The following is a 51,510-nucleotide window of genomic DNA, read 5'->3' on the forward strand; positions in this document are numbered from 1 at the left end:
GCGCGCATTCCTGCGCCTTTGGGTTGGGCGCGGGCATGTGCAGCGCCGCTCTGGCCTGCGCCAGCTTGGTCCCGGTGGGGTTGGCCAACAGGCCGTAGTGCCGAATACGTTTGAGCCCACTGGGCAAGACGTGCTGCATGAAGCGGCCCATGAAGTCTGGCCCGAGCAGGCGCAGCGTGCGCTTCTTTCCCTGCTCGCCCGCCTGGCCTTCGCTGCGTTTGGCGCGGGCGCTGATGACGACTTCATCGCCCTGCAGACTGAGGATGCGCTCGTTGCCAATGGCCGTGCGGTGGGTGTAGCGGCTCAGGTATTGCAGCACCTGCGCGGCACCACCGAGCGGGGTTTTGGCGTAAACCACCCAGTCTTTCTTCCACAGTGCCTGCACTGCTTTGCCCAACGATGGCACCGCCTGCGAGGCTGTTTCACGCAAGCGCTGCATGAACTTGGCACGCCACACCTTGGACAGCGCCCGCGTGGGGAACAGGTAGTCGGGCTTTCTGACGGGCGTGTGCCATTGGCCCTGGCCCAACACCCCACAGGCCATGATGGCGTGCAGGTGGATGTGCAAACCCAAGTCCTGGCTCCAGGTGTGCAGCACCAAGCTGAAAGCCGGTTTGCCCCCGGCCACACCCATCCACCTGGGGTTGGCGGCCAATTCGGCGAGCGTTTGCGAGACGCTGGCAAACAAGGCGTTGATGAGTGGTTTGGGGTTCTGGTGGTACAGGGCGTTGAACTCGTGCGGCAGTGCAAACACCAGGTGCGTGTAGGGCACATCCAGCACTTGATTCAGGCGTGCTTGCAACCAAGCGTCTTTGGCGCGCGCGCCGCAGGTGGGGCAGTGGCGGTTGCGGCAGGAGTGGTATTGCCAGTGGCTGTGTCCGCACGCGCTGCAGGCCAGTTGCTGCCCGCCCATGGCGGCGGTGCGGCAGGCGCAGATGGCCCGCCAGGCTTTGGCCTGCGGGGTGCTCAAACTGTGGCGGCTCAAATAGTCCTGCCCGTGCAGGCGCAGCACATCGGCCACGGTGGGTTTGCCCACGGCGCTTGACTTGGGCGCTGTTGGTGCTGGCAGCGAGGGTTTAAAACGGCGTGAGTGTTGCCAGCAAGTCCAGCGGGTCGGCGCCTGGGATGGGTTTGAACTGCGGGCTGATCAGGTGCAGGCAAGCGCGTGGTGGTGCTGATGTGGCCGTGGCCGAGCAAGCGGCTGATGGTGTACAGGTCCACGCCGCCTTCGAGCAAGTGGGTGGCAAAGCAGTGGCGCAATGTATGGGTTGATCCCATCTTCATGATGCCGGCTTTGTGGCGGGCGCGTTGGTAAATGCGCTGCATGTGCTCGCCGCTCAAGGGCTGGCCGGTGCTCGGGTGCGCAAACAACCAGCCTGGCGCTTGGCGGTGCGGGCGGTAGCTCACGCAGTGCGCCCGCAGCGCGGCCAGCAGACTGGGGCTGAGCAAGGTGTAGCGGTCTGCACCCCCTTTGCCTGCGCGCACACGCACCATCATGCGGTCGGGGCTTGAATCGATGTCGGCCACTTGCAACTGGCAGGCCTCGCTGATGCGCAATCCGCTGGCGTACAGGGTTTGCAGCAGCATTCTGTGGCCCGGGTGGGGGCAGGCCGCGAACAGGCGGGTGATCTCCTGGCGCGAGAGCAGCTCGGGTTGCTTCTGAGGCACTTTGGCCATGGGTGGGCGCAGGTGGCGCAACTCGGTGGGCCTGCCCAGCACGGTTTCGAACAAGAAGCGGCAGGCGCTGGCGGCGTGGTTGACGCTGCTGTAGGAGAGCTTGCGGTCTTGGACCAAATGCAGCAGGTAGGCCTCGATCTGCTCCGGGGTCAAGCGTGCGGGACTGATGCCGCCATGGTGGCGCGAGAGGCGGCTGATGGATTCGGTGTAGCACTCGATGGTGCGCACCGACAGGCCGCGCACGGTCATGGCGTCGACCATGCTTTGACGCAATGGGCTCATGGCAATTCTCCTGAAGTTCCGGGGAACATTCCCCAGCCCTCAGGCTGCGCCAAACCCTACATTTGGCAAGCCCTGCACCATGCAAAACGCGGTGGCCGTGCTTGCGCACCAGCCACCGCGTTAGCGGTTTAGTTCAACTGCACTATAGCTTGCAGACCGAGAAGGCCTACCTCTACTGGATCAAGTTTTTCATCCGCTGGCACGGTCGCGATGGCCCGATGCGACACCCGAGGGAAATGGGTGCGGCAGAGGTTGAAGCGTTTCTCACCATGCTGGCGACCGAGCACCGGGTTTCGACTTCTACGCACAACCAGGCTCTGAGTGCTTTGTTGTTCTTGTACCGGGAGGTGCTGAACATCGACCTGCCCTGGCTCAATGGCGTCAATAGGCCAACACAAAAGCGCCGCATTCCGAGTGTATTGACGCGGGATGAGGTGTCTGCGTTATTCCGCTTTCTGGATGGACAGATGCTGCTGTTGGCTCAATTGCTGTATGGAACCGGCATGCGCTTGATGGAAGGCTTGCGGTTGCGAATCAAGGATGTGGATTTTCACCGCCGGGTGATCATCGTTCGTGAGGCCAAGGGTGGCAAAGACCGGGTGGTGATGTTGCCTCAGTCATTGGCTCAGGCCTTGCACGGCCAGTTGCTGCAGGCGCGCGCCGTTTGGGACGCGGACCAACGGGCGCAGCGCGGCGGAGTGGAAACGCCGCATGCTCTGGAGCAGAAATACCCCAAAGTGGGGCAAACGTGGGGCTGGTTTTGGCTGTTTCCTTCACCCACTTTGTCGGTGGACCCCCGCTCGGGTGTGGAGCGGCGGCACCACTTGTTTGAGGAGCGCCTGCAACGCGCCATCAAGAAAGCGGTCGCACAGGCGGGCATTTGCAAACCGGTTTCCGTTCACACCCTGCGCCACTCGTTCGCCACCCACTTGCTGCAGGCGGGCACCGACATCCGCACGGTGCAGGAGCTGCTGGGGCATTCTGATGTGTCCACCACCATGATCTACACCCATGTGCTGAAGGTGGCGGCAGGCGGCACGGCCAGCCCGCTGGATGCGTTGCTGGTGCTGTCTTGACCCGACCGCAGCGCGTCACCCCTGCCCCAGCAACCCCATCATCCCCGCCTCATCCAACACCTCCACACCCAGCGCCTGTGCTTTGTCCAGTTTGCTCCCAGCTTCCGCGCCTGCCACCACGTAGTCGGTTTTTTTGCTGACCGAGCCGGCCACTTTGGCGCCTGCGGCTTCCAGCAGGTCTTTGGCCTGGTCGCGGCTCAGGGTGGGGAAGGTGCCGGTGAGCACGAAGGTTTTGCCTGCCAGGGGTTGGGCAGCGCGTTCGGCCGGTTCGCCTTCGGCCCAGTGCAGGCCGCAGGCGCGCAGTTGCTCAACCACCTCGCGGTTGTGGGGCTGGTCGAAGAAGGTGCGGATGCTTTGCGCCACCACAGGGCCCACGTCGCTGACCTCCAGCAGTTGTTCTTCGGTGGCGTCCATGATGCGGTCGAGCTGGCCGAAGTGGCGGGCCAGTTCTTTGGCGGTGGCCTCGCCCACGTGGCGAATACCCAGGCCGAACAAGAAACGCGGCAGCGTGGTGTGTTTGGACTTTTCCAGGGCCGCCAGTATGTTCAGGGCCGATTTGTCGGCCATGCGGTCCAGGCTGGCCAGGGCGGTGAGGCCCAGGCGGTACAGGTCGGGCAGGGTTTTGACGACGCCCGCATCCACCAGCTGTTCCACCAGTTTGTCGCCCAGGCCTTCCACCTCCACCGCTCGGCTGTGGGCGAATTGCAAGCTGGCTTCTTTGCGCTGGGCGCTGCAAAACAGGCCACCGGTGCTGCGGTAGTCGGCCTCGCCTTCTTCGCGCACGGCGGCGCTGCCGCACACCGGGCACTGGTGCGGCATGGTGAACGGGGGCGCGTCGGCCACGCGTTTATCGGGCAACACGGCCACCACCTCGGGAATCACGTCGCCCGCGCGGCGCACGATGACGGTGTCGCCCACTCGCACGTCTTTGCGGCGGGCTTCGTCTTCGTTGTGCAAGGTGGCGTTGGTGACGGTGACGTTGCCCACACATACGGGCGCGAGTTTGGCCACGGGGGTGAGCTTGCCGGTGCGGCCCACTTGCACGTCGATGGCGAGCACGGTGGTGAGCTGCTCTTGCGCGGGGTATTTGTGGGCCACAGCCCAGCGCGGTTCGCGGGTGACAAAGCCCAGCTGGCGCTGCAAGGCCAGCGAATTGACTTTGTAGACCACGCCGTCGATGTCGTAGGGCAGTTGGTCGCGGCTGGCGCCGATGCGCTGGTGAAAGGCGACCAGCTCGTCGGCGCCGTGAGCCACGGTGGTTTGCTCGGCCACCGGAAATCCCCAGGCTTTGAGCTGCATGAGCAGTTGAAAGTGGGTGTCAAACGCGGGCCCACCTTGCTCGGGCGAGGTGATGTCGCCCAGGCCGTAGGCGAAGAAGCTCAAGGGACGCTGCGCGGCAATGCCGGAGTCGAGCTGGCGCACCGCGCCAGCGGCGGCATTGCGTGGGTTGACGAAGGTTTTTTCGCCTTTGGCACCGGCGGCGATTTTGGCGCGCTGTTTGTCGTTCAGGGCGTCGAAGTGGTCGCGGCGCATGTACACCTCGCCGCGCACTTCGAGCACGGGCGGGATCGGTTGGGATGCAGTGGGAAGCGTGGGGGCTTGCAGCTTGAGGGGGATTTGCCCAATGGTGCGGATGTTGTGCGTCACGTCTTCGCCCACTTCGCCGTCGCCACGCGTGGCGGCTTGCACCAGCAGGCCGTTTTCGTAGCGCAGGCTCATGGCCAGGCCGTCAAATTTCAGCTCGGCCACGTAATCCAGCGGCGCGTCGGCCTCGGTCAGGCCCAGGGCGCGGCGCACGCGGTGGTCGAAGTTCAGGGCGCCGGTGGGCTCGGTGTCGGTCTCGGTGTTGATCGACAGCATGGGCACCGCATGGCGCACCGGGGTGAAGGCGTCCAGCACGCGGCCACCCACGCGCTGGGTGGGGGAGTCGGGTGCCAGCAGTTCTGGGTGCGCGGCTTCGAGGGTTTGCAGTTCGCGGAACAGGCGGTCGTATTCGGCGTCGGGAAGCTCGGGCGCATCCAACGTGTAGTACAGGTGGGCGTGGTGGTTCAACTGCTCGCGCAGTGCGGTCGCACGTTGAGCGGGCGTGGGCTCAAAGGAGAAAAGATCAGATGTGCTCATGGGGTGAAACCACACAACGGGTGAAAGGCATCAAGGCGCAGCGGCTTGGAGAAACCACCAGCGAGGCCCCTGGAGAGGGCAAAACGGGGCGTGGGTCAACTGAATAGGCGCCGCGCCTGGGGAGAGCCCGCAGCCAGGTCGCGGCTGTCCAGCGCGTCGTACAGACTTTCCAGATCGGCGCCGATGTGGTCCATGGTGTCGCGGCTGAGCAAATGTCCGGCATCGTCGGTGACCACGCCGTCCATGGCCTCGGCCAGGAAGGCTGCAATTTCGCGCATGCGCACAAAGGGCTGTTCGCTGCGGGGTACGTGGGTCACTTCCAGCGCCAGGGCCATGTCGCGCAAGGCGCTTTGTTCCGGGTCGTCGGCCATGGCAGCCTGGGGGTCAAACGTCAGGCTGAGAATGGGCGCCTGTCCCTGGCTGCCGGGCAATACCATGCGCCCGGGCAAGGAACCGGCCACAAAGCCCAGCCGGTAGGCGTGTTGCGCCACATAGCCGGGGCTCCAGGCGGCGCTGCGCGCGCGCAGGGTGAAGCCCAGTTGCGCGTCGTGGGCGCTGGCAAAGGCGTCGAGTTCGCGGGCGCGGGCCACTTCGGCGCGCATGTCGGGAAAGTCGGGTGAGGCGCCCACCGCGTCGGCAAAGGCCTGCACCTTGACCACAAATTCAGAGAACTCAATGTCGTTGAGCGCGCCCGAGCGGTTGGCGAGCTGTACGCCGGCTTGCAAGGTGCGGTAGCGCTGGCCCGGGCGCGGGGTTTCCCATTCGCCGGTGGGTGTCTGGCCCTCGACCGCAAAAGGCTTGCTGCCCACCCGGCGGGTGCCGGGCATAGCGGCCAACAAAGCTTCGCCCAGCACAGCGGCTTCGAGCTGCAGCGGGGTGATGACGTCGATCAGGGCGTCCAGACCGGCCCGCTTGTCCGCTGGGCTGACCATCTGGTTGAGTGTCACCGGGCTGGTCTGCGATGGCAGTGGGTGACCCTCATGGGCCATGCCACCGCCGCCACTCATGCCACCAAAACCGTCACCGAGCACCGGGTCGATGCGGTGGCCATCTTCCTGAAGGCTGCCGTCGGCGGCGGGTTTGGTGTCTTCAAAGCGGCTGTTGGCATGGAAGCGGCTGTCGTGCCCGCGCTCACTGGCCGTGCGCGGTGCGCTCTTGCGTGCAATCCAGGCGTTGTAGGCGACCACGCCCGCCAGCACGAGACCGCCGATGATGGCCAGACTGATTTGCAGTGTGCTCATGGTGCTTGGGACTTGGTTTTAGGTGGACTCGATCATGCTGGCGGCGGACTCCATGTCCACCGCCACGATACGGGAAACGCCCTGCTCTTGCATGGTCACGCCAATCAGTTGCTCGGCCATTTCCATGGCGATCTTGTTGTGGCTGATGAACAGGAACTGGGTGCCTTTTTTGCTCATGCTGGTCACCAGCTTGGCGTAGCGCTCGGTGTTGGCGTCGTCCAGCGGCGCGTCCACCTCGTCCAGCAGGCAAAACGGGGCCGGGTTGAGCTGGAAGATGGCGAACACGAGTGCAATGGCCGTGAGCGCTTTTTCGCCGCCCGAGAGCAGGTGGATGGTCTGGTTTTTCTTGCCGGGGGGTTGCGCCAGCACCTGCACGCCCGCGTCCAGAATTTCTTCACCGGTCATGACCAGGCGGGCGTTGCCGCCGCCGAACAGCTCGGGGAACATGCGTCCGAAGTGCCCGTTGACGGTTTCGAAGGTGCTGCCCAGCAGCTCGCGGGTTTCGGCGTCGATCTTTTTGATGGCGTCTTCCAGCGTGTTCATGGCTTCCACCAGATCGGCCGACTGCGCATCCAGAAAGGTCTTGCGCTCGCGTGCTGCGGTCAACTCGTCCAGCGCGGCCAGGTTGACCGCGCCCAGCGCCTGGATGTCGCGGTGCATGCGGTCAATCTCGCTTTGCAGACCGGTCAGGCGCACGTTGCCCTCGGCCACGCTTTGTGCGACGGCCGCCAGATCGGCTTCGGCCTCGGTCAACAACTGGCTGTATTGCTCTACGCCCAGGCGCGCAGCCTGCTCTTTGAGCTGAAAGTCGGTGATGCGGATGCGCAGCGGCTCCAGCTCGCGCTCCAGTTGCGCGCGGCGTTCGTCGCTGGTGCGCAGTTGGTGGGTGAGGTCGTCGTAGCCGCTGCGCAACGCACTCAGCGCCTGTTCGCGCTCCATCTTGGTGGCCAGCGCGCTTTGCAGCCCGCCCTGGGCCGCCGCATCGTTCAGGCGGGCCAGTTCGTCGCGGGCGCGCTGCGCTTCGTCGGCCAGCGACTTTTCCTGGCTGGCGGCGGTTTCCAGCGAACGCTGCAGTTCGCCCTGGCGAGCTTGCAGGCTGCGCAGGGCAAACGTGGCTTCCTGGGCGGTGCGCTCCAGCGTGCGCTGCTGCTCACGGGCCTGGTTCAGGGCCCGCTCGGCGTCCATCACCTTGTCGTCCAGTTGGGCGTGGCGCTCCTGGCTGTCGGCCAGTTGCATGTCCAGTTCTTCAAACCGGGCTTCGGCGGTCACGCGGCGCTCTTGCAGCCCGTCCAGCTGGGCATCCACCTCGGCCATGTCGCCGGCAATTTGCTGGCTGCGGGCACGGGTCTGCTCAGCCTGCTGGGTCAGGCGCAGGGTTTGCACCTGCAGTTCATGGGCGCGGCTGCGGGCGTCGGCGGCTTCGCGGCGGGCGCTCACCAGGCGCTGCGAGGCGTCGGCGTAGGCCGCCTCGGCACGCACCAGCACGGTGCGGGCCTGTTCGGCCACGATCACCTGGGCGCGCACCTCTTTTTCCAGGTGCTCGATTTCTTGCGCGCGGGCGAGCAGGCCGGCCTGCTCGCTGTCGGGTGCGTAAAAGCTCAGGCTGTGCGCCGTCACGGCGTGCCCGCTGGGCACAAAAATGGTTTCACCCGCCTGCAACTGGCTGCGCTGCGCCAGCGCTTCTTCGAGGCTGGGTGCGCTCAGGCAACCGTGCAGCCACTCGCCCAGCAGGGCCTGCTGTGCCGCGTCTTGCGGGCGCAGCCACGCGATCAAGGGCTTGATGCCCGAAGCGCCAGCGCCGGTGGGCGCTGAAACGGGGTTCGCAAATGGGTTGTAAAAAGCCAGTTTGGCCGGTGGCGCGTCGTTGCCCAGGGCGCGCATCATGTCCAGGCGCGACACCTCCAACGCACCCAGGCGCTCGCGCAGGGCGGCTTCCAGGGCGTTCTCCCAACCGGGCTCCACGTGGAGCCGGCTCCACAACGCCTGCAAACCATCCAGCCCGTGCTTGACCAGCCAGGGCTGCAGCTTGCCATCGGTACGCACCTTGTCTTGCAGCGCCTTGAGCGCTTCCAGGCGGGCCGACAGGGCCGACTGCTGGGCCGACTCGCGGTTCACCGCCTGCTGTGCAACGCGCCGTTCGTCGTCCAGCTGGGGCACGCTGTCTTGCAGCTCCTGCAACACGGCGTCGTTGAGTTCGGTCAGCTCTTGCGCACTGGCCAGTTGGGTTTGCGCCTGCTCCAGGCGCGCTTCGTCGGGCGCCGCCAGGACGTTGCGGTCGGTGTTCAAGCGCTCACGGCGCTGGTTGAGCTGGCGGCTTTGCTCTTCAATGCTGCGCTGCTCGGCGGCCAGCACCTGGATCTGCTGTTGCACCTGCGTCACGCTGGCGCGCTGTTCGTTGGCGCGGCTCTGGGCTTGGCGCAGACTGTCTTCCAGAGCGGGCAAAGCCATGGCCTGCTCTTCGCCCTGGGCGGCCAGCACCATCGACTTGTCTTCGGCCTCCAGCATGGCCTCGGCCAGCTGCTCCAGCTCCACGCCAGCGTCTTCGCTGCGGGTGCTCCAGGCGTTGATTTGCTCTTTGAGCTGCACCAAGCGCTGTTCGACCCGCTGGCGGCCTTCCACCACATAACGGATCTCGGCTTCGAGCTTGCCCACCTCGGCGGTGGCTTCGTACAGCTTGCCCTGCGCCTGGTTCACCTGGTCGCCAGCGGCATAGTGGGCCTGGCGAATGGTTTCCAGTCCGGATTCGACCCGGCGCAGGTCGGCCGTGCGGGACTCCAGGTCGTTCAGCGCCTGTGCCGCGTCGTGCTTCACGCGGGCTTGCTCGGCCTCGGCGTCGGTGCACTTGAGAAACCACAACTGGTGCTGCTTGAGCGTGGCGCTGGCCTGCAGGGTTTGGTAGCGCGCAGCCACCTCGGCTTGCTTCTCCAGCTTCTCCAGGTTGGCGTTGAGTTCGCGCAGGATGTCGTCCACCCGCGTGAGGTTTTCGCGCGTGCTGGCCAGCCGGTTGGCGGTTTCGCGGCGGCGCTCTTTGTATTTGGAGACACCGGCGGCTTCTTCGAGGAACAGGCGAAGCTCTTCGGGTTTGCTCTCGATGATGCGGCTGATGGTGCCTTGGCCAATGATGGCGTAGGCACGCGGCCCCAGGCCGGTGCCCAGGAACACGTCCTGTACGTCGCGGCGGCGCACGGGCTGGTTGTTGATGTAATAGCTGCTGGTGCCGTCGCGGGTGAGCACGCGCTTGACCGCAATTTCGCCAAACTGTCCCCACTGCCCACCGGCGCGGTGGTCGTTGTTGTCAAACACCAGCTCCACGCTGGAGCGGCTGGCCGGTTTGCGGTGGTTGGTGCCGTTGAAGATCACGTCTTGCATCGACTCGCCACGCAGCTCCGAGGCTTTGGACTCGCCCAGCACCCAGCGCACGGCGTCCATGATGTTGGATTTGCCGCAGCCATTGGGCCCCACCACGCCCACCAGCTGACCGGGCAACATGAAATTGGTCGGTTCGGCGAAGGACTTGAAGCCTGATAACTTGATCGAATTGAGACGCACGAAAATTCGGTCGCGGGTGGCTAACTGTTTGATTTATATAGGAAATCCATCCCTCGTAAGGGTCGGACTGCAATGCAGATGATACCGTGTCCACCCACCTCGGACCTCGGTACGCCCCTGCGCCAGCGGCCCTGGGATTCTCCTTGGGATAATGCACGCCATGAACCCCAAGTTGTCCCTCCTGCAGCCCTATCCCTTTGAGCGGCTGCGCAAGCTGTTCGCCGACGTCACCCCCAACCCAAACTACAGCCCCATCAGCCTGGGCATTGGCGAACCCAAACACGCCACGCCCGATTTTTTAAAGCAGGCGCTCGCCGCCGCGCTCGACACCGGTTTGACAACCTACCCCGCCACCGCCGGCGAGCCCGCGTTGCGCCAAGCCTGCGCCGCCTGGCTGCAGCGCCGTTATGGCGTGAACGTGAACCCGGCCACCCAGGTGCTGCCGGTGAACGGCTCGCGCGAAGCGCTTTTTGCCTTTGCCCAAACGGTGATCGACCCGACCCAGCCCGGTGCCACGCTGGTGTTTCCCAACCCGTTCTACCAAATTTACGAAGGTGCGGCGTTGCTGAGCGGTGCCCGGCCCCACTATGTGGCCAGCGACCCGGCGCGCAATTTCGCGGTGGACTGGGACAGCGTGCCCGATGCGGTGTGGGCGCAGACGCAACTGATCTTTGTGTGTTCGCCCGGCAACCCCACCGGCGCCGTGATGCCGCTGGCCGAGTGGGAGAAGCTGTTTGAGCTGAGCGACCGTTTCGGCTTTGTGATTGCGTCCGACGAGTGCTACAGCGAGATCTACTTTCGAGACGAACCCCCGCTGGGCGGGCTGGAAGCCGCGATGAAGTTGGGCCGCAACGACTTTAAAAACCTGCTGATGCTCACCAGTCTGTCCAAGCGCAGCAATGTGCCGGGCATGCGCAGTGGCTTTGTGGCGGGCGACGCCGCGCTCATCAAACCGTTTTTGCTCTACCGCACTTACCACGGCGGGGCCATGAGCCCGGCGGTGCAAGCCGCGAGTGTGGTGGCCTGGAGCGACGAAGCCCACGTGGTGGACAACCGCCGCCAGTACCGCGAGAAATTCGCGCAAGTCACGCCGGTCGTGGCCCAGGTGCTGAACGTGGCCTTACCGGACGCGGCCTTTTACCTGTGGGCCGAGGTGCCGACGGTGTTTGAAGGCCGTATACCCGGGCTCACGGCAGACGAAGCTTTTGCCCGCGAATTGCTGGCTCAATACAATGTGACAGTTTTGCCTGGCAGCTACCTCGCGCGCGAAGTGGCCGGCTTCAACCCGGGCAAGGCCCGCATCCGCATGGCACTGGTCGCGGAGTCCGCCGAATGCCTGGAAGCCGCAGGGCGCATCAACGCGTTTGTGTTCCACAACGACTGAGCCCCTGACTTTTCTCACCACCCCATTTCCTACCGAGTCTGAAACCATGACCCAACAATTGCAAACCCTGATCGACAACGCCTGGGACAACCGCGCTGAACTCTCCCCTGCCTCCGCCCCCAAAGAGGTGCTGGACGCGGTGGAACACGTGATTGCCGAACTCAACGCGGGCAAGCTGCGCGTGGCCACCCGCGAAGCGGTGGGCCAGTGGACGGTGCACCAGTGGATCAAGAAGGCCGTGTTGTTGTCTTTCCGCCTGAAAGACAACCAAATGATGCGCAGCGGTGACCTGGCGTTCTACGACAAGGTGCAGACCAAGTTTGCGCATTTGTCTGAAGCCGACATGAAGGCCACCGGCGTGCGCGTGGTGCCGCCGGCCGTGGCCCGCCGGGGCAGCTTCATCGCCAAGGGCGCCATCCTCATGCCCAGCTACGTGAACATTGGCGCTTACGTGGATGAGAACACCATGGTGGACACCTGGGCCACCGTGGGTTCGTGCGCGCAGATCGGCAAAAACGTGCATCTTTCGGGCGGCGTGGGCATTGGCGGCGTGCTGGAGCCGCTGCAGGCCGGCCCCACCATCATTGAAGACAACTGCTTTATTGGCGCCCGCTCCGAAGTGGTCGAAGGCGTGGTGGTGGAAGAAAATTCTGTCATCTCCATGGGCGTCTACATCGGCCAGAGCACACCGATTTACGACCGCGCCACGGGCGAAGTGAGCTACGGCCGCATCCCGTCAGGCTCGGTGGTGATCAGCGGCAGCCTGCCCAAAGACGGTGGCCAATACAGCCTGTACGCGGCCATCATTGTCAAGCGCGTAGACGCCCAGACGCGCAGCAAAACCAGCCTGAACGACTTGCTGCGCGATTGAGTTTGGCCCACTTCCGTCGCTGCGCTTCGCCCTTCAAGGGGCAACACCTGAGGACTGGCGAAGCCAGATCGGCGGTGTTCTGGGTAACAGGCGTGGTTGCTGGCAAGTTTGACGGGTTCTTGAAAGATCTGGCATGAACAGCGGAACGATGGAGCGCATCCTGCGCCTGATGGCCAAGAAAAAGGCCTCGGATGTGTACCTGTCGGCGCATGCGCCCGCCATGATCAAGATCAACGGGGAAACAATGCCGATCAACAGCCAGATGCTGCCTCCCGACGCGCCCCGCAGCCTGCTGGCGGAAATACTGCCGCCTACGCGCATGGAAGAGCTGGTGGACACGGGTGAGCTCAACATGGCAATCCCTCTGGAAGGGGTTGGCAACTTCCGCGTCAGCGCTTTCCGCCAGCGGGGCAACTACGCTGGCGTGATCCGGTTTGTGCCCGATGTGGTGCCTGCGCTGGCGTCGCTCAATGTGCCACCCATTCTGGGTGACCTGGTGATGGAAAAGCGCGGCCTGGTGCTCATGGTGGGCGCCACCGGAGCGGGAAAAACCACCACGCTGGCGGCCATGATCGACCACCGCAACGAGCGCACCACAGGTCACATACTGACCATCGAAGACCCTATCGAATATGTTTACAGCAACAAAAGGTCGGTGGTCAACCAGCGTGAAATTGGCACCGACACGGCGTCGTTGCAAATTGGACTGAAAAATGCCCTGCGCCAGGCTCCCGATGTGATCTTGATTGGTGAGATTCGGGACCGGGAAACCATGTCGGCAGCCATTGCCTATGCGCAATCGGGTCACTTGTGTCTGGCCACCCTGCATGCCAACAACAGCTACCACGCGCTCAACCGCATTTTGAGTTTCTATCCGGTGGAGGTCCGCCCGACCATGCTGGGTGATCTGGCTTCTGCGCTGCGCGCCATTCTTTCGCAGCGGCTCATGCGCACGGAGTCGGGTGGGCGCGTACCGGCCGTGGAAGTCATGCTCAACACGGTGCTGATTTCTGACCTGATTCAAAAAGCCGATTTTTCCGGGGTGCGCGAAGCCATGGAAAAGTCCATGGCCGAGGGCTCGCAGAGCTTTGAGCAGGATCTGTCGCGCCTCATCATTGAGGGTCTGGTGTCGCGCAAAGAGGGGCTGGCCCAGGCCGATTCTCCGAGCAACCTCATGTGGCGCTTGCAAAACGACTTCAATGCCTCGAAATCGAACCAGACGGCAACACCGTCCGACGACGACCATGGCGACAACGCCACCTTTACCGAGTTCTCGCTCGACGTGAAATTCTGAGCCCATGAACGCCACCCTGCGCCTGACCGAAGAACTGATTGCCCGCCCGTCTGTCACACCGCGCGACGAGGGTTGCCAAATGCTGATCGCAGCGCGCCTGTCCGCGATGGGCTTTGTCTGCGAAACCCTCGAAAGTGGCCCTGCCGACTTCCGGGTCACCAACCTCTGGGCACGTCTGGGCAGCGGCCAGCAACCCACCCTCATCTTTGCGGGCCACACCGATGTGGTACCCACCGGCCCCGCCAGCGCCTGGGCCAGCGACCCGTTTGTGCCCACGCACCGCGACGGCAAACTGTTTGGGCGCGGGGCCAGCGACATGAAAGCCTCACTCGCCGCCATGGTGGTAGCCTGTGAAGAATTCGTGGCAACAAACCCGAGCCCAGCCATCGACATCGCCTTTTTGCTCACCAGCGACGAGGAAGGCCCGGCGCTGGACGGCACCGTGGTGGTGTGCCGCGAGCTGCAACGCCGGGGTGAGCGCATGGACTGGTGCATCGTGGGCGAGCCCACTTCGGTAGAACGCACCGGCGACATGATCAAGAACGGCCGCCGCGGCACCCTGAGCGGCCAGCTCACGGTGAAGGGCATTCAAGGCCACATTGCCTATCCGCACCTGGCGAAAAACCCGATTCACCTGGCGGCCCCGGCCCTGGCCGAGCTGGCGGCCACCGTGTGGGACGCGGGCAACGCCTATTTCCCACCCACCAGCTGGCAAATCAGCAACATCCACGGCGGCACCGGCGCCAGCAACATCATTCCGGGCACCGTGGTGGTGGACTTCAATTTCCGTTTCTCCACCGAATCCACACCCGAGGGTTTGCAGCAGCGCGTGCTCGACATTCTGGCGCGCCACGGCCTGCACCCCGGTGCCGACCACGATCTGGTCTGGACCCTGGGTGGTCGCCCTTTCCTCACCGCGCCGGGCCCCCTGGTGGATGCCGTGCGGGTGGCTATTCACGCTGAGACGGGGTTGAATACCCAGCTCTCCACCACCGGCGGCACCAGCGATGGCCGGTTCATTGCCCAGGTCTGCCCGCAAGTGATTGAGCTCGGCCCGCCCAACGCCACCATCCACAAAATCGACGAATGTGTGGCCGTGGCCGACATCGAACCCCTGAAAAACATTTACCGGCGCACCCTGGACAACCTGGCCCATGCGGCCAGCGCCAGCCGCTGAACATTCCTCTGAACGCTCCCATCGGAACCCCTTTGAAACTGCAACAACTTCTGGCCGAGGCGGTGAACCACCTCGACGCCGCGCAACTGGCCTACGGCCACGGCACCACCAACGCCCAGGACGAAGCCGCCTGGCTGGTGCTGTGGCAGCTGGGTCTGCCGCTGGACAGTGACCTGGACGCACTGGCAGAGCAGCCCGTTTCACCCGAACAGCAAACCGCTGTGCGCGCACTCGTGCAGCGCCGCATCGACACCCGCGAACCTGCGGCCTACCTCACGCAAGAAGCCTGGCTGCAGGGCGTGCCGTTTTATGTGGACCGCCGCACCATCGTGCCGCGCAGTTTCATCGCCGAACTCATCGCCGAAGGCAGCATTGACCACTGGCTGGGCGCGCACACCCACATGGTGCTGGATCTGTGCACCGGCAACGGCAGCCTGGCCGTGCTCGCGGCTCTGGCCTGGCCCGATGTGCAGGTGACCGGTGCCGATATTTCCACCGACGCCCTGGCCGTGGCCCGCATCAACGTGGACCAGCATGGCCTGCAAGAGCGCATCACCCTCACCGAGTCGGACGGCTTGGCGGCCTGCCCTGGCCCCTGGGACCTGGTGCTGTGCAACCCGCCGTATGTGAATGCCGACAGCATGAGCGCTTTGCCCGCCGAATACCGGGCCGAACCCGCGCTGGCCCTGGCCGGTGGTGCCGACGGCATGGATTTCATCCGCTCCCTGCTGCGCGACCTGCCCGCGCGGCTCAGCCCGCAGGGCGTGCTGGTGCTGGAGATTGGCAACGAGCGCGAACATTTCGAAGCGGCCTTCCCGCAACTGGAAACCGTCTGGCTGAGCACCAGCGCAGGCGACGACCAGGTTCTTCTTCTCACCTTTGACTCCCTTTCGGCGCTGGCAGCATCGCCCTCGCCCCACCCATGATCACGCTCAAAAACCTTGTCCTTCGTCGCGGCACGAAGGTCCTGCTCGATGGCGCCTCCTGCACCATCAACCCCGGTGAAAAAGTCGGCCTGGTGGGCCGCAACGGCGCCGGCAAGTCCAGCCTGTTTGGCCTGCTCAACCACACCCTGCACGAAGACAAAGGCGACTTTTACGTGCCCGCCCAATGGCGCATGGCGCAGGTGGCCCAGGACATGCCCGAAACCGACATGCCGGCCACGCAGTTCGTCATTGAAGGCGACGTGACCCTGCTGGCGGCCCAAACCGAAGTGGCCGCTGCCGAAGCCAGCGGCGACGGTGAACACATGGCCAACGCCTACATGGCGCTGCACGACGCCGGCGCGCACGACGCGCCCGCCCGCGCGCAAGCCCTCATTCTGGGCCTGGGCTTTCGCACCGACGAGCTGGACCACCCGGTCAACAGCTTTTCGGGCGGCTGGCGCATGCGCCTGCAACTCGCCCGTGCCCTGATGTGCCCGAGCGACCTGCTGCTGCTGGACGAACCCACCAACCACCTGGATCTGGACGCACTGGTCTGGCTGGAGGCCTGGCTCAAGCGCTACGAAGGCACCATGCTGGTCATCAGCCACGACCGCGAGTTTCTGGACGCGGTGACCGACGTGACCATCCACATTGAGCGCGCCCAACTCACGCGCTACGGCGGCAACTACAGCCGCTTTGAAGACATGCGCGCCGAACAAATGGCGCTGCAGGCCACCGCCTATTCCAAGCAGCAGGACAAAATGGCGCACCTGCAGAAGTTCATTGACCGCTTCAAGGCCAAGGCCAGCAAGGCCAAGCAGGCGCAGAGCCGCGTGAAAGCGCTGGAGCGCATGGAGAAGATCGGCCCGGTGCTGGCCGACGCCGAATTCACCTTCGAGTTCAGCGAGCCGCAAAACCTGCCCAACCCGATGCTGGCCATGCAGGACGTGAGCTTTGGCTACCCGGCGGCGGTGGAAGGTGGCGAGCCCACGCTGATCGTGCGCAACGTCAGCAAATCGGTGCTGGCCGGTCAGCGCATCGGTATTCTGGGTGCCAACGGCCAGGGCAAGTCCACCGTGGTCAAGACCATTGCGCGCGATCTGCAAGCGCTGGCTGGCACCATCACCGAAGGCAAAGGCCTCAACATTGGCTACTTTGCGCAGCAAGAGCTGGACGTGCTGCGCCCGGCCGATACGCCGCTGGAACACATGATCCGCCTGGTGCGCGAGTGCACGGCCGAAGGCCGCCTGAGCGGCCAGGCCACGCGCGAGCAAGACCTGCGCGGTTTCCTGGGCAGCTTCAATTTCACCGGTGACCAGGTGAAGCAGGCCGTGGGCAGCATGAGCGGCGGTGAAAAAGCCCGCCTGGTGCTGTGCATGATCGTCTGGCAGCGCCCCAACCTGCTGCTGCTGGACGAACCCACCAACCACCTGGACCTGGCTACGCGCGAAGCGCTGTCCATGGCGCTCAACGAGTTCGAAGGCACCGTCATGCTGGTCAGCCACGACCGTGCCTTGTTGCGCGCCGTGTGCGACGAGTTCTGGCTGGTCTCGCGCGGCGGCGTTGAGCCGTTTGACGGCGATCTGGACGACTACCAGCGCTACCTGCTCGACATGGCCAAACAGTCGCGCGAAGCACAGCGCCAGGAACAGCGCGACCAGCAACGCAGCAGCGCGCCTGTGGCAGCACCGTCCCCTGCGCCCAGGGCCAACGACAAGGCGGCCGTGGTGGCTGCAGCGCCAGCGCCGGTTTCCCAAGCGGTGGATCTACAGTCGCTCACCAGCCGCAGCCCGGAGCAGCGCCGCCAAGACGCCCTGCGCCGTCAGCAAGTGGCCGAAAAAACCCGGCCCCTGAAGAAAGAGCTGGAACAGACCGAAAAGCGCATGGCGGTACTGGCACTGGAAAAGACCAGGCTGGAAACCGCTTTGAGCCAACCGCTGAACAGCAGCGACATCGCCGATTCCGGGCGCCGCCTCAAAGCGGTGAACGACGAAACCGACACCCTGGAAGCCCGTTGGCTGGAGCTGACCGAGGCCATCGAAGCGGCCAGCGCCTGAACATCGAAGTGAGCAGGATTTGTATGAGAAAGCTGGCTTTTTGGTGTGCACTGACAACGGTTGTCGTCCTGTCGCTGATGCCTGGCCCCATGTTGCCGTCTGCCGTCAACTTCTGGGACAAGGCACAGCATGCCCTGGGTTTTTTTGGCTTGACCTGGCTCGCTTTGTTGGCCTACCCCAGAAAGTCGCTGCCCCAGCTCGGGGTGGTCTTGCTTTTGTTGGGCGGCGCCATCGAACTGGCCCAATGGGCGACAGGCTGGCGCCAAGGCGACTGGCTGGACCTACTGGCTGATGCGGTGGGCATCTCTACCGCGCTCGCTCTGTGGCTGCAATGGCGCAACCAGTCCACTGAAACCTTGAAACCCTAAACCCCAGCCGCACCATGCCCATGCGCCAGCCTACCCCTGCATTGGCCTGGCTGGAGCCGGGCCAAGCGTTTCCACCAGTTGAAACCGCGTGGGGTCCGCAAGACCCGGCACCGGGTTTGCTGGCAGCGGGCGGCGTGCTGGACGTGGCCACCCTGGTGTCGGCCTATTCACAGGGCATTTTTCCTTGGTACAGCGCGGGTCAGCCCATTTTGTGGTGGAGCACCGATCCCCGCATGGTCTTGCGGACCGATGCGTTTCGTTTGCACCGTTCGCTGCGCAAGAGCATCCAGAGCCTGCTGCGCGCCGGCCGTCTGGAAGTGCGGTTTGACCACGATTTCGAACAGGTGATTCACACCTGCTCGCACATGCCTCGTGCCGGTCAGAGCGGCACCTGGATTCTGCCGGCCATGGTCCATGCCTACATTCGATTGCACCAGGCGGGTGTGGCACACAGCGTGGAAACCTGGATCGATGGTGAACTGGTCGGTGGTCTCTACGCCATCAACCTGGGCGCGATGGTGTTCGGTGAATCCATGTTCAGCCGGCAAAGCAACGCCTCGAAAATGGCCCTGGCAGCCCTGGCCGCGTTTTGCCGAGCCCAACAAATACCCCTGATCGACTGCCAACAAGATACACCGCACCTCGCGTCGCTGGGTGGGCAGCTGATGCCACGCCAAACGTTCTTACAACACGTGCAAAAGACGACGCAACTGGCCACACCCAACTGGAAATTTGAACCGATATACTGGCAAAACCTACTTGGCGAACACAGCCCACCCGCGTGACGCACCTCAAAGAACTCCCGCTACAAGCGCTGCAGTTTTATGCCACGGCGCCCTACCCTTGCAGTTATCTGCAGGGGCGCCAAGCCCGCTCGCAAGTGGCCACGCCCAGCCACCTCATCCACAACGATGCGTATTCCGATCTGGTGAGTCGCGGGTTTCGCCGCAGCGGCATGTTCACCTACCGGCCCTATTGCGATGGGTGCAAAGCCTGTGTGCCGTTGAGGGTTCCCGTGGCCAGCTTCACACCCAGCCGCAGCCAGCGCCGCAGCCTCGTTCAGCACGCGGCGCTGCAAACCCGGGTGCTCAAGCTGTGTTTTGTGCCTGAGCATTACCAGCTGTACCTGCGTTACCAGAACAGCCGGCATGCCGGCGGTGGCATGGACCACGACAGCATCGACCAATACACCCAGTTCCTGCTGCAAAGCCGGGTCAACTCCCGCTTGGTCGAGTTCTATGAAACCAGGCCGGATGGCACGCTGGGAGCGCTGAAAATGGTGTCCATCGTCGACGTTTTGAACGATGGACTGTCTGCGGTTTACACTTTTTATGAACCCAACGACAAGGCCAGTTACGGCACCTATGGTGTGCTGTGGCAGATCGAACAGGCCCGTACCTTGAGACTGCCCTATGTGTACCTGGGTTACTGGATCGCCCAAAGCAACAAAATGAATTACAAGGCCGGCTATCGCCCCCACGAGTTGCTGATCGACGGCGAATGGCTTCCTGCCAGCCTGTAAGCATATGCCGATGTAACGTTATCGGAGCGGGGCAAGCTGCTGCGTAACGCCGCTTGAACGGGCCGTCTGACGGTGTGCAATTTCATCTCGTAAAATAAAAACAACCATTCTCGAGCACATGACCAAACGAACCGACAACCTGCCCACCACGCCCACCGTTCAGGTGATTGAACGCATGTTCAACCTGCTGGAGGTGCTGGCCTCCCGAGAAGAACCGGTATCGCTCAAGGAAATCAGCGAAAAAACCGGGCTTCACCCCTCTACCGCGCACCGCATCCTGAACGATCTGACCATTGGACGCTTCGTTGACCGGCCTGAAGCCGGCAGTTACCGTCTGGGTATGCGCTTGCTGGAACTCGGCAACCTGGTCAAAGCCCGGTTGAGTGTGCGCGATGCAGCCTTGGTGCCTATGCGCGAATTGCACAAGTTGATTCAACAACCCGTGAATCTGAGCATGCGCCAAGGAGATGAAATTGTGTATGTCGAGCGCGCCTACAGTGAGCGCTCTGGCATGCAGGTGGTGCGCGCCATTGGTGGGCGGGCGCCTCTGCACCTCACCTCGGTGGGCAAACTGTTCCTGGCCGCTGACGAACCACAACGGGTTCGCGCCTACGCCACACGCACAGGTCTCGTTGGCAACACCCGCAACAGCCTGACACAGCTGGCCACCCTTGAGCGCGAACTCAGCCAGTGCCGCCAAGCCGGCGTCGCCCGCGACAACGAAGAACTGGAATTGGGGGTGCGTTGTATGGCCGCAGGCATTTACGACGATCAGTGCAAATTGGTTGCGGGCCTGTCCATCTCGGCCCCAGCCGACCGGATCGATGAAAACTGGGTGCCCAAACTGCGTGCCACGGCCGCTGACATATCGGCAGCACTGGGTTGCCCCAAGGCCCAACTCACAGCAAATCGCCGCTAAAAGCTGTTCTGCGATAACCCCAAAAATGCTTCTGAAGAACGATTTTTGGGGTTATCACAACGCTTGACACAACGTCAGCCCTGAGGCCTCACAAACACAGGCCGGTGGGGCTGCCCTTCAACCCAACGCCGAACACGTTCGGCATCCTGAACACGGCTGAGTTTGCCAGCAGAATCCAGGAACACCATGATGACCTTGCGACCGGCCACCTTGGCTTGCATCACCAGACAACGACCAGCTTCGGCAATGTAGCCCGTCTTCTGCAAACCAATATCCCACTCCGGATTGCGAATCAGGCGGTTGGAGTTGTTGAACTGCAGGGTGCGGCGGCCCAACTCCAACTGATGGCTTGGCGAGGTAGACAAGTCCCGCAAGATGGGGCGTTCATAGGCAACCGACACGAGTGTCGCCAGATCCCTGGCACTGGACTGGTTTTGGCTCAGCAAGCCGGTAGGTTCAACGTACCGGGTGTCGTTCATGCCCAACTCCCGGGCCTTGCTGTTCATGAGCGAGACAAAATGCTGCAGTCCTCCCGGGAAGGTGCGTCCCAGCGCGTGGGCCGCACGGTTTTCACTCGACATGAGCGCCAAGTGCATCAACTCACCACGGTTGAGGGTGGTGCCCACCGCCAAACGCGAACGGCTGCCCTTGTAGACGTCCACATCGTCTTGTGTAATGGTGATGGCTTCGTCCATTGGCAGATTGGCATCGGCGATCACAAGACCTGTCATCAACTTGGTCAGCGATGCAATGGGCAGCACGGCAGAATCGTTCTTGCTGAAAAGCACTTCGTTGGTGTCTTGGTCTACCACCAACGCCACGCTGGAGCTCAGATCCAAAGCATCTTCGCTTGCCCGCAAGCCCAGTCGCTCTCCTGCAGACAATCTGGAAGACTGATCCATCTGCGATGCGGCAGAAACGTTGCCCACAGCCACCTTGCTGCTTGTAAAGCTGCTCTTTTTGGCGTCCGTTTGCCGCAGAACAGCAAACGTGCCTTGGCTGTTTTTCCCGATCACTGCACGCACACGGTTTGAATCCGCGTTGAGATGCTGGGGTTTTACTTTGGCCTGTGCTGGCTTCTTGGGCGGAGACTTCAGCGCCTGCTTGGTTTTGGCCGGTACCTTGGCTAAAACTTTTTTGCTTGGCTTGGATACAACGGTTTTTTTGTGCCCAGAAGAAGACTTGCTGGCCGTATGCGTCGGATTTTTCGTTGCCGCAGCAAACACCGTCGCAGGAACCGCCAGCGCAACCACCAATGCAACAAGGACGTACGTCAAACAAGTGGCTTTTTGAGAGCGGTTTTCGAGAATGTTCATGGTTCCACTCCAGCCAACGGAATTGTGCTGGAACGGAGTATAGACAAAATAAAAAAACTAGCAATATCAAAAACTTGTGGCGCCTTGTTCAACGAACGCAAGAGAAAGCAGTGCTTTTTGGCAGCTTTTCTGCGATTCTCTGAAAATCACCCCAAGTCTTTGATTTGAAAGGATTTTATCCTTGTGCAGAAACCCTGTCAGATTTGCTGTGCAGCTTGTTCAGGGCGCTCAGATACGCTTTGGCAGATGCCACCACGATGTCTGGATCAGCACCCACGCCATTGACCACCCGGCCGCCGTGCTGCAGACGCACCGTGACCTCGCCTTGGCTTTCTGTTGAACCGCTGGTGATGGCGTTGACCGAGTAGAGAACCATCTCGGCACCGCTGCTCAGCCGGCTTTCGATGGCTTTGAGCGAAGCGTCCACAGGACCGTTGCCGTCAGACTCACAGACCACTTCCTTGCCACCGTTGGTGAAGACGATACGTGCGTGGGGCCGCTCTCCGGTTTCACTGTGCTGCGACAAAGAGACCAGACCGTACTGCTCCTTCTCGGCGGTCACACTTTCGTCGCTGCACAACGCCAAAATGTCTTCGTCGAAAATTTCGCTCTTGCGATCGGCCAACTCCTTGAAGGCGGCAAAAGCGGTGTTGATTTCACTCTCGGACTCCATCTCGATGCCCAAGTCCTGCAGGCGCTGCTTGAAGGCATTGCGCCCACTGAGCTTGCCCAGCACAATTTTGTTGGCAGCCCAACCCACGTCTTCTGCGCGCATGATTTCGTAGGTGTCGCGAGCCTTCAGAACACCATCCTGGTGAATGCCGCTGGCATGGGCAAAGGCATTGGCTCCCACCACCGCCTTGTTGGGCTGAACCACGAAGCCCGTTGTCTGACTGACCATGCGACTGGCTGGAACGATTTGGGTTGTGTCCACGCCCACGTCGAGGTTGAAATAATCGCGCCGGGTGCGCACAGCCATCACCACCTCTTCCAGTGAACAGTTGCCAGCGCGCTCGCCCAAGCCGTTGATGGTGCACTCGACTTGGCGAGCGCCACCAATCTTCACACCAGCCAGCGAGTTCGCGACCGCCATGCCGAGGTCGTTGTGGCAATGAACCGACCAGATGGCTTTGTCCGAATTGGGGATGCGCTCACGCAAGGTACGGATGAAATCACCATAAAGCTCGGGTATCGCATAACCCACCGTGTCAGGGATATTCAGCGTGGTTGCACCTTCTTTGATCACGGCTTCAAGCACACGACAGAGAAAGTCCATATCGCTGCGGTAACCGTCTTCAGGGCTGAACTCAATGTCATCGACGAGGTTGCGGGCAAAGCGCACCGACTGCTTGGCCTGCTCGAACACCTCGTCGGGCGTCATGCGCAGCTTTTTCTCCATATGCAGAGGACTGGTCGCAATGAAGGTATGGATACGGGCGCGCTGTGCACCCTTCAGAGCCTCTGCAGCGCGGGCAATGTCACGGTCGTTGGCCCGGGCAAGCGAACACACCGTAGAGTCCTTGATGGTGTTGGCAATGGCCTGCACGCAGTCAAAGTCACCGTTGGAGCTGGCGGCGAAACCGGCCTCGATCACATCCACTCGAAGGCGTTCCAGTTGGCGCGCAATGCGCAGCTTTTCGTCCTTGGTCATGGAAGCGCCAGGGGACTGCTCGCCGTCGCGCAAGGTGGTGTCAAAAATGATCAGTTTGTCGCTCATATCAAATCTCCGGTACGTGGCACCAACGACCACTCTTGAAAAAAACCCGCAACCCAAAAACAAAACGGCCCGCTGCAGGTGCAAACGGGCCGTTGTTGGAAATCACTCGCGCGTTACCAAGACTGCCCGTGAAGGACACCCAGTAGTAGAGCGAAAGAAATCCGTTTCATGGTTGTCAATGTATCACAAAGAAAGCGGCACCTTCATCAACAGGACTTGCGCAAAACCGTCAGGACTAGGCGCGAAGCCGCAGACAGTACACAGGTACGGCAAGGCGAAGCATCAACGCCGAGGCGGTTTTGCGTCCGTCTTGATTAAGGAAAACCATAGCTGCGATGGTCAAAACCTCACTCATGCAGCCCACGCTCGTCGGGCTCATCGGTTGACGTGCTGATCACACTGGTTTGCCGTCCCTTGGCCTTGCGCCAGAAATACACCGCATACCCTGACAACCCGTAGAGCACAAACAAGCCAAAGAGTACCGATGGCGGGTGGATGTTGATGACCGCGATGCCCAGCGCGACCAGCACAATGGCTGCGAACGGTACGCTCTTTTTCAGGCTCAGATCCTTAAAACTGTAGAAAGGCACGTTGGTCACCATGGTCAGGCCCGCATACAGGGTAATGCCAAACATAGGCCAGACCAATTCAGAGCCCTTGTAACCATATTCAGTGGCCAGCCAGATAAAGCCAGCCACCAGCGCAGCCGCCGCCGGTGAAGGCAGCCCCTGAAAATAACGCTTATCGACCACCCCGGTGTTGACGTTGAAGCGAGCCAGGCGCAGAGCCGCGCAGGCGCAGTACACAAATGCCGCAATCCAGCCCCAGCGGCCCAGCCCACTCAATGCCCAGATGTAAGCGATCAGAGCAGGCGCTGCGCCGAACGAGACCATGTCGGAGAGTGAGTCCATTTGCTCACCAAAAGCGCTCTGGGTGTTGGTCATGCGGGCCACACGGCCATCCAGGCTGTCCAGCACCATGGCGACAAAGATGGCCAGCGTTGCCAGGTCGTAGCGCCCGTTCATCGCCATCACAATCGCGTAAAACCCGCCAAAAAGCGCCGCCAGCGTGATCATGTTGGGCACCATGTAAATGCCCTTGCGCCGTTTGCGTATTTCTTCGTTCTGCAGCATTTGTGGGTCAGATCCGTCGTGCATGAATTTCTTTGATAGGGGCCGGGGCTGGATGCGCCATGTGGCAGCACAACACCCAACAAGTAAAGTACCAGTGTAAGCCAGCAACAAGCTACAGCCACAAATAGCAAAGGCCACCGAAGTGGCCTTTGCTGGCTGCACCATTGGCTCCAAGATGCCACGGGTGCAGTTGTGTGCAAAAAATCAGTTACGTGTCTGGTCAACCAGCTTGTTCTTGGCGATCCAAGGCATCATGGCACGCAGTTGAGCTCCCACCACTTCGATCTGGTGATCGGCGGTGTTACGACGGCGTGCGGTCATGCTTGGGTAGTTGGTGCGACCTTCCAGGATGAACATCTTGGCGTACTCACCGGTCTGGATGCGCTTCAGCGCGTTGCGCATGGCTTCACGGCTCTGGGCGTTGATGACTTCCGGACCCGTCACGTACTCGCCGTATTCGGCGTTGTTCGAAATCGAGTAGTTCATGTTGGCAATGCCGCCTTCGTAAATCAGGTCCACGATCAGCTTGAGTTCGTGCAGGCATTCAAAGTAAGCCATTTCAGGCGCATAGCCGGCCTCAACCAGGGTCTCGTAACCCATCTTGATCAGCTCAACCGCACCACCGCACAGAACCGCCTGCTCACCGAACAGGTCGGTCTCGGTCTCTTCCTTGAAGTTGGTTTCGATGATGCCGGCCTTGCCACCACCGTTCGCCATGGCATAGCTCAGGGCCAGATCACGGGCTTTGCCGGACTTGTCCTGATGCACCGCCACCAGGTGGGGCACGCCGCCGCCCTGGGTGTAGGTGTTGCGCACGGTATGGCCTGGCGCCTTGGGAGCAACCATCCACACGTCCAGATCGGCACGGGGCACAACTTGGTTGTAGTGCACGTTGAAACCGTGGGCAAAGGCCAGCGAAGCGCCCTGCTTGATGTTGGGTGCGACATTGTTGGTGTAGACCTCGGCGATCTGCTCGTCGGGCAACAAAATCATCACCACGTCCGCAGCGGCCACAGCGTCGTTGACTTCCATCACGGTAAGGCCCGCTTTGCCGACTTTGTCCCACGATGCACCACCCTTGCGCAGACCAACCACGACGTTGATGCCGCTGTCGTTCAGGTTTTGTGCGTGTGCGTGGCCCTGGCTACCGTAGCCGATGATGGCAACGGTCTTGCCCTTGATCAGGGACAGGTCACAGTCTTTGTCGTAGAAAACTTTCATCTTTTGCTCCAGTGGATAGTTGGGGGTTGTGCCGTTCATCGCGAGCCTGTCGAAGGGCTCTCGGGACCCGGTGGGTGCCAGCACACACCAAGGCTTCGACAGGCTCAGCCCGAACGGGCAAATGGCTGAGCCCTGAAAAACTCAAACGCGCAGGATTCTCTCACCTCGGCCAATACCGCTGGCACCGGTACGCACCGTCTCCAGAATGGCCGCGCGGTCAATAGCTTCCAGGAACGCATCGTTTTTGCTCAGGTCGCCTGTGAGCTCAATGGTGTAGCTCTTTTCGGTCACATCAATGATGCGACCCCGGAAGATGTCGGCCATGCGCTTCATCTCTTCGCGCTCTTTGCCCACCGCACGCACCTTCACCATCATGAGCTCGCGCTCGGTGTAAGCACCTTCGGTCAGGTCAACGACCTTCACCACCTCGATCAGGCGGTTCAGGTGCTTGGTGATCTGCTCGATCACGTCGTCCGACCCGGTGGTCTGGATCGTCATGCGAGACAAACTGGGATCTTCGGAGGGGGCGACCGTGAGCGATTCAATGTTGTAACCACGGGCGGAAAACAGCCCCACCACGCGGGACAGGGCGCCCGGCTCGTTTTCCAGCAAAACTGCAATGATGTGTTTCATGAGTGGATTCCTCTTTTTGCGGCAGCAATGCCACCAAGCAAGTGGCCGCAGAAACTGCGTTGTCTGAGCCCTCCCCCGCGCACGGTAATGCGCAGGCTTGGCTGCAAATAGATTCGTCAGGGGCTGCTACGGGCCGTTAAAGGCCTGCAGCAGGGTGAGTGGGTCAGAGGTCTTCTGAGCCCAACAGCATTTCTGTGATGCCTTTGCCGGCTTTGACCATCGGGAACACGTTCTCGGTGGGGTCGGTGCGGAAATCCATGAACACCGTACGGTCCTTGAGCTTGCGGGCTTCGCGCAGTGCTGGTTCGACGTCTTGTGGACGCTCAATCAGCATGCCTACGTGCCCATAAGCCTCTGCCAGTTTCACGAAATTGGGCAGCGCGTCCATGTAGCTGTGGCTGTAGCGTCCTTCGTAGTCAATTTCCTGCCACTGCCGAACCATGCCGAGGTAGCGGTTGTTCAACGCCATGATCTTGATAGGCGTGTTGTACTGCAGGCAGGTGGAAAGTTCCTGGATACACATTTGCACCGAACCTTCGCCGGTGACACAGAACACCTCGCTCTCGGGCCTGGCCAGCTTGATGCCCATGGCATAGGGAATGCCCACACCCATAGTGCCCAGGCCACCCGAGTTGATCCAGCGGCGAGGCTCGTCGAAGCGGTAGTACTGTGCGGCCCACATCTGGTGCTGCCCCACATCGGACGTGACGTAAGCGTCGGCATCTTTGGTCATGTTCCACAGGGTCTCAACCACGTACTGCGGTTTGATCACGTCCTGGTTGCCACGGTCGTACTTCAGGCAATCTTTAGAGCGCCATCCTTCGATGGTTTCCCACCAGGAAGCCAGCGCTGCCGGCTCGACACGGGTGGGGGTCTCGCGCACCATGTTGATCAACTCGGTCAATACGTCTTTCACGTCACCCACGATCGGCACGTCAACCTTGACGCGCTTGGAAATGCTCGACGGGTCGATATCGATGTGGATGATCTTGCGGTCCACCGAGGCGAAATGCTTGGGATTGCCGATCACTCGGTCGTCAAAACGGGCGCCCACAGCCAACAACACATCGCAGTTCTGCATGGCGTTGTTGGCTTCAATGGTGCCGTGCATACCCAGCATGCCCAGAAACTTTTTGTCGGACGCAGGATAAGCGCCCAATCCCATCAGCGTGTTGGTGACGGGGTAGCCCAGCAGATCAACCAGGGTTCGCAGCTCTTGCACCGCATTGCCCAGCAGCACGCCACCGCCGGTGTAGATGTAGGGTCGTTTGGCTGAAAGCAGCAACTGCAAGGCCTTGCGAATCTGGCCACCATGGCCTTTGCGCACCGGGTTGTACGAGCGCATCTCGACCGACTCGGGGTAGCCGGCGTAGGCCGTCTTGTTGAAAGACACATCTTTCGGAATGTCCACCACCACAGGGCCGGGACGGCCGGTGCGGGCAATATGAAACGCCTTCTTCATGACCATGGCCATGTCGCGCACATCTTTCACCAGAAAGTTGTGTTTCACGATAGGGCGCGTGATACCGACGGTGTCGCATTCCTGGAAGGCGTCCAGCCCGATCGCAGCGGTCGGTACCTGGCCGCTGATGATGACCATAGGAATGCTGTCCATGTAGGCCGTGGCGATACCGGTAACTGCATTGGTCAGACCGGGACCCGAGGTGACCAGCGACACACCCACCTCACCAGTGGCACGGGCGTAGCCATCGGCGGCGTGTACCGCAGCTTGCTCGTGGCGCACCAGCACATGCTGGATAGTGTCCTGCTTGTAAAAAGCGTCGTAAATGTGCAGCACAGCCCCACCGGGGTAACCCCAGATGTATTTCACGCCTTCGGCCTGCAGGGCCTTGACGAGAATTTCTGCGCCGCGAAGATCTTGGGTGGCTGAGCCAGAAGAGGTGGCGGCAGCGGCTGAGGCCAGTTCGGCCTTGTTGATTTCCATGATGAACCTTTCGAGAATTTCTCTGACGAAAAAACTTGGGTGCATCTGCGCCTACTCTTGTGAAGCGGTGTTGAGACTTGAGGCCAATGGACATGAGCGGACGCATACCCCGCCGGACCTTGACCCGTTTGCCGTGTTTTGAAGTGCAACGCGCATTATCGCACTGCAAACTTATCATTTACGGTGAGGAAACGGCAGGTGGTAGCGAAAAGCGCTGCTTTTACGGCAATGCGACAATTCAGGCTGCTTTTTGCAGGACCTCCCGGCAGAGGCTTCGCTGGGTTCAGGTTCAGCCGGCACCCTTAACGCCTTCTTTTCGCGACCATGACCACATCCCCCACTGCGCACACCACGCCTTCTTTAATACCGGATGATGCGGCCAAAAGCCCTCTGCAGGCACCGCCACTGCTGCGCCGTATGGCCTGCTGGCTGTATGAAGGCATGCTGATGTTTGGTGTTGTGTTCATCGCGGGCTATCTGTTTTCCACCCTCACCCAGACCCGCAATGCGTTGGACAACCGGCACTTGCAACAGGCATTTTTGTTTGTGGTGTTCGGCATCTACTTCACCTGGTTTTGGGCTAAGGGACAAACCCTAGCCATGAAAACCTGGCACATCCGTGTGGTGGATGCTGCCGGGCGTTCACTCACACAAGGTCGCGCGCTGCTGCGCTATGTATTGAGCTGGTTGTGGTTTTTGCCCCCGCTGGCCGCTGCGGGCGTATATTCGTTGGGCAGCGGTGAAACCACGGTTTTGACCATGGGCTGGATTGCCATCTGGGCCATCTTGTCGCGCTTTCACCCACAACAGCAATTCCTTCACGATGCTCTGGCTGGCACCCGGCTGGTGCACCACAAACCGCCCGCAGCATCCAAGCGCCGTCGCTGAACCAGACAGCTGCCCATGCCCCAAAACACCACGCCATTGGACACCGCCCAGCGCGAAGCCGCTAACGCACAAAAGCAACGCAAAGGCCTTTCACGCATGCTGCATGCGCTGGGCTATTCCCTGGCGGGCCTGCGTGCAGGGTGGGGTGAAACGGCTTTTCGCCAAGAAGCGCTCGCAGCGCTGGTGATGGTTCCCGCGTCATTCTGGCTGGGCCGACATTGGGTCGAAACAGCCTTGCTGGCTGCCGTGGTGGTGCTGGTGATGGTGGTTGAACTGCTCAACACGGGCGTTGAGGCCGCCATCGACCGCATTGGGCCAGAGTGGCACGATCTGTCAAAGCGTGCCAAAGACATGGGCAGCGCGGCCGTTCTGCTGAGCTTGGTGCTGTGTGTGGGCGTGTGGACCGCTGCGCTTTGGGCTCGTCTGTTTTGAAATTCCCAATGCAATCCCGTTCAATGAGCACCCCCAACTTTTCCATTTGTGTGTACTGCGGTTCCCGCCCAGGTGCCCACCCAGCGTTCGCAGACACGGCACGGGCCGTCGGCCATTGGATCGGCAGCCACGGCGGTCAGCTGGTGTATGGCGGCGGCAGCAACGGCCTGATGGGCATCACTGCACAGGCCACGCTGGACGCCGGTGGCCGCGTGATCGGCATCATTCCCAAAGCTTTGGTGGAGAAGGAATGGGCCAAAAACAACTGCACCGAACTGCATGTGGTGGACACCATGCACGAGCGCAAACGCATGATGGCCGAGCACGCCGACGCCTTTTTGGCGCTGCCAGGCGGCATCGGCACATTTGAAGAGTTTTTTGAGGTGTGGACGTGGCGCCAGCTGGGTTACCACGACAAACCCATTGGCCTGCTCAACGAGGCGGGTTACTACGACGGGCTGCTGGCTTTCTTGAAGACCGGCGTCGAGCAAGCGTTCATGAGCCCTTGGCAGATAGGCCTGATTCGCGTGAGTGACAACGCAGTGCGGTTGCTGCCCGAACTGGTGCAGTCGGCAGGTCTGTCGCCCGCGGCGCGGCTGGAAGCGATCTGAAATCGGGGGTGGGATCAGACCGCCGCTTCGTCTTCTTCCCCGGTGCGAATACGCACCACGCGCTCCACAGAAGTGACGAAGATCTTGCCGTCGCCAATCTTTCCAGTGTGAGCGGCTCGGATGATGGCGTCAACACAGCGGTCCACATCGTCCGACTTGACCACCACCTCCAGCTTCACTTTTGGCAAAAAGTCAACCACGTATTCGGCACCGCGGTACAGCTCGGTGTGACCCTTCTGGCGGCCAAATCCTTTCACTTCGGTCACGGTCAGACCGGTCACGCCCTGCTCTGCCAAGGCCTCGCGCACCTCTTCCAACTTGAATGGCTTGATGATGGCGGTGATTTGCTTCATGCGGACGGCTCCAGGGTGCGGGATGACAAGGAAGCCAAAAATGTATCACGCGCACCGCACCGGTGCACGCGCTTCGGGCAGAGGCAAGTCCACCTTGCTCAACATTTTGGGCGACCTGGACACGCCCACCGAGGGCCTGGTGCTTTGTCAGGGACACGATCTCACCGGTGCCGACGAAGATGCCCTGGCGCTGGTGGGGCTGGCCGACCGCAGAAACCATTTCCCGGCCTCGCTGTTACACGCTGTTGTTCCTGGTGGTGCTGGCCATGATGCCCTTGTGGCCCGACAGCCAGAAGGTGGACACCGCCACCGTGCAGCGCGGCACCGTGAGCCAGAGGCCGAGGGCCGCACCCGGCTGCGCGACCCGGACACCATCAGCGCACCGGTGGCGGCCATGGTCCGCCGCATCTGCCTGGCGCCCGGCCGAGGGCGCCCGCGTACGCCGGTCCTGATGGCCTGCATCAGACTGGCGCGTTCATGCCCGGTATTTGCTGGTGATGGGGTAACGCCAGTCTTTGCCAAAGCTGCGGTGCGTCACCCGCACGCCCACCGGGGCCTGGCGGCGCTTGTATTCGTTGATGCGGATCAACCGCACCACTTTGTCCACGTCGGCAGCGTTGTAACCCTCGGCCACGATCTGAGCCGGGCTCTGGTCGTTTTCCATGTAGCGCTCAATGATCGCGTCGAGCACGTCGTATTCGGGCAGGCTGTCCTGGTCTTTCTGGTCGGCCCGCAGCTCGGCGCTGGGCGGCCGGGTGATGATGCGCTCGGGAATCGGGTTGGCGCCGGTGCCATAGGGATCGTGCGCGTTGCGCCAGCGCGCCAGGCGAAACACCACCGTCTTGGCCACGTCCTTGATCACGGCAAAACCGCCCGCCATGTCGCCGTAGAGGGTGCAGTAACCGGTGGCCATTTCGCTCTTGTTGCCCGTGGTCAGCACGATGCCGCCAAATTTGTTGGACAGCGCCATCAGCAGGGTGCCGCGAATGCGGGCCTGCAGGTTCTCTTCGGTGGTGTCTTCGGGCAGGCCGGTAAACTCGCCCGCCAGGCTGGCCTTGAAGGCCTCGAACTGCGGCGCAATGTCAATTTCGTCGTAGCGCACACCCAGTCGTTCGGCCATGTCGCGCGCATCGATCCATGAAATGTCGGCCGTGTACGGCGACGGCATCATCACTGTGCGCACCCGGTCCTTGCCCAGCGCATCCACCGCAATCGCCAGCACCAGCGCCGAGTCGATACCGCCCGACAAACCCAGCAGGGCCGATGGGAATCCATTTTTGCCGATGTAATCGCGCACGCCCAGCACCAGGGCGTGCCACAGGTCGGCATCGGCACTGTGGTCACGGTCGGTGCTGGCTTCAATGGTCCAGCCGGCGCCCTGGCGCTGAAACGTGCAGTCAAACAAGGTTTCTTCAAAACTCACGGCACGGCCTGCCAGCGCGCCGTCGGCAGCCAGCACGAAACTGCGGCCTTCAAACACGATCTCGTCTTGCCCGCCCACCAGGTGCGCGTACACCAGCGGCAAGCCGGTGGCCAGCGCGCGTGCGCGCATCGTGGCCTCACGTTCACCGCCTTTGCCGGTGTGGAATGGCGAAGCGTTGATGACCACCAGCAACTCTGCACCCGCGGCCTGCGCCTGGGCCGCCGGTTCGTCAAACCAGGCGTCTTCACAGATCAACAGCCCCAGCCGCACCGGCGAGCCATCAGCGGAGTCCACCTCAAACACGCAAGCGTCTTGGCCCGGGACGAAGTAGCGCCGCTCATCAAACACCTGGTAGTTGGGCAGCTCGCGCTTGGCATAGGTGTGGGTCACCTGCCCGTTCAACAGCACGCTGGCGGCATTGTGCAGCTGTGCCACCGACACGCTGCGCTCGCGCCGGGCACCTGTGCCCGGCTCCACCACGCGCACCGGATGGCCCACCACGATGTGCAGGCCTTGGAGTCCCGCGGTCTGAAGGGCAATGGATTTCAGGGCATCATCACAGGCGTCGATGAATGCGGGCCGCAGGTACAGGTCTTCAGCCGCGTAACCGCTGAGCGCCAGTTCCGGCGTGAGCAACACCCGCACGCCGCGGGCATGGGCCTGGCGTGCAGCGTCGATGATTTTTTGGGCATTGCCCGCCATGTCGCCCACCACAAAGTTGAGCTGGGCCACGCAAATTGGAAGTGTCATGCGGTCTGGAAGAAGAACGAAATCGATCAAGGGAAGGGGCATCAACACCGGTGCGTCACCAGACCCCCAACGGCCCGAACGGGCAGGCATTTGAGGACCGAAAATGAGCGCAACCAATTATGTCACCCGGGTCTTTTCCTCACCGCTGGACATACCCGCCAATGCCTGGAACCATCTGCTGGGCAGAGAAGCCGACCCCAGCCCCTTCATGAACCATGCGTACCTGGCGGCGCTGCACACCAGCGGGTGCGCGCAGCAAAGCGCTGGCTGGCAAGCCCAGTTTGTCACCCTGTGGCAAGGCGCCGAGTTGCAAGCGGCCTGCCCCATGTACCTGAAGAACCATTCCTACGGCGAATACGTGTTCGACTGGGCCTGGGCCAATGCCTACGCCCAACATGGACTGGACTACTACCCCAAGGCCCTGGTGGCGGTGCCGTTCACGCCTGTACCCGGTGCAAGGTTGTTGGCCGCCAATCCGGCGGCCCGAACCGCTCTGGCGCAAGCGCTTATTGCACATGCGCGCGCAGAAAACCTGTCGTCGCTGCACCTGCTGTTTGCGCAGCCCCAAGACGTGGCGGCATGCGAAGCTGCTGGGATGATGCTGCGGCACACGGTGCAGTTTCACTGGAAGAACGTGGCCCCCACGCTCCCCACTGCCCCAGCAACGGCCTGGGCCGTTGATGCTTGTGGTTCGCTGCCCCCCGAGGAGGTTGGCCTTGCTGGCGCCGAGCTGCGGCCATTTCAGGATTTCGACCACTTTCTGGCCAGTTTGCAGCAGGAAAAGCGCAAAAAAATCCGGCAAGAACGGCGCAAGGTGGCCGAGGCGGGGGTGGTGTTCCGGTGGTCGATGGGCACGGCCATATCGGCCGCGGACTGGGACTTTTTCTACCGCTGTTACGAGCGCACCTACCGGGAGCACGGCAACGCGCCTTACCTGAACCGCGATTTTTTTCACCGCATGGCGCAGTCCATACCCGAGCACTGGCTGCTGTTCATTGCCGAGCGCGACGGCCAGGCCATGGCCAGCAGCCTGATCGGCATCGACGCGCAAGCGGGCGTGGCCTATGGGCGCTACTGGGGCGCGCTGGAGCGCGTGGACTGCTTGCACTTTGAAGCCTGCTATTACCAGCCCCTGGCCTGGTGCATCGCCCATGGTTACAACCGTTTCGAAGGCGGCGCACAGGGCGAGCACAAGATGGCGCGCGCGCTGCTCCCCGTCAAGACCACAAGCGCTCACTGGCTCGCCCACCCGTCGTTCGCCAACGCGGTGGAGCGCTTTCTGGAACGGGAAGACCAAGGCATACAGCAATACCTGGAGCACCTGGCGCAACGCAACCCCATGAAAGGCATGCCTGCGCTGCAGACAGCACCCGTGTCAAGCACCGAAGCTTGACGGGCTGCTCCATTTCATGCGCAAGTCTGCGCCCAGGCCTTCGGAGGCGGTAGCTGCTCGCTAAACTACAGCAACCATGAACGACACCAACGCCTTCTTCACCCAGACCATCGTGGGCGCACCTTTTTCGGTGTTGCTGGGGCGCCAGCTTGATCCAGGCCGTAGCCCGACCACCGGGATTGAGGTCAACATGCTCGGTGCCGACACCCGTTTGAGCCAGGGCTGGAAAGACTGGATCGTATTGAGCCATGCCTGTGACCGCATCGGCCAACCACACCATCGCCCGGGCCGGGTGCGGCGCTGGCTGGAGCGCCACGCGCTGTGGATGGCCGCGCTCGGGGTGTCCAGCCTGCTCACCTCAGCGGTTATCTGGGGACTCCTGCAATGGACCTGAAACCCCCGCAAGATACGCTCACCATCGACCCCATTGCCATGAACGTGGTGAACCGGGTCGCATCGGGTTGTCAACTGAATGGCGATTTGAACTTTGAAGGCGGTTTGTTGGTGCAAGGCGAGCTTGCGGGCAACATCCGCATCAACGGTTGTTTGATCGTCTGGACCGGCGGTACCGTGCGCGGCCGCGTGCATGTGTCGGGTGACCTCTACCTTTTTGGCCGACTGGGCGATACGCACGCCAGCGCCCACGAAACCAGCCTGGAATGCCAGGGCATGGTTTGTGTGTCAAGCACCGGCACTTCCACGGGCACGCTCATGGCCAGACGCCTGCAACTCTACGAAGGTGCCGACTTGCAAGGCCCATTCAAGACGCTGAAACCAGGTGACAACCTGCCGGTGCTGCAAGACACCGTGTCGAACGCGCCTTGACCCCTGTACCGACCCAGCACCACCACCACCCCGACCCACCACCCGGAACTGGACATGGAAAACAACCCAATACAGTCTCATCAAGAGCCGTTTGTGGCTGAGCCGCCAACAATTGAGCGCAACACGAACGAACAGGGCACCCGTGCCACCCCCCATCTGGACGTGGTGGTGGGCAACGCCATGCCCCCCACGCAAACGGTCAACCTGCCCGTTCTGCACCCCCAGGTGCAACCGGCCATACCGGGTGACACCACCGATGGAGGCCCGGCACGCACCATGCTGGCAGAGGGACTGCATTTCGTGGGCCATGCCCAACTGAGCGGCCCCTGCAGCATTGCCGGCACGGTGGAAGGCAACCTGAGCCAGGCGCCTGGGGCACTGGTTTCGGTGGTGGTCACCGCAACGGGGCGGGTGCAAGGGGACATCACAGCCCAGAAGATTTCCATCATGGGCCACACCGACGGCGTTCTCGACTCGGGTCAAGGCGAAGTGTCCTTGCACGACACAGCCAGCGTGCGCGGGTTGGTGCGATATGGCCGCATTCAGGTCAATGGTGCCGACCTGAATGCCACGCTGGAACGCGTCGCCCCCCCCAGCAGCGCCCACTGAAAATCAGAAACAGGCCGTACGCAAAACCGCCATGCAGCGATCGAGCCCAGTTCCACCCAGGATGCCTGCCTCACCGGGCCAGGTACCCCACACACAAGCGTTGCTGCAGGCCGCACTGGCGGCCAGTTGGCAGCGCGACCGTCGTGTCGTGCGCCGCCGCTTGGCATTGCGCTGGCTGGTCTGGGGCTTGTGGCGGTGTGTGGCTTTGGTGTTGCTGTTGGCCTTGGCATGGGCCGCATGGCGATGGCTGATGCCCGAAACTCACCTGCAACAGACTGCCTTATCGCAAGATCGGCCTGTGGCACAACACGCGTCCGCCCGATCCATGCTGCCAGCAGGTCATGTGGAACTTGGCACCACGGCACCCCTTCAAGATCCCCCAACCAAGCCCGAAAACCGGTTGCACAGCAAGGAGCACTGACCCCATGAGCCAAAATCCCGCCACCACCCGCCTGGTACCTGTTGAACGCTTAAGTGCCATCACCAGTCTGATTGCCGAGGGCGCCGTGTTCGACGGCAACTTCCATACCACCCGCGACCAGGGCATCAAGGTCGACGGCCTGCTCACAGGCAACATCACGTTTGAGAGCGGCGGCACACTGCATGTGGGCGCCACCGGTGTGATTGAAAACACCCGCCTGGAAGCCGACTACGTGTTCATTGAGGGCAAGGTCATCGGCACGGTGATTGCTCGCAAGGCACTTGAAATCACAGGCTCGGCCACCTTGATTGGAGACGCCGGCTACGACGACCTGATCGACATGCACCCGCGTGCCCGGGTGCGTGGCAAGATCGAATACCGGGGTGACATGGACGCTGCAGCCGCCTGAACACAGGCTGGCGCCTAATTCAGATCGGGTATGAATCAACCATGAAAAAAAGCGCCTGTGCGGCGAACCGCACAGGCGCTTTTTTCATGTGCGCCCTGCCGGGCGCCCCGCCATCAACCTTGGGCTTTGTTGTAAGCCTCAATGCCGTCAACGATTTCTTTGTGGGCGGCGTCTTTGCCCTCCCAGCCAATCACCTTGACCCATTTGCCTGGCTCCAGGTCTTTGTAGTGCTCAAAAAAGTGCTGAATCGTGTTCAAGCGCATCGGATTCAGATCTTCCGGCTTTTGCCACTGGGTATAGATCGACAAAATCTTGTCGATCGGCACTGCCAGCACTTTGCCGTCTTCACCGGCTTCGTCTTGCATTTTCAGAATGCCAATGGCACGGCAAGGAACCACCACACCAGGGATCAGCGGCACGGGCGTGATCACCAACACGTCCACCGGATCGCCGTCGCCCGACAGCGTCTTGGGCACATAGCCGTAGTTGGTCGGGTAGTGCATGGCGGTGCTCATGAAACGATCGACAAAAATCGCACCGGTTTCCTTGTCCACTTCGTACTTGATCGGGTCGGCGTTCATCGGGATCTCGATGACCACGTTGAACGATTCAGGGACATTTTTTCCAGGGGTGACGTTGTCGAGGGACATGTTGTGAGTCTGAAGGTTGATTGAAAACTGATCGGCCCCTAGGGGCGCCGGTGTGTCAATGGTCGCAGGCCCGCGCGACAGATGAGCCCAGTACCGCCTAGGATTTACCCTGATTTTACTGATTCCAGCCTTACTTCAGACGCGCAAGCGGTACCCAGCGCCCGCAATACCCGCTAAATTGGGCATGTTGGCCAATCACCCTGCACGATCGCTGTTCGGCGAACATGCGAGGACACGAGGAAGCAACGCAGCGGGGATGACCCACAGGCGTTGCCCCCTCCACGTCAGAACGAGCAGGAGAAATACATGGTTGGACAATCTGCGCTGATATTTGCGCTGGTGTGCGGGCTGGTGGCGGTGGCCTACGGCTTCTGGTCCCGCAGCTGGATACTTTCACAAGACCCGGGCAACGCCCGCATGCAGGAAATTGCCGGGGCCATTCAGACCGGCGCAGCGGCCTACCTCGCGCGGCAATACAAAACCATCGCCATCGTCGGCGTGGTGCTCGCGGTGCTCATCGGCGTTTTTCTGGACAGCCAAAGCGCGGTGGGCTTTGTCTTGGGCGCAGTGCTCTCGGGCGCTTGCGGCTTCATCGGCATGAACATTTCCGTGCGCGCCAACGTGCGCACCGCGCAAGCCGCCACCAAAGGCATTGGCCCGGCGCTGGATGTGGCCTTTCGCGGCGGCGCTATCACCGGCATGCTGGTGGTGGGTCTGGGCCTGCTGGGCGTGGCAGGTTTCTTCTGGTTTCTGGTCGGCAATGGCAACCTCACGCCCGACAAAAACCTGGCCAAGCTGCTCAACCCGCTGATCGGTTTTGCCTTTGGCTCGTCGCTCATTTCCATTTTTGCGCGCCTGGGTGGCGGCATTTTCACCAAGGGCGCCGACGTGGGTGCCGATCTGGTGGGCAAGGTGGAAGCCGGCATTCCCGAAGACGACCCGCGCAACCCGGCCGTGATTGCCGACAACGTGGGCGACAACGTGGGCGACTGCGCCGGCATGGCCGCCGACCTGTTTGAAACCTACGCGGTCACACTGATCGCCACCATGGTTCTGGGCGCGCTCATGGTGTCTGCCGCGCCCATGCAGGCGGTGCTGTACCCACTCGTGCTGGGCGGTGTCTCCATCATCGCTTCCATCATTGGCTGCTTTTTTGTGAAGGCCAGCCCGGGCATGAAAAACGTGATGCCGGCGCTCTACAAAGGCCTGGCCATTGCGGGCGTGCTCTCGCTCATCGCCTTCTGGTTTGCCACCGCCTGGATCATGCCGGACAACGCCATCAGTGCCAGCGGCAGCCAATTGCGCCTGTGGGGCGCTTGCGCCGTGGGCCTGCTGCTCACCGCTGCGCTGGTCTGGATCACCGAGTTCTACACCGGCACGCAGTATTCGCCAGTGAAACACATCGCCCAAGCCTCCACCACCGGCCACGGCACCAACATCATTGCCGGCCTGGGCGTGTCCATGCGCTCCACCGCATGGCCCGTGCTGTTTGTGTGTGTCGGCATTCTGGCCTCGTACCAGCTGGCCGGGCTGTACGGCATTGCAACGGCAGCCACCTCCATGCTGAGCATGGCCGGCATTGTGGTCGCGCTGGACGCCTACGGCCCCATCACCGACACCGCGGGCGGCATTGCCGAAATGGCCGAGCTGCCCAGCAGCGTGCGCGACGTGACCGACCCGCTGGACGCCGTGGGCAACACCACCAAGGCCGTCACCAAGGGCTACGCCATCGGCTCGGCCGGTCTGGCCGCCCTGGTGCTGTTTGCCGACTACACCCACAAGCTGGAGACCTATGGGCACCAGATCACCTTTGACCTGAGCGACCCGATGGTGATCGTGGGCCTGTTCATCGGCGGCATGATCCCTTACCTGTTTGGCGCCATGGCCATGGAAGCGGTGGGCCGGGCGGCGGGTGCGGTGGTGGTGGAAGTGCGCCGCCAGTTCAAAGAGATCCCCGGCATCATGGAAGGCACGGCCAAGCCCGAGTACGGCCGCGCGGTGGACATGCTGACCACCGCCGCCATCAAAGAAATGGTGATCCCCAGCCTGTTGCCTGTGGTGGTGCCCATTCTGGTGGGCATTTTCCTGGGCCCGAAGGCACTGGGTGGCTTGCTCATGGGCACCATCGTCACGGGCCTGTTCGTGGCCATTTCCATGTGCACCGGCGGCGGCGCCTGGGACAACGCCAAAAAATACATTGAAGACGGTCACCACGGCGGCAAGGGCAGCGAAGCCCACAAGGCCGCCGTGACCGGTGACACCGTGGGCGACCCCTACAAAGACACCGCTGGCCCCGCCGTGAACCCGCTGATCAAGATCATCAACATCGTGGCGCTGCTGATCGTGCCGTTGCTGCCCATGGCGTGATGCCACACTGCTGAAAGACCAACGGCCCGCTCAAGCGGGCCGCTTTGCTGGGTGGATGCTCGATCAACCCGACTCAAACAAGTGTCAACGCCCGGCGCGATCGGTGTGTGTCAGTGCCCGCACGATCTCACCCGCGCAAGGCGTGAGTTTTTTCAGTTCAGCGGCCTGCCCTTGCTCAATGGCCTGCAGCACCAGTTCGTTGATGCCGCCCACAGCGGCCATCGCCATGGCGGGTGACATCGCACGCAGCGGAGCAGCGCTGGGCAAGGCTGCGCCATTCACGGTGGTGACCATGAAATCGGCAAGCTCCTGCATCACGTCGCGGCGGGCGCGCAGCCCTTCGGGTCCGAGGTGGTGAATATCGACAAACAGCACCCGAACCAGGCCCGCGCCCGCCGCCAAGTGCTCAAAATAAGCCTGCAGCGCCTGCTCAATCTGGGTCTGCCACGGCCGCTCGGGCTTGAGCGCTTCCCGCAGGGTGCGCAATGCCGATCCGCTGGCGGCGCGGTACAGTGCCAGAAAACAGGTTTCTTTGCTGGTGAAATGCTCATAAAACGTGCGTTTTGAAACCCCGGCTTCCCGCACGATGTCGGCGATGGTGGTCAACCCCAGGCCTTTGTCGGCCGACACCGCGGCCATGGCCTGAAGCAGGCGCGTGCGGTGCTCATGCTCCAGTTCGTGGATGAGGTCTGGCGCGGTGGCTGTGTTCATGCGCCGATCTTAGGCGGCACAGGCTGCACCTGGCTGACAGCGCGCAGCGGACTTACCCCGTTGACATGGCAGCCCCAGGGATGCACCATTTGACCATCGGTACCCAAAGGTACCAATCCAAAAAGTGCCTTACCCATGACCAAACTCGTTGTCCGTCGCTTGTTGATCGACCTGGAAAAACCGGTGCAACGCCACTGGTGCAGCGGCGATGCGTTCCTCACCGCCTGGTTCAGCGCCTTGTCGATGAGCTTTCCGGTGGGGGAACAGTTTTTTATCGATTCGGTGCGCACCGGCTTCCAAGCCTTGCCCGAAGACCAGCAAATGGCTTTCAAGGCTGAGGTGCAGGGTTTCGTGGGACAGGAAGCCACGCACCGCCGCATCCACGCTCTGTTCAACGCCCAGATTGAAAAACATGGCCTGGTGAACGACTGGGAACCCAGGGCCCGGGAGCGCTTGAGCCTAGTTGAAGGCAGCGACCCGCGCCACGGCCTGGCCATTACCGCCGCCAACGAACACTTCACCGCCCTGTTTGCCGAATGGATGCTGTCGCACCCGCAGCTGCTGGACGGTTGTGAACCCCGTCTGAAGGCACTTTGGCTGTGGCACAGCGCCGAAGAGTCCGAGCACAAATGCACCGCGTTCGACCTGTACCAGGCGCTGGACGGCAGCCACGCCTGGCGGGTGAAGTGGATGCGCCGGGTGACGATGATCTTTCTGACCGACACCCTGCGACAGACCGTGAACAATCTGCGGCACGACGGCACGCTGTGGCGCTGGAACACCTGGCAAAGCGCCTGGCGCCATATGCTGGGGCGCCAAGGGCTGTTGAGCCTGAGTTTTCGGCCTTGGCGCGCTTACTTTCGTGCGGACTTTCACCCGAGCCAGCAGTCCAGCGATCTGTCTGAAACCTGGTTGCAGCAAAACACCCATCTCTACACCCGGGTGGGTACCGCTTGAGCGGGCTGCAGCCCTCGGGTGAAACCCCAGCGTCTATGGGTGCGCCCCTGGATCGGGGTGGTCGTCGCCCATAATCCACGCATGTCTGAACGCGTCATTCCCCTGGTCGATCAACGCACCGCGTCACGGTCCGCCGCCATTCCTTCGGTGTCCATTCCCGCCAACGGCCTGTTGGGCGACCAACTGGGTCGCCCGCTGCGCGACCTGCGCATCAGCGTCACCGACCGATGCAACTTCCGCTGCAGCTACTGCATGCCCAAGGAAGTTTTTGGCAAAGACTACCCCTACCTGCCCCACAGCGCGCTGCTCAGCTTCGAAGAAATCACGCGCCTGGCACGGCAGTTCGTGGCCCATGGTGTGCAAAAAATCCGACTCACCGGGGGCGAGCCGCTGTTGCGCAAAAACATTGAAATTCTGATCGAGCAACTGGCGGCCCTGCGCACGGTGGAGGGCAAGCCGCTGGACATCACCCTGACCACCAACGGCTCGCTGCTTGAGCGCAAAGCCGCATCGCTCAAGGCAGCCGGGTTGCAGCGTGTCACGGTCAGCCTGGACGGGCTGGACGACACGGTTTTTCGCGCCATGAACGACGTGGATTTTCCGGTGGCCGACGTGCTGCGAGGCATTGACGCGGCGCAAGCCGCAGGCCTGGGCCCAATCAAGGTCAACATGGTGGTGAAGCGCGGCACCAACGACCACGAAATTTTGCCCATGGCGCGCCACTTCAAAGGCACCGGCATTGTGCTGCGCTTCATTGAATACATGGACGTGGGCGCCACCAACGGCTGGCGCATGGACGAGGTGATGCCCAGCGCCGAGGTGGTGCAACACATTCACCGCGAACTGCCGCTGGTGCAGCTAGACCCGTCAGCACCGGGCGAAACCGCCGAACGCTGGGGCTATGCCGACGCCCAGGGCCAGCACGATGGGGTGGCCGGAGAAATTGGCGTCATCAGCAGCGTGACCCAGGCCTTTTGCAGCGACTGCAACCGCGCCCGCCTGTCCACCGAGGGCAAGCTCTACCTGTGCCTGTTTGCCAACCAGGGCCACGACCTGAAACCCCTGGTGCGAGGCCAAGCCACCGACGAACAACTGGCCAGCGCCATTGCCGCCATCTGGCAGGGCCGCAGCGACCGCTATTCCGAGCTGCGGGCCAGCCTGCCGCCCGACGCCTCCACCGGAGGCCGGCGCGTGGAGATGAGTTACATCGGTGGCTGAAAGCTCCCCCCGCACCGCTTCGCGTCACCCCCCAGGGGGCGACACCAGCCGTCCGGCGAAGCCGGCCCGGCGGTGTCCCCGGTTTGGTTCACGCGCCATCTCACCCCACTTTGATCAGACTTTTTTGACCAGAACATGATCCATACCCATGAAATCACCGCCATCGTGCTGGCGGGTGGCCGAGGCTCCCGCATGGGCGGGGTCGACAAAGGGCTGCAAAACTTCAACGGCACGCCGCTGGCGCTGCACACCGTGTTGCGTCTGCAAATGCAAGAAGGCGGCTTGGTGGGCGAACTGATGGTCAACGCCAACCGCAACCTGTCGGCCTACGAAGCTTTTGGCGCGCCCGTGTGGCCCGACACGCTGAGCGACTACGCGGGGCCGCTGGCCGGTTTTATGACCGGGCTGGAGCGCTGCGAAACGCCGTATCTGCTCACCGTGCCGTGCGACACACCGCTGTTCCCGCTCAATCTGGCCCAGCGGCTGGCGCATGCTTTTGAGGACGACAGCACCGAAATCGCCATGGCCGCCGCGCTGGAAGACGACGGCCAGTTGCGCACACAACCGGTTTTTTGCCTGATGCGCGTGGAACTGCTGGAAAGCCTGGTGGCCTTCACACAAGCCGGTGGACGCAAGATCGACCGCTGGACCGACCAACACAAAACTGTGGTGGTGCCGTTCAACCTGCCGGGCGACGATGCCCGGGCTTTTTGCAACGCGAACACGCTGGCCGAACTGCAGGCCCTGGAAACCCCTGACAAGCCCTGAATTGCGCCATGAAAACCATTGCCCAGATAGCCGCCGAATTGCAGGGCTACGACCCGCAGGCCCTGAGTGCGGAGCGCGTCAACGAATTTCTGTCACAGCTGATTGAGCCCGTCACCGAGACCGAAACCCTGGGTGTGTTTGACGCCCTGGGCCGCGTGCTGGCGCAAGACGTGGTCTCGCCCATCAGCGTGCCGCCGCACGACAACTCGGCCATGGACGGCTTCGCTTTCGACAGCGCGCAGATGCAGCCTGGCCAGCCGCTCACCCTGCGGGTGGTGGGCACCGCGTTCGCCGGCAAAGCCTGGGCGGGCACGCTGGTGGCGGGCGAGTGCCTGCAGATCATGACTGGCGCCATCATGCCGCCCGAGCTGGACACGGTGGTGCCGCTGGAGTTTGTGCGCGTGCAAGGCGACAGCGTAGAAATCCCTGCTGGTGTGGTCAGCCAGGGCGACAACCGGCGTCTGCTGGGCGAAGACCTGATGGCAGGCCAGCCCGCGCTGCGCCAAGGCCAAACCCTGGGCCCGGCGGCACTCGGCCTCATCGCCAGCCTCGGGCTGCCCCACGTCACCGTGTTTCGGCGCATCCGCGTGGCCTACTTTTCAACCGGCGACGAAATTTTGAGCTTGGGCGAAGCCCCGCGCGAAGGTGCGGTGTACGACAGCAACCGCTACACCGTGTTCGGCCTGCTCACCCGCCTGGGCGTGGAGGTAATCGACATGGGCGTGGTGGGCGACCAACCCGCCCTGCTTGAAGCCGCCTTCAAAGAAGCCGCCGCCCGCGCCGACGCCATCATCACCAGCGGCGGCGTCAGCATGGGCGAAGCCGACCACACCAAAGCCATGATGAAACAACTGGGCGACGTGGCGTTCTGGCGCATCGCCATGCGCCCGGGGCGGCCCATGGCCGTGGGGCGCATTGTTCACCCCGACGCTCCACCGCTGTGCGGGTCGCTGCCCCCCGAAGGGGCGGAGCCCGGCTTGGGGCGGCCCGGCGCCGGTCTCACCGAACAGGGCAAGTCATCGGTTCTGTTTGGCCTGCCCGGCAACCCCGTGGCCGTGATGGTCACGTTTCTGGCGTTCGTGCGCCCTGCCCTGCTGCGCCTCATGGGCAGCACGGCCGCCGAGCCGCTGCTGCTCAAGGCGCACAGCGGCGAAGCCCTGCGCAAAAAACCCGGCCGCACCGAATACCAGCGCGGCATCGTCACACGCCAGGCCGATGGCATGCTGCAGGTGCGCACCACCGGCAACCAAGGCTCGGGCGTGCTGCGCTCCATGGTGGAGGCCAACGGCCTGATCGTGCTGCACCACGGCCAAGGCAACGTGGCGGTGGGTGATGCGGTGGACGTCATGGTGTTTGACGGCGCGATTTGAACGGCCGTTTTTAGCTTGAACCTTTGGCCAGGATGCGACATGACTTGCCGCTGCGCCCCCGAGGCACGGCCTGGCCCAGTTCACCCAGCACCCGAATGGGCAAGGTACCCTGGGCCAGGGCAAAAGACTGCAGCGCAGCACGGCACGACTTCAGGGCATCTCGCCCTTCTTGCCCCACCATGGGCAGGCGCAGCACCAGGGTGCTCGCGTCTCGCTGACGAATCTGGAAATCAAAGACCCCGGCCTGCTCTTCCAGCACGGTGGCCAAGGCCAGCGGCAGCAAAGCCACCTCGCCGTGGGGGCCGTGCATGCGCAAGGTGTCATCGTGCCGCCCTTGCACCTCGATCACCGGAAACGGTGAACCGCAAACGCATCGCTCGGCGTGCACCGTCACCTGGTCGCCCATGCCGTAGCGAATGAGGGGCTGCACCGTGTTGGCCAGATTGGTCAGCAACACGCTGCACGAGGCCTGCCCCAGCGGCACCGGGCGGTTGTTTTCGTCCACCGGCTCCAACACCAGCCAGTCGGTGTTCAGGTGCAACTGGCCCGCTTCACACTCCCAACCCATGGCGAGGAATTCAGAGGCGCCGTAACTGTTGCGCACCCGACACCCCAACGCCGTTTCAATGCGCTGGCGCACCGCAGGGCTCAGCGTTTCGCCACCTGTCCAGACTTCGCGCAAACCCACCTTCAAGCGCCCACGCTCAGCCTGCTCGGCCAGCAACAGCGCTGCAGTCGGGTAGCTGGCCAGTACCGTGGGTGCAAACGCATTCAGCGCATCCACCAGCGCCTCCACCGGCTGCAAGATGGAAAACGAGCGCATTGAAGGGGCCAGCCACGGCTGCAACTGGCGCAAGCGCTCCAAGCTGACAAAGCTCGCAAAATGGCCTCCGGTAGCGCCCACAAACGCCATGCGCTCGCTCAGGTAAAACGGGTCCAACCAGCGTCGGGTGCGCAGGTCGGTGCTTCGGCGCACGGCCTCCAGTGCGTCGTACACCGCCATGGCGCGCGCGTCTTGCACAAAAATGCCGGGCACGCCACTGGTGCCCGAACTCTCCCAAACGAGGTAGCGCCCCAGACAGGGCTTGCCCACCCGATCCGGGTCGGCACTGAAGTCTTGTAGTTCGCTCAGCACCAGCCGGGGGTCGGTCACCCATTGCGAAAACCGGCCCATGAGCTCGTCGCGGCCCACTGGGGCTATTTGGCTCAAGGCGTGCGGGTCGTCGGGCAGATGCACCAGGCGCTCTCGGTACAGCGCCGAGCCACTGCGCGCCGCAGCCAGCAGCTTGCGCAGCCGACCTTGCTGCCAGTGGGTCACAGCCGCCTCGCTTGCATGGGCCAGGGACAGTACCTCGGCGGTGGTGGTGGCCAGCAAAAAAGGATCAAACACAGTGCCCATGCAGTCATCTCCCGGGGCCGAAGGCATCCGCACAACTGAAAGATCGACGGCCCGACCGACAGCGCGGCACGGGCCGTACCCGGCAACCGTGCAGGCCCATGGTATGTGGCAACGGCCAGCATCGGTTGATGCGGCTCAAGCGGACTGGATTCTGGGTCAAATCAGGTTTCCCATCATGGGCATGATCCATCCGATGGCACGCACCAGTTGCCCACCACCTTGAGTCCGGCGCAAGAGGCGATCGTGATGGAGATACGGCGCCTGTGCCTGCTGCCCTTGGACGACCTGGTCAGTTTCACCCGGGAGTTCATCAACGCTGACGCATCCCGCTCAGGTATCAGCCGTTTCCTGCGCCTCGAGGGCCTGTCCAAGCTCGCTGATTGACATTTTGACCGTCGGCTGGAATGACTCGTTATCCGTATTGATTCAGGTACTTACTGCAACATAAGTGGAGAAAATCCAGAGGCTCCATTATAAAAAATGACTCTATTGCGCCCCTCTTCTTTCGCCTTGTACATCGCCATATCGGCCCATTTCAGGATATCTTCCTGACTGGCCTTGTTGTCGTTGAACAATACCACGCCAATACTCGATGTGCAATGATGTTCAAACGTGGTCTGTGCATCGCCTTCTTGATTTCGAGTCAGGATATAAGGCGCCGCCAGAACAGTTCGCACCTTTTCGGCAACAACACCGGCATGCGCAATGGAAGCCTTTTCATCCTCGTCCAGTTCGCTGAGCATCACCACAAACTCATCTCCGCCGATGCGCGCAACGGTATCCGCTTCGCGGACGCAAAGCGTGAGACGATGCGCCACTTCGATCAGCAACATATCGCCCGCCTCGTGCCCATGCGCATCATTGAGCGGCTTAAAATTGTCCAAATCCAGAAACATCACCGCGCCAAAACGCCCGCTGCGTTTGCTGGCAAGCATCGCCTGCCCCAGACGGTCGGTCAACAAGCGGCGATTGGCAAGTTGCGTCAATGCGTCATGAAAAGCCAACTTGCGGATGTGTTTTTCGCTTTCGCGCAAGTCCCGGGTGATCTTCTCGTTTTCACGCAGCGCCGCTTCTAGTTCGGCAGTGCGGTGGCGAACCTGATTTTCCAGCGTGATCGCCGTCTCGAACAGGTTGAAATCGGACCCGAGCAAACTGGCATTGCGTTCGGCACGATTCATCAGCGCCTGAACGACTTTATTCAGGCGCCCAATCTCGTCCTGCAAAGCCTGCACGCTGACCGCCGGTTGAATCTGCTCAGACATCGGCAACTTTCCCGGCCGATCCGATGGCGATCCCAGTAAGCGTCTGGTTGACATGCACACCGTGAAACTGTTCGCCGTAACTGTTAAAACCAACCGCGTTGTTGCTGCGGAATATTTCCGCGACGCGACCCTCCAAACCGTTCTGGGATATCTCCAACTTGCGCAAGATGCAATCGCAGGCGATGACGAGCTGGGGTTGACCTATTTCCGCACGGATACTGTCGAAAGTCTGCTCCAGATTGTTCAGCAGCCCTATACCGTGCGCCACCCTGAGCACCAGCCCCTCCTCGATGGCGCAAAAGAAAGTCAGGCTGCCGTCAGGGTTGGCCTTCTGGATGGAGCGCACATAGTCCGTTCCGTCTATCATCACCACAACGGGAGAAGCGGCGAAACTCATGGGATTGAGTTCATGCAGCTCGATTCCCAGCAGTCGCGCATATTCCGCCGCAGCGGGAAGTCCGTTGATCTCCTTGACGACGCGTTCATCCGTATCAGCCTCCGTCACCACCATCCGCTCGGCGGTGGCAATGAAATGCTGGGTTTTGAAGATCTTAAAAGGCAAATCGGTGTTGAGCAGAACCAGCACAGCGCTATCGGCATGGAAACGGCCATCGCTGAATACAAGCGTTTTGGAAAATTTCAGGTCGTCGCCCGCAGAACCACCGAACAGTACGATATCGCCCAAAGCATATTGCAAGGCATGCGCTACCGGCTCCTCCCGTATGGACAAACCGTCGATCAGCATCAATGCAAAACAGTTTTGTGGCGCTGCCTCCGGCACCCGACTTTCCAGACGCTGCAACAGGGTTTGCGCAAAGTCATGCCCCGATGAGATACCGAAGTGGTCTAAATTTTCAAGCAATCCGCTGACGGTCGCGAAGCCAGACGCAGAGAAACTTGCCCCAGACAGACCATGCTCGCCGTAGCCGTGCGGCCCAATCGCACCGGCAGTGGTACAACCAACCACCTGCGTCCCGGCAAACCGTCGGTTCATTTCCTCTGCCAGCGCATCCATATCGTATGCACTGGAACAGAAAAAGATCACCAGTTCCATGTCCGGCTGCGCTACTGCTGCGTGAAACTCCGCCACAGCCTCACGTGCGTCCGTGGTAAGAGACTGCGCGGTGCGAATAGTTTGAACGTTCAAGTTTCTCTCCCAACGTAAAACTTTTGGATGGTCCTGCAAACTTTGATGCTGTTGACTTTTCACCAGATATTCCCGACAGCAGTGGGATAACATGAATATTTCAAGCTTAAAAAGCCATTTAAATCATATGCTTATCTCGGTGAACTGTACAAATATAAAATTGCCGTCGCCCACACCTCAAATGTCCAAAAAATTTATTGGACCAAATTTATAAATATACCCTTCAACTACACTATAGCCCCAAAATCAAAAAGCTTACCCTTATTCGGTCAGATTTATTTGGTTATGATATTGGCCCAACGTAGCAGCATGCGGCACCCGCACCAGCGGGGCGCGGCGGCTTTCGCGTGCGGAGTTTAGAGTTTTGAATAGGGTTCCACACAAGATACGCAGGCTAAGTGTGTACCAGTTGCACGGACTGGCTGTGTGCTTTTTTTCTGGCCAACAAGGTGTACATCGTGGGCACCACAAAAAGGGTGAGCAAGGTGCCCAGGCTCATGCCGCCCACAATCACCCAGCCTATTTGTTGGCGGCTCTCGGCGCCTGCGCCGGTGGCCAGGGCCAGCGGAATGGCGCCGAGCACCATGGCGCCGGTGGTCATGAGAATGGGGCGCAGGCGCAGCGCGGCAGATTGTTTAACCGCTTCCAATGTGCTGGCGCCCTGCTCGCTCAATTGATTTGCAAACTCCACAATCAAAATACCGTGTTTGGTGATCAAGCCCACCAAGGTAATTAAACCAATCTGGCTGAACACATTGAGTGTGCCGCCCGACCATTTCAGGGCCAGCAATGCACCCAACATGGACAGGGGCACGCTGAGCATGATGATCAGCGGATCAACGAAGCTTTCAAACTGCGCGGCCAGCACCAGATAAATAAACAACAGCGAGAGCACAAACACAATGGCCAGCGATCCCGATGAACTCTTGAATTCGCGGCTTTGGCCGTTGAGGTCGGTGGTGTAGCCGGGCGGCAAAATCTCGGCGGCGGTGGCGTCCATGAACTTGAGCGCGTCGCCCAGCGCCAGCTCGGGCGCCAGGTTGGCGGTGATGGAGGCGCTGCGGCGTTGCCCAAAGTGGTTGAGTTCGCGGGGCACGACCACTTCGCGGATTTTGACCAGCGAGGCCAGCGGAATCATGGCCTCGTTGCGGCCCCGCACAAACAGGCGATCGATGTCGTCGGGCGTGCTGCGCTGGGCGCTGTCGGTCTGCACGATCACGTCGTATTGCTCGCCATCGCGCTTGTAGCGGGTGACGATGCGCCCGCCCAGCATGGTTTCCACGGTGCGGGCAATGGCGTCCACGTTCACACCCATGTCGGCGGCGCGTTCGCGGTCCACATCCATGCGGATTTCGGGTTTGTTCAGGCGCAGATCGGTGTCCACTTGCACGAAACCGGGGTTCTTGGCCAGGGCGTCCTGGAACTGGCGCACCACCTTGGACAGGTTGTCATAACTGTCGGAGGTGACGATCACGTAGTTGATGGGCCGTTCACGAAAGCCTTGCCCCAGCGAAGGTGGCGTGATGGGAAACGCACTGATACCGGGCAAAGCCGCCATGCGCGGCGCAATTTCGCGGGCAATTTCTTGCGTGGTACGGGTGCGCTCTTCCCACGGTTTGGCGCGCAAAAACACATTGCCCTGGGCCACGGTGGGGTTGCCGATGTTGCTGAAAATGCGGTCGAACTCGGGGTAGTCCTGCCCGATGCGTTCAATGGCTTCGGCGTATCGGCGGGTGTAGGCCAGCGTGGCGCCGTCCGGCCCGTTGATGCTGGCCAGGATGACGCCCCGGTCTTCAATGGGCGCCAGCTCTTGCTTGGTGCCTTGCAGCAGCCACCAACTGCCCGCCGCACTGGCGAACATGACCAGCACCACCGCCCAGCGCAGGTTCAGCGCCAGCGCGAGCACACGGCTGTAGCCGCGCGTCAGGCTGGTCAACACGCGTTCCATGCCTCGGTCAAAACGACCCGGGTTGGGGTTGTGGCGCAGCAGTTTGGAGCACAGCATGGGCGACAGCGTGAGCGCCACAAAGCCGGACACCACCACCGCGCCGGCCAGCGCCAGCGCAAATTCGGCAAACAGGCGCCCGGTGCGCCCGGGGGTGAAGGCCAGCGGGGCGTACACCGCGGCCAGCGTGAGCGTCATGGCGACCACGGCAAAACCCACCTCGCGCGCGCCCTGAATGGCGGCTTCAAACGGCTTCATACCTTCTTCGATGTGGCGGTAGATGTTCTCCAGCACCACGATGGCGTCGTCCACCACCAGACCAATGGCCAGCACCAGCGCCAGCAGGGTGAGGGTGTTGATGGAAAAACCGAACAAAGCCATGAGCGCAAAGGTGCCGATCAGGCTCACCGGTATGGTGACCAGCGGGATGATGGACGCGCGCAAGGTGCGCAGGAACACAAAAATCACCAGCGCCACCAACACCACCGCCTCGGCAATGGTGGTGTAGACCGCTTTGATGGAGCGGTCGATGAAGACCGAGTTGTCGTTGGCAATGTCCACGTTCACGCCAGGCGGCAGGTCGGCCTTGACCTTTTCCAGCAACTGGCGTACGCCGGCCGAGAGCTCCAGCGGGTTGGCGGTGGCCTGGCGGATCACGCCGAGCGAAATCGAGTCGCGCCCGTTCAGGCGCACCGAGGTGCGTTCATCTTGCGGGCCCTGCAACACCCGGGCCACATCGCCCAGGCGAATGGTCTGGCCGTTGATGTTGCGGATGGCCACGTCGCGGAACTGCGCTGGCGTCTGCAGGTCGGTGGCGGCGGTCACGTTGAATTCGCGCAGCGTGCTTTCAATGCGGCCTGCAGGCACCTCCAGGTTGGAGCGGCGCAGCGCGTCTTCCACGTCCTGCACCGTCAGGCGGTAGGCGGCCAGGCGGTCGGGGTCGATCCAGATGCGCATGGCGTATTTGCGCTCGCCATACACCCGCACATCGGCCGCACCCGGTGCCGTTTGCAGCACCGGCTTGGCCAGGCGGTTGGCAAAGTCGGAGAGTTGCAGCGCGTCGTGCGTGTCCGAGCTGAGCGCCAGCCAGATCACGGGGAAAGCGTCGGCCTCCACCTTGGCAATCACCGGCTCGTCAATGCCCTGGGGCAGGCGCTGGCGCACCCGGCTCAC

42 protein-coding genes and 3 pseudogenes are annotated in these 51,510 nt (G+C 61.9%); 26 read left to right on the forward strand and 19 right to left on the reverse strand.

Annotation, left to right across the window (positions count from 1 at the left end; translation table 11 throughout):
• Both Q7J58_RS01760 and Q7J58_RS01765 read right to left on the reverse strand, forming a co-directional pair.
• Positions 1–1,036, reverse strand: a 1,036-nt coding sequence (locus Q7J58_RS01760; protein ID WP_304822554.1) for a transposase, incomplete at its 3' end; no start/stop codon positions are given.
• The gene (locus tag Q7J58_RS01765; RefSeq protein ID WP_304822557.1) at positions 982–1,959 is read right to left on the reverse strand and encodes a tyrosine-type recombinase/integrase; all 978 of its coding nucleotides are present in this window, start codon (positions 1,957–1,959) and stop codon (positions 982–984) included. The genes Q7J58_RS01760 and Q7J58_RS01765, both read right to left, overlap by 55 nt.
• Positions 1,960–2,096: 137 nt before the next feature.
• On the opposite strand from Q7J58_RS01765, the pseudogene Q7J58_RS01770 reads away from it, so the two are divergent.
• A pseudogene (locus Q7J58_RS01770) lies at positions 2,097–3,035 on the forward strand (integron integrase); the annotation flags it as partial.
• Positions 3,036–3,050: 15 nt separating this feature from the next.
• On the opposite strand, the gene ligA reads toward Q7J58_RS01770, so the two are convergent.
• The 3 genes from ligA to smc form a co-directional block, all read right to left on the reverse strand.
• Positions 3,051–5,156 carry an NAD-dependent DNA ligase LigA gene (gene ligA / locus Q7J58_RS01775; protein WP_304822560.1) on the reverse strand — a complete coding sequence of 702 codons (2,106 nt, stop codon included), beginning with the start codon at positions 5,154–5,156 and terminating at the stop codon, positions 3,051–3,053.
• A gap of 95 nt (positions 5,157–5,251) precedes the next feature.
• Entirely contained in the window at positions 5,252–6,397 is a 1,146-nt protein-coding gene (locus Q7J58_RS01780) for a cell division protein ZipA C-terminal FtsZ-binding domain-containing protein (protein ID WP_304822563.1), read from the reverse strand.
• 18 nt (positions 6,398–6,415) lie between these two features.
• Positions 6,416–9,946: a chromosome segregation protein SMC gene (gene smc / locus Q7J58_RS01785; RefSeq protein WP_304822566.1), complete on the reverse strand. Its 3,531-nt coding sequence runs from the start codon at positions 9,944–9,946 to the stop codon at positions 6,416–6,418.
• A gap of 160 nt (positions 9,947–10,106) precedes the next feature.
• On the opposite strand from smc, the gene dapC reads away from it, so the two are divergent.
• The 10 genes from dapC to Q7J58_RS01835 all read left to right on the forward strand — a co-directional run bounded on the left by dapC (position 10,107) and on the right by Q7J58_RS01835 (position 20,464).
• Positions 10,107–11,330, forward strand: a complete 1,224-nt coding sequence (dapC, locus tag Q7J58_RS01790; RefSeq protein ID WP_304822569.1) for a succinyldiaminopimelate transaminase — start codon at positions 10,107–10,109, stop codon at positions 11,328–11,330.
• A gap of 46 nt (positions 11,331–11,376) precedes the next feature.
• Positions 11,377–12,201 carry a 2,3,4,5-tetrahydropyridine-2,6-dicarboxylate N-succinyltransferase gene (dapD, locus tag Q7J58_RS01795; protein ID WP_304822572.1) on the forward strand — a complete coding sequence of 275 codons (825 nt, stop codon included), beginning with the start codon at positions 11,377–11,379 and terminating at the stop codon, positions 12,199–12,201.
• Between the two features lie 133 nt (positions 12,202–12,334).
• Complete coding sequence (locus Q7J58_RS01800; RefSeq protein WP_304822575.1) at positions 12,335–13,495, forward strand: PilT/PilU family type 4a pilus ATPase; 1,161 nt, start codon at positions 12,335–12,337, stop codon at positions 13,493–13,495.
• A 4-nt stretch (positions 13,496–13,499) separates the two neighbouring features.
• A complete protein-coding gene (dapE, locus tag Q7J58_RS01805; RefSeq protein ID WP_304822578.1) occupies positions 13,500–14,672 on the forward strand; it encodes a succinyl-diaminopimelate desuccinylase in 1,173 nt (390 codons plus the stop codon).
• A 32-nt stretch (positions 14,673–14,704) separates the two neighbouring features.
• Entirely contained in the window at positions 14,705–15,598 is an 894-nt protein-coding gene (gene prmB, locus Q7J58_RS01810) for a 50S ribosomal protein L3 N(5)-glutamine methyltransferase (protein ID WP_304822581.1), read from the forward strand.
• Positions 15,595–17,655 (forward strand): ATP-binding cassette domain-containing protein, encoded by a 2,061-nt coding sequence (locus Q7J58_RS01815; RefSeq protein ID WP_304822584.1) that lies wholly within the window; start codon positions 15,595–15,597, stop codon positions 17,653–17,655. The genes prmB and Q7J58_RS01815 overlap by 4 nt, the downstream gene beginning before the upstream one ends.
• An 89-nt stretch (positions 17,656–17,744) precedes the next feature.
• Complete coding sequence (locus tag Q7J58_RS01820) at positions 17,745–18,023, forward strand: VanZ family protein (RefSeq protein WP_304822586.1); 279 nt, start codon at positions 17,745–17,747, stop codon at positions 18,021–18,023.
• A 20-nt stretch (positions 18,024–18,043) separates the two neighbouring features.
• The gene (aat, locus tag Q7J58_RS01825; protein ID WP_304822589.1) at positions 18,044–18,808 is read left to right on the forward strand and encodes a leucyl/phenylalanyl-tRNA--protein transferase; all 765 of its coding nucleotides are present in this window, start codon (positions 18,044–18,046) and stop codon (positions 18,806–18,808) included.
• A complete protein-coding gene (locus Q7J58_RS01830) occupies positions 18,805–19,545 on the forward strand; it encodes an arginyltransferase (protein WP_304822592.1) in 741 nt (246 codons plus the stop codon). Before aat ends, Q7J58_RS01830 begins: the two co-directional genes overlap by 4 nt.
• A 118-nt stretch (positions 19,546–19,663) precedes the next feature.
• Positions 19,664–20,464 carry an IclR family transcriptional regulator gene (locus Q7J58_RS01835; protein ID WP_304822595.1) on the forward strand — a complete coding sequence of 267 codons (801 nt, stop codon included), beginning with the start codon at positions 19,664–19,666 and terminating at the stop codon, positions 20,462–20,464.
• 74 nt (positions 20,465–20,538) lie between these two features.
• Here Q7J58_RS01835 and Q7J58_RS01840 read toward each other — a convergent pair whose 3' ends face one another.
• The 6 genes from Q7J58_RS01840 to Q7J58_RS01865 form a co-directional block, all read right to left on the reverse strand.
• On the reverse strand, positions 20,539–21,780 hold the full coding sequence (locus tag Q7J58_RS01840; RefSeq protein ID WP_304822598.1) for a serine hydrolase: 1,242 nt from the start codon (positions 21,778–21,780) through the stop codon (positions 20,539–20,541).
• A 175-nt stretch (positions 21,781–21,955) separates the two neighbouring features.
• Positions 21,956–23,497 carry a 2-isopropylmalate synthase gene (locus Q7J58_RS01845; protein WP_304822601.1) on the reverse strand — a complete coding sequence of 514 codons (1,542 nt, stop codon included), beginning with the start codon at positions 23,495–23,497 and terminating at the stop codon, positions 21,956–21,958.
• Between the two features lie 347 nt (positions 23,498–23,844).
• Positions 23,845–24,654 carry a CDP-diacylglycerol--serine O-phosphatidyltransferase gene (gene pssA / locus Q7J58_RS01850; RefSeq protein ID WP_304822604.1) on the reverse strand — a complete coding sequence of 270 codons (810 nt, stop codon included), beginning with the start codon at positions 24,652–24,654 and terminating at the stop codon, positions 23,845–23,847.
• Between the two features lie 180 nt (positions 24,655–24,834).
• Positions 24,835–25,851 (reverse strand): ketol-acid reductoisomerase, encoded by a 1,017-nt coding sequence (gene ilvC, locus Q7J58_RS01855; RefSeq protein ID WP_304822607.1) that lies wholly within the window; start codon positions 25,849–25,851, stop codon positions 24,835–24,837.
• Between the two features lie 141 nt (positions 25,852–25,992).
• The gene (ilvN, locus tag Q7J58_RS01860; protein WP_304822610.1) at positions 25,993–26,484 is read right to left on the reverse strand and encodes an acetolactate synthase small subunit; all 492 of its coding nucleotides are present in this window, start codon (positions 26,482–26,484) and stop codon (positions 25,993–25,995) included.
• Positions 26,485–26,647: 163 nt separating this feature from the next.
• On the reverse strand, positions 26,648–28,429 hold the full coding sequence (locus tag Q7J58_RS01865) for an acetolactate synthase 3 catalytic subunit (RefSeq protein ID WP_304822613.1): 1,782 nt from the start codon (positions 28,427–28,429) through the stop codon (positions 26,648–26,650).
• Positions 28,430–28,753: 324 nt separating this feature from the next.
• Here Q7J58_RS01865 and Q7J58_RS01870 point away from each other — a divergent pair, with 324 nt between their 5' ends.
• Genes Q7J58_RS01870 through Q7J58_RS01880 form a run of 3 tightly spaced genes read left to right on the forward strand, consistent with a single transcriptional unit; the run spans position 28,754 to position 30,360 of the window.
• Positions 28,754–29,317, forward strand: coding sequence for an RDD family protein (locus tag Q7J58_RS01870; protein ID WP_304822616.1), 564 nt, complete (start codon positions 28,754–28,756; stop codon positions 29,315–29,317).
• Between the two features lie 15 nt (positions 29,318–29,332).
• A complete protein-coding gene (locus tag Q7J58_RS01875; RefSeq protein ID WP_304822619.1) occupies positions 29,333–29,749 on the forward strand; it encodes a diacylglycerol kinase in 417 nt (138 codons plus the stop codon).
• A 23-nt stretch (positions 29,750–29,772) separates the two neighbouring features.
• Positions 29,773–30,360 carry a TIGR00730 family Rossman fold protein gene (locus tag Q7J58_RS01880; RefSeq protein WP_304822622.1) on the forward strand — a complete coding sequence of 196 codons (588 nt, stop codon included), beginning with the start codon at positions 29,773–29,775 and terminating at the stop codon, positions 30,358–30,360.
• A 14-nt stretch (positions 30,361–30,374) separates the two neighbouring features.
• On the opposite strand, the gene Q7J58_RS01885 is transcribed toward Q7J58_RS01880, so the two are convergent.
• Positions 30,375–30,713: a P-II family nitrogen regulator gene (locus Q7J58_RS01885; protein WP_304822625.1), complete on the reverse strand. Its 339-nt coding sequence runs from the start codon at positions 30,711–30,713 to the stop codon at positions 30,375–30,377.
• 70 nt (positions 30,714–30,783) lie between these two features.
• Between Q7J58_RS01885 and Q7J58_RS01890 the strand changes: the two are divergent.
• A pseudogene (locus Q7J58_RS01890) lies at positions 30,784–30,894 on the forward strand (ATP-binding cassette domain-containing protein); the annotation flags it as partial.
• 294 nt (positions 30,895–31,188) lie between these two features.
• On the opposite strand, the gene Q7J58_RS01895 reads toward Q7J58_RS01890, so the two are convergent.
• Entirely contained in the window at positions 31,189–32,886 is a 1,698-nt protein-coding gene (locus Q7J58_RS01895; protein WP_304822628.1) for an NAD+ synthase, read from the reverse strand.
• 103 nt (positions 32,887–32,989) lie between these two features.
• Between Q7J58_RS01895 and Q7J58_RS01900 the strand changes: the two genes are divergently transcribed.
• From Q7J58_RS01900 to Q7J58_RS01920, 5 genes are all read left to right on the forward strand, one after another.
• On the forward strand, positions 32,990–34,279 hold the full coding sequence (locus Q7J58_RS01900) for a GNAT family N-acetyltransferase (RefSeq protein ID WP_304822631.1): 1,290 nt from the start codon (positions 32,990–32,992) through the stop codon (positions 34,277–34,279).
• 76 nt (positions 34,280–34,355) lie between these two features.
• Positions 34,356–34,673, forward strand: a complete 318-nt coding sequence (locus tag Q7J58_RS01905; RefSeq protein ID WP_304822634.1) for a hypothetical protein — start codon at positions 34,356–34,358, stop codon at positions 34,671–34,673.
• Positions 34,664–35,104: a polymer-forming cytoskeletal protein gene (locus tag Q7J58_RS01910; protein ID WP_304822637.1), complete on the forward strand. Its 441-nt coding sequence runs from the start codon at positions 34,664–34,666 to the stop codon at positions 35,102–35,104. Before Q7J58_RS01905 ends, Q7J58_RS01910 begins: the two co-directional genes overlap by 10 nt.
• 54 nt (positions 35,105–35,158) lie before the next feature.
• Positions 35,159–35,713, forward strand: coding sequence for a polymer-forming cytoskeletal protein (locus Q7J58_RS01915; protein WP_304822639.1), 555 nt, complete (start codon positions 35,159–35,161; stop codon positions 35,711–35,713).
• Between the two features lie 425 nt (positions 35,714–36,138).
• Positions 36,139–36,543, forward strand: coding sequence for a polymer-forming cytoskeletal protein (locus Q7J58_RS01920; RefSeq protein ID WP_304822642.1), 405 nt, complete (start codon positions 36,139–36,141; stop codon positions 36,541–36,543).
• Positions 36,544–36,656: 113 nt separating this feature from the next.
• Here the strand turns inward: Q7J58_RS01920 and ppa are convergent, their stop codons facing one another.
• Positions 36,657–37,193: an inorganic diphosphatase gene (gene ppa, locus Q7J58_RS01925; protein WP_304822645.1), complete on the reverse strand. Its 537-nt coding sequence runs from the start codon at positions 37,191–37,193 to the stop codon at positions 36,657–36,659.
• A gap of 306 nt (positions 37,194–37,499) precedes the next feature.
• Between ppa and Q7J58_RS01930 the strand changes: the two genes are divergently transcribed.
• Positions 37,500–39,560 (forward strand): sodium-translocating pyrophosphatase, encoded by a 2,061-nt coding sequence (locus Q7J58_RS01930; protein WP_304822648.1) that lies wholly within the window; start codon positions 37,500–37,502, stop codon positions 39,558–39,560.
• Positions 39,561–39,644: 84 nt separating this feature from the next.
• Here the strand turns inward: Q7J58_RS01930 and Q7J58_RS01935 are convergent, their stop codons facing one another.
• Positions 39,645–40,271, reverse strand: coding sequence for a TetR/AcrR family transcriptional regulator (locus Q7J58_RS01935; RefSeq protein WP_304822651.1), 627 nt, complete (start codon positions 40,269–40,271; stop codon positions 39,645–39,647).
• Between the two features lie 135 nt (positions 40,272–40,406).
• Between Q7J58_RS01935 and Q7J58_RS01940 the strand changes: the two genes are divergently transcribed.
• The 4 genes from Q7J58_RS01940 to Q7J58_RS01955 all read left to right on the forward strand — a co-directional run bounded on the left by Q7J58_RS01940 (position 40,407) and on the right by Q7J58_RS01955 (position 44,584).
• A complete protein-coding gene (locus Q7J58_RS01940) occupies positions 40,407–41,228 on the forward strand; it encodes a metal-dependent hydrolase (protein ID WP_304822654.1) in 822 nt (273 codons plus the stop codon).
• 81 nt (positions 41,229–41,309) lie between these two features.
• Positions 41,310–42,446 carry a GTP 3',8-cyclase MoaA gene (moaA, locus tag Q7J58_RS01945; protein ID WP_304822657.1) on the forward strand — a complete coding sequence of 379 codons (1,137 nt, stop codon included), beginning with the start codon at positions 41,310–41,312 and terminating at the stop codon, positions 42,444–42,446.
• A 135-nt stretch (positions 42,447–42,581) separates the two neighbouring features.
• A complete protein-coding gene (gene mobA / locus Q7J58_RS01950; RefSeq protein ID WP_304822660.1) occupies positions 42,582–43,214 on the forward strand; it encodes a molybdenum cofactor guanylyltransferase MobA in 633 nt (210 codons plus the stop codon).
• 8 nt (positions 43,215–43,222) lie between these two features.
• Entirely contained in the window at positions 43,223–44,584 is a 1,362-nt protein-coding gene (locus Q7J58_RS01955; RefSeq protein ID WP_304822663.1) for a molybdopterin molybdotransferase MoeA, read from the forward strand.
• Between the two features lie 10 nt (positions 44,585–44,594).
• Here the strand turns inward: Q7J58_RS01955 and Q7J58_RS01960 are convergent, their stop codons facing one another.
• On the reverse strand, positions 44,595–45,983 hold the full coding sequence (locus Q7J58_RS01960; RefSeq protein WP_304822666.1) for an AMP-binding protein: 1,389 nt from the start codon (positions 45,981–45,983) through the stop codon (positions 44,595–44,597).
• A gap of 201 nt (positions 45,984–46,184) precedes the next feature.
• Here Q7J58_RS01960 and Q7J58_RS01965 point away from each other — a divergent pair.
• A pseudogene (locus Q7J58_RS01965) lies at positions 46,185–46,364 on the forward strand (IS481 family transposase); the annotation flags it as partial.
• Positions 46,365–46,417: 53 nt separating this feature from the next.
• Here Q7J58_RS01965 and Q7J58_RS01970 read toward each other — a convergent pair.
• The 3 genes from Q7J58_RS01970 to Q7J58_RS01980 all read right to left on the reverse strand — a co-directional run.
• Complete coding sequence (locus tag Q7J58_RS01970) at positions 46,418–47,245, reverse strand: GGDEF domain-containing protein (protein WP_304822669.1); 828 nt, start codon at positions 47,243–47,245, stop codon at positions 46,418–46,420.
• Positions 47,238–48,392, reverse strand: coding sequence for a nitric oxide-sensing protein NosP (nosP, locus tag Q7J58_RS01975; protein ID WP_304822672.1), 1,155 nt, complete (start codon positions 48,390–48,392; stop codon positions 47,238–47,240). Before nosP ends, Q7J58_RS01970 begins: the two co-directional genes overlap by 8 nt.
• A 394-nt stretch (positions 48,393–48,786) precedes the next feature.
• On the reverse strand, positions 48,787–51,510 hold a 2,724-nt coding region (locus tag Q7J58_RS01980; RefSeq protein ID WP_304822675.1), incomplete at its 5' end, for an efflux RND transporter permease subunit.

Origin of the sequence: Hydrogenophaga sp., from assembly GCF_030656115.1 — a bacterium.
In the GTDB taxonomy this organism is placed as follows: domain Bacteria; phylum Pseudomonadota; class Gammaproteobacteria; order Burkholderiales; family Burkholderiaceae_C; genus Hydrogenophaga.

Coding starts and splice junctions, on each gene's coding strand:
- Q7J58_RS01765 (WP_304822557.1), bottom strand. CDS start 1,959: ATGAGCCCATTGCGTCAAAGCATGGTCGACGCCATGACCGTGCGCGGC.
- ligA (WP_304822560.1), bottom strand. CDS start 5,156: ATGAGCACATCTGATCTTTTCTCCTTTGAGCCCACGCCCGCTCAACGT.
- Q7J58_RS01780 (WP_304822563.1), bottom strand. CDS start 6,397: ATGAGCACACTGCAAATCAGTCTGGCCATCATCGGCGGTCTCGTGCTG.
- dapC (WP_304822569.1), top strand. CDS start 10,107: ATGAACCCCAAGTTGTCCCTCCTGCAGCCCTATCCCTTTGAGCGGCTG.
- dapD (WP_304822572.1), top strand. CDS start 11,377: ATGACCCAACAATTGCAAACCCTGATCGACAACGCCTGGGACAACCGC.
- Q7J58_RS01800 (WP_304822575.1), top strand. CDS start 12,335: ATGAACAGCGGAACGATGGAGCGCATCCTGCGCCTGATGGCCAAGAAA.
- dapE (WP_304822578.1), top strand. CDS start 13,500: ATGAACGCCACCCTGCGCCTGACCGAAGAACTGATTGCCCGCCCGTCT.
- Q7J58_RS01815 (WP_304822584.1), top strand. CDS start 15,595: ATGATCACGCTCAAAAACCTTGTCCTTCGTCGCGGCACGAAGGTCCTG.
- Q7J58_RS01820 (WP_304822586.1), top strand. CDS start 17,745: ATGTTGCCGTCTGCCGTCAACTTCTGGGACAAGGCACAGCATGCCCTG.
- aat (WP_304822589.1), top strand. CDS start 18,044: ATGCGCCAGCCTACCCCTGCATTGGCCTGGCTGGAGCCGGGCCAAGCG.
- Q7J58_RS01835 (WP_304822595.1), top strand. CDS start 19,664: ATGACCAAACGAACCGACAACCTGCCCACCACGCCCACCGTTCAGGTG.
- Q7J58_RS01840 (WP_304822598.1), bottom strand. CDS start 21,780: ATGAACATTCTCGAAAACCGCTCTCAAAAAGCCACTTGTTTGACGTAC.
- Q7J58_RS01845 (WP_304822601.1), bottom strand. CDS start 23,497: ATGAGCGACAAACTGATCATTTTTGACACCACCTTGCGCGACGGCGAG.
- pssA (WP_304822604.1), bottom strand. CDS start 24,654: ATGCACGACGGATCTGACCCACAAATGCTGCAGAACGAAGAAATACGC.
- ilvC (WP_304822607.1), bottom strand. CDS start 25,851: ATGAAAGTTTTCTACGACAAAGACTGTGACCTGTCCCTGATCAAGGGC.
- ilvN (WP_304822610.1), bottom strand. CDS start 26,484: ATGAAACACATCATTGCAGTTTTGCTGGAAAACGAGCCGGGCGCCCTG.
- Q7J58_RS01865 (WP_304822613.1), bottom strand. CDS start 28,429: ATGGAAATCAACAAGGCCGAACTGGCCTCAGCCGCTGCCGCCACCTCT.
- Q7J58_RS01870 (WP_304822616.1), top strand. CDS start 28,754: ATGACCACATCCCCCACTGCGCACACCACGCCTTCTTTAATACCGGAT.
- Q7J58_RS01875 (WP_304822619.1), top strand. CDS start 29,333: ATGCCCCAAAACACCACGCCATTGGACACCGCCCAGCGCGAAGCCGCT.
- Q7J58_RS01880 (WP_304822622.1), top strand. CDS start 29,773: ATGAGCACCCCCAACTTTTCCATTTGTGTGTACTGCGGTTCCCGCCCA.
- Q7J58_RS01885 (WP_304822625.1), bottom strand. CDS start 30,713: ATGAAGCAAATCACCGCCATCATCAAGCCATTCAAGTTGGAAGAGGTG.
- Q7J58_RS01895 (WP_304822628.1), bottom strand. CDS start 32,886: ATGACACTTCCAATTTGCGTGGCCCAGCTCAACTTTGTGGTGGGCGAC.
- Q7J58_RS01900 (WP_304822631.1), top strand. CDS start 32,990: ATGAGCGCAACCAATTATGTCACCCGGGTCTTTTCCTCACCGCTGGAC.
- Q7J58_RS01905 (WP_304822634.1), top strand. CDS start 34,356: ATGAACGACACCAACGCCTTCTTCACCCAGACCATCGTGGGCGCACCT.
- Q7J58_RS01910 (WP_304822637.1), top strand. CDS start 34,664: ATGGACCTGAAACCCCCGCAAGATACGCTCACCATCGACCCCATTGCC.
- Q7J58_RS01915 (WP_304822639.1), top strand. CDS start 35,159: ATGGAAAACAACCCAATACAGTCTCATCAAGAGCCGTTTGTGGCTGAG.
- Q7J58_RS01920 (WP_304822642.1), top strand. CDS start 36,139: ATGAGCCAAAATCCCGCCACCACCCGCCTGGTACCTGTTGAACGCTTA.
- ppa (WP_304822645.1), bottom strand. CDS start 37,193: ATGTCCCTCGACAACGTCACCCCTGGAAAAAATGTCCCTGAATCGTTC.
- Q7J58_RS01930 (WP_304822648.1), top strand. CDS start 37,500: ATGGTTGGACAATCTGCGCTGATATTTGCGCTGGTGTGCGGGCTGGTG.
- Q7J58_RS01935 (WP_304822651.1), bottom strand. CDS start 40,271: ATGAACACAGCCACCGCGCCAGACCTCATCCACGAACTGGAGCATGAG.
- Q7J58_RS01940 (WP_304822654.1), top strand. CDS start 40,407: ATGACCAAACTCGTTGTCCGTCGCTTGTTGATCGACCTGGAAAAACCG.
- moaA (WP_304822657.1), top strand. CDS start 41,310: ATGTCTGAACGCGTCATTCCCCTGGTCGATCAACGCACCGCGTCACGG.
- mobA (WP_304822660.1), top strand. CDS start 42,582: ATGATCCATACCCATGAAATCACCGCCATCGTGCTGGCGGGTGGCCGA.
- Q7J58_RS01955 (WP_304822663.1), top strand. CDS start 43,223: ATGAAAACCATTGCCCAGATAGCCGCCGAATTGCAGGGCTACGACCCG.
- Q7J58_RS01960 (WP_304822666.1), bottom strand. CDS start 45,983: ATGGGCACTGTGTTTGATCCTTTTTTGCTGGCCACCACCACCGCCGAG.
- Q7J58_RS01970 (WP_304822669.1), bottom strand. CDS start 47,245: ATGTCTGAGCAGATTCAACCGGCGGTCAGCGTGCAGGCTTTGCAGGAC.